Genomic DNA, 57,671 nt, shown 5'->3' with positions numbered 1-57,671 from the left:
AACGTTGATACTGCATCGTAAAAACGTTTGATGTAGTCAGTACGTGTTTCGCGCGGGTAGTCAGAGAATAAACTAGCAGCCACTAAGATATATAAAAACTGGGCGCTTTCGTAAATCTCACCCGTTACGCGGTTTTGTACTAGGTATTTACCTTCAAGCTGCTTTACTGCTGCGTAGCTAAAGTTAAGATCGCGCGAATGATCAAGATAAGCATCTAGCTCATCAAGCTCTTGCTCTGTGTAATCAACGAGTAAATGAGCGTCGTAGCGTTTGTCTTCAACCATTTTTGTAACATGATCAAATAAACGTGGTGGCTCAAACTGGCCATACGCTTTTTTACGTAAGTGGAATACAGCTAAGCGGGCAGCTAAGTACTGGTAGTCAGGCGACTCTTTTGAAATTTGATCGGCTGCTGCTTTAATGATGGTTTCGTGAATGTCTTTTGTACGAATACCGTCGTAAAATTGAATGTGTGACTTTAATTCAACCTGTGAAACCGATACGTTGTTTAAACCTTCGGCGGCCCATTCAATAACGCGATGGATCTTATCAAGATCTAAAGGCTCTTTACGCCCGTCACGCTTGCTTACAGATAACTGTTGGTTCATAGCTTTGCCTGTATTCCTTGGGAATTGTGTATTTTGACCAATGCTTTATACCTCGCTAAAGCAAGGTACGTATTCATTTATTATAAGTTTCACCGTATTGGCGAATTTAATTGAATAACATTTGGCCACAATATCTGGTGTTGTTCAATTTAGAGATCACAAGATAGTGTGGTCTGAGCTGATTTGCAAGGGACATAATTGCCCCTATTTGTGGATAACTTTGGGATAACGTATTTGTGTTAGTAGTCACTCACCTTCGAACAATCATTTAAGTTGAAATAGCTAAAAATCAACTAATGATCTGCTAAATTTATGCATTTTGAAAATAAATTTCGACTGCTTTTTTTATCAACAAGCTTTGCATAAAAACTAACACAATCACAATATATAGTGTTTAATAATTTACATGGCACTATATATGGTTAAAAGCATCAATAGGGCTGTGCCAGTTAAAATCGGCTTCCCAGCCCTTGGCCTCATCAATACTTGGTATAAAGCCCCAAAGCGCTGTTGCTGTGTGCATACCTGCGGCTTTACCTGCTTCTATATCACGTTGAGCATCACCTATGTATAAACAACGCTTAGGATCTACGTTCATCAGTTTTGTACAGTGTAGTAAGGGTAAAGGTGATGGTTTAGCCTCGGTGAGGGTATCGCCACTGACCACAACGCGTGCATTTTTTAAAGCGGGTATAGCAGCCACTAATGGATCGGTTAAAAACCCGGGCTTATTAGTCATTATTCCCCATTTTATACCTTGGTTATCAAGGGCTATGAGTAATGATTCTATGCCTTCAAAGCAGCGGGTGTGTGTAGCTAGGTTTTGGCTGTAGTGGCTGACTAACTGTTTTATACGTTCAGTTTGTGGTTGCGATGCCCATTGCGCTTTAAAGCCAAGTTCAAGCAATGCGCCGGCGCCATTAGACGCTACTTTTCTATACGCTTCAGGCGTAACTTGCGCAACACCTTCACTTTTAAGTACGGCATTTAAAGCAGCACCTAAATCGTCTGCTGTATCAAGCAAGGTGCCATCTAAATCAAATAAGAAAGCGTCATACTCAAAAGGAGTTAAGGGGGTATGAGAGCTAGCCATTATGCTAACTTCTCAAAATGAAGAATGTAATTAACACTCACATCTGTATTTAATGAATACTGCTTAGAAAGCGGGTTGTAGCCTAGGCCAGCACTGGCACGTACTTTTAAACCGGCTTGTTCAGCCCATGCAATAAGTTGTGCAGGTTTGATAAATTTGTTGTGATCGTGTGTGCCCTCAGGCACCATTTTTAACAGCTTTTCAGCACCTACAATAGCAAACAAGTAAGCTTTAGGCGTTTTATTTAGGGTTGAGAAAAAAACATCAGCCCCTGGCTTGGCAAGCTCTGCGACTGCATGAATAATAGAAGCAGGGTCAGGTACGTGCTCTAGCATTTCCATACAGGTTATTACATCAAAGCGAGCAGGGTGCTGGGTTGCAAATTCTTCTGCAGGTACTTTTATATAGTCAACATTTACACCGGTTTCTAGGCTATGAAGCTTTGCTACGGTGAGTGGCTCTTGGCCCATGTCTATACCGGTTACGTGTGCGCCCATGCGTGCCATGCTTTCGCTAAGAATGCCGCCACCACAGCCTACATCGAGTGTTTCTTTATCAAATAAGCCTTGGGTTTTGTTAGCCACAAAGTCTAATCGTAATGGGTTAATTTCGTGAAGAGGTTTAAACTCTCCGTCTTGGTCCCACCATCGCTCTGCAATGGCTTCAAATTTTGCTATTTCTGCGTTATCTACATTTTGATGTTCGGTCATAAAATACTTCCTCGTCAATCTGAGGCCATTATATAGGGCTAAATTGATAAATCGCAAAGTTTTGCGCCTGTAAATTTAAATTAATTGTGATAGCATGGTCGCTTAGAAATAATAACAAATACTCTTGGCGCCTAATACCGGGTTGCTAAGAGCTGATACTGAAGGAATGTGATATCAAATGACTGATCTCGCCAATGAAATTCTGCCAGTCAATATTGAAGACGAGTTAAAAAACTCCTACCTTGATTACGCAATGAGCGTAATTGTAGGACGTGCATTACCAGACGTACGTGATGGTTTAAAACCTGTTCACCGCCGCGTTTTGTTTGCAATGAACGAGCTTAGTAATGACTGGAATAAGCCTTACAAAAAATCGGCCCGTGTGGTCGGTGACGTAATCGGTAAATACCACCCACACGGCGACAGTGCAGTTTATGACACCATCGTGCGTATGGCACAGCCATTCTCACTACGTTATATGCTTGTAGATGGCCAAGGTAACTTCGGTTCGGTTGATGGTGATTCAGCAGCGGCAATGCGTTATACAGAAGTACGTATGGCAAAAATGTCGCATGAGTTATTAGCCGATCTTGAAAAAGAAACGGTTGATTTCGTTCCTAACTACGACGGTACCGAACAAATTCCTGACGTTTTACCAACCAAAGTGCCTAACTTACTTGTTAACGGTTCATCGGGTATTGCGGTAGGTATGGCAACAAACATTCCACCTCATAACTTAACTGAAGTGGTTAATGGTTGTTTAGCGCTTATTCAAAACCCTGATTTAACGATTCATGAATTAATGGATTACATTCCGGGTCCTGATTTCCCAACGGCGGCCATTATTAATGGTAAAAAAGGCATTGAAGATGCTTATTTAACCGGCCGTGGTAAAGTGTACATGCGTGCACGCGCCGACATCGAAACCGATGAAAAAACAGGCCGCGAAACCATTATCGTGCACGAAATTCCTTATCAGGTTAACAAAGCGCGCTTAATTGAAAAAATTGCTGAGCTTGTTAAAGATAAAAAAATTGAAGGCATTAGCGCACTACGTGATGAATCAGATAAAGACGGTATGCGTATCGTTATTGAGATCAAACGTGGTGATGTAGGTGAAGTTATCCTCAACAACTTATATTCACAAACTCAGTTACAAACTGTGTTTGGTATGAATATGGTTGCATTAATTAACAACCAACCTAAGTGTTTCAACTTAAAAGAAATGCTTGAAGAGTTTGTTATTCACCGCCGTGAAGTGGTTACACGCCGTACCGTATTTGATTTACGTAAAGCGCGCGACCGTGCTCATACCCTTGAAGGTTTAGCGATTGCGCTTGCCAACATCGACCCAATTATTGAGCTTATTCGTAAATCGCCAACCCCAGCTGAGGCTAAAGTAGCCTTAACAGCTCGCCCATGGGACTTAGGTAACGTACAAGCTATGCTTGAAAAAGCAGGCGAAGACAACGTAGCACGCCCAGATTGGCTGGCAAGTGAGCTGGGTATTCGCGATGGTCAGTACTATATTTCTGAGCAGCAAGCACAAGCAATTCTTGATTTACGTTTACACAAACTAACCGGTCTTGAGCATGAAAAAATCTTAGCAGAGTACCAATCGCTGTTAGATTTAATTGCTGAGCTACTACACATTTTAGGTAGCCCTGAGCGTTTAATGGAAGTTATTCGTGATGAGTTAGTAGAAATTAAAGAGCAATATGGTGATGAGCGCCGCACAGAAATTAACGCGGCAGCGCACGATATTAGCCTTGAAGATTTAATTAACGAAGAAGATGTTGTTGTGACCCTATCGCACGAAGGTTACGTTAAGTATCAGGCATTGTCTGATTACGAAGCGCAGCGCCGTGGTGGTAAAGGTAAGTCAGCAACGAAGATGAAAGATGAAGATTTCATTGAGCGTCTTTTAGTGGCTAATACCCACGATACCATTTTATGTTTCTCTACTGCGGGTCGTTTGTACTGGCTTAAAGTATACCAGTTACCACTGGCTAGTCGCGCCGCTCGCGGTAAGCCAATTGTTAACTTACTGCCACTCGAAGATGATGAGCGCATTACTGCTATCTTACCTGTACGCGAGTACGAAGAAGATAAATACATTTTCATGGCAACTGCATTTGGTACTGTGAAGAAAACACCACTAACGGCATACAGCCGTCAACGTGCAAGCGGTATTATTGCGGTAAACCTTAACGAAGGCGATAGCCTAATTGGGGTTGATATTACCGACGGTAGCAACGAAATTATGTTGTTTACTGATGCAGGTAAAGTGGTACGCTTTAAAGAAGCGGAAGAGTCTGCTGTTGTTGATGAAAACGGCAACCCGGTACTCGACGAAGAAGGCAACCCTGAAATTCGTTTCAAAGGTGTTCGCCCTATGGGTCGTACTGCTACCGGTGTTCGTGGTATTAAAATGGCCGACGACCAACGCGTAGTGTCGTTAATTGTGCCTAAGTCTGACGGTGCTATTTTAACTGTGACTGAAAATGGTTACGGTAAACGTACTCAACTTGAAGATTACCCATCTAAGAGCCGTGCGACACAAGGTGTTGTATCTATTAAGGTGAGTGAGCGTAATGGCGCAGTAGTTGGCGCTGTACAAGTTGACGACAACGACGAAATAATGATTATTTCAAACCGTGGCACGCTAGTACGTACCCGCGTTAATGAAGTATCGACGGTTGGACGTAACACCCAAGGTGTTATTTTGATCAGAACTATTGACGAAGAGCAAGTAGTTGGTTTACAACGTATCGAAGAGATTGAAGTTACAGACAGTGACTTAGTTGATATTGAAGACGTTGAAACGGTTGATACAGTAAATGAAGAAGCAACGGATGATAATCCACCTTCTGAATAACTGAAATTGAAAAAGCGGCTAAGGCCGCTTTTTTTAATCATGTTGAAAAAAATTAATAATCCTTTTTTGTTTATCAAAAGAGTTTAAATTACTGGAATGAGGCAAAGGTAATGAGTAAATATAATTTTTGTGCGGGGCCAGCTATGCTTCCACAAGCTGTTATGCAAAAAGCACAAAAAGAATTTTTAGACTGGCAAGACTTAGGCGTATCTGTGATGGAAATTAGCCATCGTAGTAAAGATTTTTTAGCGCTTACAGCAAAATGCGAAGCCAGTCTTCGTCGTTTAATGAACATTAGCGATGAATTTGAAGTGTTATTTATGCACGGTGGTGGCCGCGGTCAATTTAGCGCTGTGCCATTAAATTTACATCAAAATGGTAAAACGGCGGTTTACTGCGAGAACGGCGTTTGGTCTAAAAGTGCCACTGATGAAGCTAATAAATTTACTCAAACCCACTCAATCAACGTTAGAAATGACGCAAACGGGCTGTTTTCTATAAAAGAAGTGGCGCAGTGGGACTTACCTGCAGATGTATCTTACATTCACTACTGCCCAAATGAAACAGTAGACGGCTTAGAGATTTTTGATGTGCCGAGCCACCCAACGGCACCTATTATTGCTGATATGTCATCGACTATTTTGTCGCGTGAAATTGACGTAAATAAATTTGATTTAATTTATGCCGGTGCACAAAAAAATATAGGTCCATCAGGTATAGCTATTGTTATTGTTCGCAAAACATTACTTGAGCGTGAAGGTTTAGCTAAACCAGGTATTTTAGATTACGCACTTGAAGCAAAACAAGGCAGCATGTTTAATACACCGCCTACTTTTGCATGGTATTTAGCGGCCGAAGTATTTGAATGGCTAGAGCAAAATGGTGGCGTTAAGGCAATGGAAGCACAAAATATTGCTAAAGCTAAGCTGCTTTATGACTTTATTGATGAATCGCCTTTTTATACTAATAAAGTAGCGACGCATTGTCGTTCGCGTATGAATGTACCGTTTTGGCTAAACGATGAAAGCTTAAACGAAAAGTTTGTAACGCAATCTAAAGAAGCCGGCTTACTTGCCCTAGAAGGGCACCGAATTGTAGGCGGTATGCGCGCAAGTATCTATAACGCAATGCCACTTGCAGGTGTGCAAGCCTTGGTTGACTTTATGGCGGCATTTGCACAGGAGCACAGCTAATGGAACAACTTCGTTTAGAGCCTATTTCTCGTGTAAATGGCAGTGTGACCTTACCAGGGTCTAAAAGCCTATCAAACCGTATTTTATTATTAGCAGCGCTGGCTCAAGGGACTACTGTTGTAGAAAACTTGCTAGATAGCGATGATATTCGCCATATGTTGGGTGCATTAAAACTACTAGGTGTTAACGTAACGCTTAATGATGATCGCACTGTGGCAACCGTAGAAGGGGTTGGCGGTGTATTTAAAACCCCAAGTGACCCTTTATTTTTAGGCAATGCAGGTACAGCGTATCGTCCTTTAACAGCGGTACTCGCTGCTGTAGCAGGGGAGTATGAGCTTATAGGTGAGCCGCGCATGGAAGAGCGCCCAATAGGACACTTGGTCGATGCGCTACAAGCACTTGGTGGCGATATTACCTACACAAAGCATAAAGACTACCCACCACTAAAAATAATTGGTGGGCAAATTAAAGGCGGTACTGTTGAAATTGATGGCAGTATTTCTAGCCAATTTTTAACAGCATTGCTAATGGCTGCCCCTTTATTTAGTGGTGATACGCAAATTACCATTAAGGGTACTTTGGTATCTAAGCCTTATATTGATATTACGTTAGATGTAATGGCACGTTTTGGGGTGACAGTTGAGCACAGCGACTATACAACATTTAAAGTTAAAGGCGGCCAACAATACCAATCACTAGAGCGAATTATGGTGGAGGGTGATGCATCATCAGCGTCTTACTTTGTTGCGGCAGCGGCTATTGCCGGTGGCGAAATTGAAATTAAAGGCGTGGGCGCTAAATCAGTTCAAGGTGATATTGGTTTTGCTAAAGTGATGGAACAAGTTGGCGCTGAAATAAAATGGTATGACGAGCGTTTAGTTGTTCGTAAAGGTGAATTAAAAGGTGTAGATATTGACGCTAACGCTATCCCTGATGCGGCAATGACACTTGCTACGGTTGCTTTATTTGCTAAAGGGCCTACGGCTATTCGCAATATTTATAACTGGCGTGTAAAAGAAACCGACCGTTTATATGCTATGGCAACTGAGCTTCGTAAAGTGGGTGCCGAGGTTGTAGAGGGTGAAGATTTTATCGAAATTACACCACCGAGTACATTCAATGATGTGGCTATAGATACGTATGACGATCACCGTATAGCGATGTGTTTTGCAATGGTTGCCGTAGGCGGAAAGCCTATTACAATCAACGATCCTAAGTGTACATATAAAACTTTTCCAACCTTTTTCAAGGTTTTAGCATCAGTGAGTGAGTAGGTTTTTTATAAATAATTATAAAAAGTTACACACTAAAGCGGATCTATTTGCAGAAGTGACGTATAATATCGCGGTTTTATTTAGGTGTGCATTGCAGGAGGTTTTAAATGCAGGCGTTATTAATGCCCGTAATCACCGTTGATGGCCCAAGTGGTTCAGGTAAAGGAACTGTTTGTCGCTTGTTAGCCGACAAATTGGGGTGGGATGTATTGGATAGCGGCGCAATTTACCGTGTATTATCCCTTGCCGCACTTCATCACCAAATAGCATTAGACAACGAAGAAGCGCTTGTCCCGCTTGCTGCAAACTTAGATGTGCAGTTTTTGGTTGATAGCCAAACTAATGCTGGAAAAGTTATTTTAGAAGGCGAAGATGTAACCTCGACAATTCGTAATGAAGAGGTTGGGGCAGCTGCTTCAAAAGTGGCTGCATTACCGCGTGTACGTGAAGCGCTACTTCGACGCCAGCGTGCGTTTAAAACCGAACGGGGCTTAATTGCTGATGGCCGAGATATGGGCACCGTGGTTTTTCAAGACGCACCATTAAAAATATATTTAACCGCTAGTGCACAAGAACGCGCGCGCAGACGTTATGTTGAGTTGAATGAGCGCGGCCTTGATGTTACACTAAGTGGTCTATTACAGGACATTCAAGCTCGTGATGAGCGCGATATGAATCGCACCGTTGCGCCGCTTGTTCCTGCTGATGATGCAATTGAAATAGACACAAGCGAGCTTAACGCTCAGCAAGTGTTTGATAAAGTTATAACTTTAGTAGATATTGCTATCTCACAAGGCAAGCTTCCTAAACGAAGCTAAACACATTTTATGCACCAGCAGGACGCCAGTGCTATTTTAACAACCCCATGCAGCATGGTTGCTTATTGGTATTAATATATGAGACGTATATTCGTATGTCAGAAAATTTTGCGCAGTTATTTGAAGAAAGCTTAAAGGGTTTTGAAGCAGAGCAAGGCTCTATTGTTAAAGGTACAGTAATCTCTATCGAGAATAACATTGTACTTGTAGATGCTGGTCTTAAATCAGAAAGTGCTATCCCTGCAGAGCAGTTCAAAAATGCTGCTGGTGAACTAGAAGTTGCTGTAGGCGACGAAGTAGATGTTGCACTAGATGCAATCGAAGACGGTTTCGGTGAAACTATCCTTTCTCGTGAGAAAGCGAAGCGTCACGAAGCGTGGATCCGTCTTGAGAAAGCATGTGAAGAGCAAGAGACTGTTACTGGTGTTATCAACGGTAAAGTTAAAGGCGGTTTCACAGTTGAAGTTGATTCAATCCGTGCTTTCCTACCTGGTTCACTTGTTGATGTTCGTCCAGTACGTGACACAACTCACCTTGAAGGCAAAGAGCTTGAATTTAAAGTAATCAAGCTTGACCAAAAACGTAACAACGTTGTTGTTTCACGTCGTGCAGTTATCGAATCTGAAAACTCACAAGAACGTGAAGAGCTTCTTGCTAACCTTGTTGAAGGTCAAGAAGTTAAAGGTATCGTTAAGAACCTTACTGACTACGGTGCATTCGTTGACCTTGGTGGTGTTGATGGTCTACTACACATCACTGATATGGCGTGGAAGCGTGTTAAGCACCCTTCAGAAATCGTTAATGTTGGCGACGAAATCGCAGTTAAAGTTCTTAAATTCGACAAAGATAAAACTCGTGTATCTCTAGGCCTTAAACAGCTTGGCGAAGATCCATGGGCAGCTATCGCTGGTCGTTACCCAGAAGGTTCTAAGCTTTCTGGTCGTGTAACTAACCTTACTGATTACGGTTGCTTCGTAGAAATCGAAGAAGGCGTTGAAGGTCTAGTTCACGTTTCTGAAATGGATTGGACTAACAAGAACATCCACCCTTCAAAAGTTGTTTCACTAGGTGACACTGTTGAAGTTATGGTTCTTGAAATCGACGAAGAACGTCGTCGTATTTCTCTTGGTCTTAAGCAATGTATTGCTAATCCTTGGCAGGAATTTGCTCGTCTACAAAACAAAGGCGACCAAGTTACTGGTAAGATCAAATCAATCACTGACTTCGGTATCTTTATCGGTCTTGACGGTGGTATTGATGGTCTTGTACACCTTTCAGACATTTCTTGGAACACGCCTGGCGAAGAAGCTGTACGTGAATTCAAGAAAGGCGACGAAATCACTGCTATCGTATTGCAAGTTGACCCAGAGCGTGAACGTATCTCTCTAGGTGTTAAGCAAATCGAAGCTGACCCGTTCAATAACTACCTTGATGCAAACAAAAAAGGTGCTATTGTTAAAGGTAAAGTGACTGAAGTTGATGCGAAAGGCGCAACTGTAGAGCTTATCGAAGGCGTTGAAGGTTACATCCGTGTAGCTGATATCGCTCAAGAGCGCGTTGAAGATGCAACAACTGTTGCTTCTGTAGGCGACGAAATCGAAGCTAAATACGTTGGCGTTGATCGTAAGAACCGCACTTTAAGCTTATCTGTTAAAGCTCTTTTCGAAGCAGAAGAGAAAGAAGTACTAGAGAAGCTTAAGAAAGAAGAGCCAGTGTTTGAAAACGCAATGGCAGCTGCTTTCGCAAATGCACAAAAAGACTAATTACTAATTAGTTTTTAATTGGAAGGGCAGTTTTGCCCTTCCACTATTCTCTTTAAGGAAACGCTATGACTAAGTCAGAACTGATAGAAACACTTGCCGAACAGCACGCACACGTCCCAGTGAAAGATGTTGAAAATGCAGTAAAAGAAATTCTTGAACAAATGGCCGGCTCATTATCTACTTCAGATCGTATTGAGATCAGAGGTTTTGGTAGTTTCTCTTTGCATTACCGCGCTCCTCGCACAGGTCGTAATCCTAAGACTGGCGATACAGTAGAGCTTGATGGTAAGCATGTACCTCATTTTAAACCAGGCAAAGAATTACGCGACCGCGTAAACGAGAGTATTGCCTAGTTAACCAGTTGGAGTAGTTACTTGTTTAAGGTATTAAAAATTATTCTGGTTGTACTATGCCTATTTTGCGCATTTTTATTGGGTTCTCAAAATCCACAATTAGTACAAATCAATTATATTATTGCCAGTAATACCTTGCCACTCGCTGTAATAATAAGTATCTGCTTTATACTGGGTGTAATAATAGGGTGTTTTATTAGCTTTAAATTGTTTTCTAAATTAAAGTGGCAAAATTACCGCTTAAAAAAACAATTAGCGCCAGAAAAAAATAATAGTAAGCTTATTGCTAATAAAGACACCTAATCATGATTGAGCTTTTGTTTTTACTACTGCCTGTTGCTGCCGGTTATGGCTGGATTATGGGCAAAAATAGTGCAAAAAACCAAGCTCATCAACTCAACCGCCAAATCACTTCAGAATACAGTAAAGGCTTAAAGTTTTTACTAGACAGAGAAGAAGATCAGGGCTTAGAGCACCTAATAAACCTATTAGAAGTGGCTGCTGACTCTGTTGACCACTACTCAACTCTTGCTACCATGTTTCGCCGAAGAGGTGAGCTTGACCGCGCAATAAAAATTCATGAACTCCTTTTAAAACACCCAAGTTTAAATGAACAACAAGCCGCAGCTAGCCGTCTAGAATTAGCCGAAGATTATATTATGGCCGGCTTATTAGACGGTGCAGAAGAGCATTTAGTGTGGCTTGTTAAAGCTGGGCATGAACAAGCACTTGACCCAATTATTACTTTATACTCGCAAACCCGAGAGTGGGAAAAGGGCATTAATATGTTCGAAGCCCATAGTGAGTTATTCGTTAAAGAGCAGCATTTTAAAGCAATTGCTAATTTTTACAGCGAAGCTGCCTTAAGCGAAAATAAACCGCAATTAATGAACAAAGCCATTAGCTTAAATTACAAAGCGGTTCGCCCTTTGTACGAATTAGGGTTATCGGCTTACACAAGTGAAGACTACGTAAAAGCAATTTACTATTGGCGTGAACTCGTTTGCCAATTTACGTTATTTGCGCCTTTGTTTATTGACCAGCTTGCACATAGTTATAAGCAGTTAAATTTAACACATCAGTTTCATGATTTATTATGTGACTTGCTCGATAAAGGTGGGGTGCTAATAAAAATAAAACATTGCCAAGCACTGTTAGAGCAAGGAAATACTAAACAGGCATTTGAGTTTTTAACCGACAGCTTAAAACGTCAGCCTACAATTCGAGGTTTTAGTTTTTTACTACAGCTAATGGGTGATAAAAATCCAAATACCAAAGAAGTACTTGATGAAATTGATAAGCTAGTTACGTCGTATATAGCTACAAAACCAGACTTTCAATGCCAACATTGTGGTTTTACAAGCCACACTATTTATTGGAACTGCCCATCTTGTAAACATTGGGAAACCATTGTGCCAAGTAGAGGCCTAGACGGATTTTAATAACCCCCAACTATTTATAACTTTACTGCCATTCATTAGGATAGTTATGTCTTTAGAAGATACAAAAAAAGTTCTTATTGCCCTAGATTACGATTCACAAGACGCGGCTCTTAATTTTGTAAAAAAACTCTCACCAGATACGTGTCGCTTAAAAGTAGGTAAAGAAATGTTTACTTATTTTGGCCCTGCATTCGTTAAACAGTTAATCGATTTAGGCTTTGACGTATTTTTAGATTTAAAATTTCATGATATCCCTAATACAGTGGCAAAAGCGGTCACCGCAGCGGCTAATATGGGCGTTTGGATGGTAAACGTTCATGCATCAGGTGGTTTTGAAATGATGAATAAGGCAAAGCAGGCACTTGAAAAGTTTGGTGATAAAGCACCTTTATTAATAGCAGTGACAGTGCTAACCAGCATGGACGAAGCTGAACTAAAGCGTTTGGGTGTTGAAAAATCAGCGCAAGATCAAGTTATTCATTTAGCTAAATTAACAAAAGAAGCAGGGCTTGATGGCGTAGTATGTTCTGCCCAAGAAGCGAAAGCGCTAAAAGCACAATTAGGTAGCGAGTTTAAGCTAGTTACTCCAGGCATTCGTCCGGCTGGTAGTGATGTGGGTGACCAAAAACGCATTATGACACCTAAGCAAGCTATTGAAGCGGGTAGCGATTACTTAGTGATTGGTAGACCGATCACACAATCGTCAGATCCGGTACAAACTTTAACTGATGTTAATAAATCACTAGTTTAAGTTAACAAAAAGCAATTATTTAGTGCTAAACCCCTTTTATGAATACATTTTTATGCTACATTAGTACTAAGAATGCAGTAAGGGGTTTATTTTGAAGTTAATTTTTGGATCTATTTTAATTGTTGTTGCAGGTTTTTCAGTAAATAAATATGTTTTTTCTAGTAAAGCTTATGATGGAGTAGCGACGATTACTGACTTAGTCGCAAATTACCCTGTCGATTTATTTGAATTTAAGCAAACCATGCATGGCTACGCACACCACTTATGCTATAAAAATGAAGAGCGCTTAACGCGCCAAAACGTAACTACGTCAGATTGCATTTCAAATCACGACGACAAACAAAGTGAATGTGAAAATAAAGTATTTAGGCTGGCGCCACTCAGTTTAGAAACCAAAGCTGAGATACTTGATTATTCAAAGCAATATACAGAATGTACGTTGCCGTATAAGCGTATTATGGGCTAATGCCTGTTAGTAATTCCCTAATTATTTTTGAAGGGTAAACCTAGTGTTAGGTTTGTTTAAAAAATTTTATTTACGCGAAGGTGAGGGCAGAGAATAGGGCAATATAAGTACCATTAGCGATAATAGCTAAATAACTTTTTTGTTCATCAAAACGTTTTATCATCTATGAATAATCATTTAATTAAACTATTTAGAAAAAATTTAATTATAAGCGCCAACATAATGTTAGCGCTTATAAAAAGTGTACAACTATTTTAAGCGGATAGATTTGGCTTCTATGTCTATCAAGCCTTGCTTAAATAAACCACCAATAGCTTTTTTGTAGTTAGCTTTACTGGTTGAAAATACTTTTTTGATAAGCTCAGGCTCAGATTTATCACCAATGGCTAGTATGCCGCCTTCGTTTTTAAGCTTTTCCATTATTTTATCGCCAAGTTCACTTACTTTACCCATGCCTGGCTTTTCAAGTATAACGTCGATTTTTCCGTCTTCTCGTACTTTTTGAACAAACCCTTTAAGCTTTTGCCCTACAAATAAGTTTTTAAATACCATGTTGTAAAACACAACACCAAAGTGAGACTCTTCAATAAGCACTTTGTAGCCAATATCTGTTTTACCAGCAACAATTAAATCAACTTCTTGAAGATGAGTGTACTTAGGCTCATCTTTTGATAAAAAGCGATTAAAGTTGCTTGATGCACAAATACGTTGGCTCGCATTATCTAAATATAAGCGAACTAAGTAAGAATGACCTTCTTGCATACGTGGTTTTTGCTCGTTAAATGGAGCTAAAACATCTTTCTCTAGTCCCCAATCTAAAAAAGCGCCAATGCTATTTATTTCTTTAACACGAAGCAGTGCGTATTCACCTACTTGGGCATGGGGTTTTTTTACTGTTGCTGTAGGTAAATTGGCATTATCTAAAAAGATAAAAACGCTTATGCTATCGCCAGCTTCAAGTTCATCTTTAATTTCGTGTTTTGGTAAAAACACTTCCCCTAAATCGTGGCCATCAAGGTAAGCACCTTCATTGCTCACTTCTTTTACAAATAAGGTTTGTGTTGTTCCTAGGTAACTCATAATTATTCCTGCTCAGGCTTTTTTTTACGGCGCATTGGTGAATTGCCATCAATGTTCATCGGGGCTTTTATAGGTGCAGCTGGTTTTTTAGGTTTTGCCTTGCGTTTAACTTGCGGCTTTTTCACCTGTGCAACTTTTTTAGTTTTTACAGCAGCTGTTGCAGGCTTTTTCTCTTTTATACCTTTAAATTTAGCTTTAAGGCCATCCACGCTTGCAAAAACCAGCTCGTCGTTCAAAAACGACTTAATTGCTAAGTAGCTTGCCCAGTCTTTAGGGCCTACTAGCGATAATGCATTACCTTTAAATCCGGCGCGGCCTGTACGACCTATGCGGTGTACATACTCTTCAGCGTGTTTTGGTAAATCAAAATTGATTACATGCGTTACACTTAATAAGTCCAATCCTCGCGAAGCAACATCAGTGGTGATCAAAATTTTAAAGTTTTCGCGGCTAAACGAGTCCATGATCTCAAGGCGTTTGCTCTGTGTTAAATCGCCAGCTAAAGCCACCGATTTAAAAGCTTTTGCATTTAATGCTTCACTTAAACGGCTGGTATCGGCACGGGTTGCTGTAAATATAATACATTGGCCAACATCATCTTGTTTTAAAAAATGCTCAAGTAACGCTTCTTTATGATCAAGGTGATCGGCTAAATAGAGTGTTTGTTTAATATCACTGTGTTGCTCGTTAGCGGCGCTCAGTGTAATTTGTTTTGGCTTTTTTAATAAATTACGCGAAAGGGCATCTACTTGAGCGTGATCTAGTGTCGCTGAAAACAACAATGTTTGGCGCAAGCGGTGATTAGCTTGCTCGTTAATCATTTTCAGCTGTTCAGTAAAACCTAAGTCTAAAATACGGTCGGCTTCATCAAAAATTAATAGCTCTAACCCGCTTAATTGTAATGAGCGTTTTGTGATGTGATCGGCCAAACGCCCAGGGGTTGCCACAACAAAGTGCGGGTCGTTACGAAGGGCTTTAATTTGATCGTTAAAGTTCTCGCCACCGAGTATTTTTACAGCTTTAATGTTTGTGCCCGCAATTAATAAACGCAATTGCGTAAATACTTGCGTTGCAAGCTCACGGGTTGGTGCAACGATGAGGACACGTGGATCGCGTTTACTGAGCGCTTTTTGTTTCATAACTCGCTGAACAGCAGGTAATAAAAACGCTAATGTTTTGCCCGACCCAGTTTTAGACTGAGCAAAAATGTCATGCCCTGCAAGTGCGGTAGGCACTGCATGTGCTTGAATATCTGTGGGCTGGGTGATCCCTTGATGTGCTAATTGTGTTTCAAGGCGAGTATCAATCCCAAGATCAGTAAAGTGCAAAGTCGTGTTCTCCAATGTGCAACTTAAATTAATGGCCGCATTATAGCTTACACAAGGGTTATGCCGACAGTAAAAACCATTCTAACGCGCTATTTTTTGCAATTAATTATAAAAAGCGTAAAATACGCGCCCCATATGCGCCGGATTTACGATTCGGTAAACGCCACTTAAGGCTATCAAAGCAAAATAGGAAGTAAAATGACTGCTGTTCATAAAGATGATGTAACAAACGAGCACTTTGTAGTGTGTGCAATGTACAAATTTGTAGGTTTGCCAAATTTTGAAGCGCTACGTAAACCCCTTTTAGATGTGATGGAAGCAAACGAAGTACGCGGTACTTTATTGCTTGCGGCTGAAGGTATTAACGGTACTGTATCAGCTAAGCGCGAAGGAATAGATAACTTACTTGCGTGGTTAGACACACAAGAAAACCTAAAAGACATAGTGACTAAAGAATCATTCGATGATGAATGCCCGTTTTACCGCACTAAAGTAAAGCTAAAAAACGAAATTGTTACAATGGGCGTTGAAGGGGTTGACCCACTAAAAGTAGTGGGAAGCTATGTTAAGCCTAAAGAGTGGAATGCATTAATATCAGACCCTGAAGTGATTTTGATTGATACACGTAACGATTACGAAATTGAAATTGGCACTTTTCAAAATGCAGTCGATCCTAATACCAAAACTTTCCGAGAGTTCCCTCAATGGGCTAAAGAAAATTTAGACCCAGAAAAACACAAAAAAGTAGCCATGTTTTGTACCGGTGGTATTCGCTGCGAAAAATCAACGGCTTACATGAAAGAGCAAGGGTTTGATGAAGTTTACCATCTTGAAGGCGGTATTTTAAAATACCTAGAAGAAGTGCCAAAAGAAGAAACAATGTGGGAAGGTGAGTGTTTTGTTTTTGATAATCGTGTAGCAGTAAATCATGATTTACAAAAAGGCTCTTACGATCAATGTCATGCGTGTCGTATGCCGATTACAGAAGAAGAAAAGCAAAAGCCAGAATACATGGAAGGTGTTTCGTGTCATCACTGTATTGATAATGTAACCGATGAGCAACGTGCTCGTTTTGCTGAGCGTCAAAAGCAAATAGAATTAGCACAAGCACGTGGTGAAGGGCACATTGGTAATGAAGCGCAAGCGGTTTTACAACAACGTAAAGAAGCTAAAAAAGCACAAAAAGAAGCCCAGCGCGGTAAATAATCTTTAACTACCTATTATCTACATAGCCCAGTTTATACTGGGCTTTTTTATTTATATAGCCACTTTTTAGTTTAATCCTGCCTGTATTTGTATAAATGCTTAGTCTTTAGGCGCCTTTTTTCAAAGATTAATTGGTATTACCAATTTAATTTCATCTTGTAGTTTTGCTAATTTATCGTTCTATCCTACCTATTGATCAATCAGCTGTTAGACTTCGTAAGGTAATGGAAATAATAATTAATTAAGGTGTTACTTTGAAATCGCAAAACTTTTTAATCGGTGTGCTTAGTTCGCTGCTGTTTTTCAGCGTTCCTGCAATGAGCGCGAACGTTGTTGTACAAAAAATTGCCCTCGAAAGTGCTAAACAACAAGTGCAAGCGGTAGGAAATACAGAGGCAATACATTCGGTTGTAATGTACCCCGCAGTAGGCGATAGAGTAACAGGCGTTTTTTTTAAGCCAGGTGATAAAGTAAAAAAAGGCGATACTTTACTCGAACTTGATTCTCGTAGGCAAAAAGCAGCGCTTGATGAGGCTAAAATTAAACTTGCCGACACCCAGCGAATACTAAAACGATTAGAACAAAGTCAGGCCAAAGGCGCAGTGCCTAAAAGCGATGTTGATGATGCTAAAACCGTTGTAGAGCTTGCCAAAGTCACTCTCATACAGGCCCAAACTGAGCTTGAAGACAGAAAAGTAATTGCGCCAATAAATGGCATTATGGGTTTAACAGATGTTGAGGTAGGCGATAGAATAACCGAGCAAACACCCATTGCCACAATAGATGACACAACAAGCCTGTACATAAATTTTAACGCACCGGAGTCGGCTATCAGTATGCTGCGTAATAAAAGCAGCTTAACGGTGTTTCCTTGGCAATCAGACACTGCCATTAACGCTGATATTGCCTATTTAGACTCACGCGTAGACCCACAAACTCGTACTTTACGTGTTAAAGCCAAGCTAAATAATGAAAAACAACAATTTTTACCTGGTATGAGCTTTAGAGTACATATTGAAGTGTTAGGCGAGCATTTTGCTGCAGTTCCTGAGGCTGCATTACTGTGGGGTGCAACAGGCCCGTATGTATGGACCAGCGTTGATAAAAAAGCCACACGTGTTGATGTAAAAATAGAGCAGCGCTTGGCGGGGCGATTATTGGTTTCTGGGCCGTTAAATAAAGGCGATATTTTAGTAATTGAAGGGGTACAACGCTTACGTGCAGGTCAAGAGCTAAGCTTTAATTTACCCGCGCAAGATACGCAGGAGTAGGTATGAAACAGCAACCTATGATGCAAGACTTACCCTCAATGGCGATTCGCCGCCCAGTACTTATTGTGGTGCTTAACTTATTAATTATTATTGCAGGTATTGCCGCTATTGCGGGTGTTGAAGTAAGAGAGCTTCCTGATGTAGATAGACCACGTATTACGGTTTCGGCGCCATTTCCTGGCGGCTCGCCTGAGACCGTTGATACCGAAGTAACCAGCAAATTAGAAGGCGCAGTAGCGCGTGTAAGTGGCGTTAAATCAATACGCGCACAAAGTGAAGAGGGAAATGCACGTATTGTGGTCGAATTTAGACCAGGCATAAATTTAGATGACGCCGCGAATGAAACGCGTGAGTCTGTTGCACGTGTAGAGCGAGACCTTCCAGAGGAAGTAGAGCGTGTTTCTATTATTAAAGCCGACAACGACGCCGAAGCAGTTGTATCTCTGACTGTTTCAAGTGAAAGTTTCTCGCTTGAAGCACTTACCGAGCGTGTAAATGTTGACTTAGCGCCGCAATTTTTAACTATTCCGGGTGTCGCAGATGTACGCTTAAACGGAGATAGAGAACGCGTATTAAGAGTACGAATAGACCCGCTAAAACTAAGTAGCTTTAATTTAACAGTGCCCGATGTAGCACAAGTGCTTAGCCAAGCACCGTTTGATGTGCCAGCAGGGAGTTTAAAGTCAAACGATCAGCAAATTATTGTACGTGCCGATGCAACCTCTATTACTCCAGATCAAGTTGGCGATATTATAATACAAGGCGATACCCGAATTAGTGATATTGCGGCTGTGTATTTTGGCCCTGCCGATCCGCGCTCTATGGTAAGGCTAAACGGTAAGCCCGTTATTGGTATGGAAATTATTCGACAAGCTCAATCAAATACAATTGAAATATCAGATGAAGTGCTCAAGCTTATTACAAGCATGCAAACGCGCTTTCCAGAAATGGAATTTACACTTACCTCCGATGACGCACAATTTATAAGAAGCTCAGTAGATGAAGTAATTTACTCTTTATTACTTACAGTATTGTTAGTGATTGTGACTTTGTGGGTATTTATTGGCTCTTGGCGCGCCACTTTAGTGCCTGCTTTTGCTATTCCTGTTGCCTTAATAGGTTCTTTAGCACTTATATGGGCACTGGGTTTTTCAATAAATATTTTAACCTTGTTGGCGCTTGTATTAGCCACAGGCTTAATTGTTGATGATGCCATAGTAGTAAGTGAAAATATTCAGCGCCAGCGGGGGCTAGGTTTAGGGCGTCGGGCAGCTGCTGTAATAGGCACGCGCGAGGTGTTTTTTGCTGTTGTAGCAACCACGGCTGTACTTGCCGCTGTATTTATACCTATTGCGTTTTTACCCTCTACTGCCGGTCGCTTATTTAGAGAGTTTGGTGGAGTACTTGCCGGTGCGGTAATTATATCAAGCTTTGTGGCACTTTCATTAGTGCCTGCTCTTACCTCCAAATTAAAGTTAAAGCAGGGCGGTTTTCACCCATTTGCTAAACTAGGCCATTGGTTGGGTGGTATTTATACAAAAACAATTCATAAAGTGCTTAACCATGCATGGCTTACGTTTGCGCTCTGTTTATTGGTTGCAGCAGGCTCAGGGGCGTTGTACGCCAGTTTAGACAGCGAGCTTTTGCCCACAGAAGACCGAGGAAAAATTCGTATATTTGCACGTGGCCCAGATGGTGTAGGGCTAAACTTTATGGATAGGCAAGCGATAAAAATGGAAGATATTTTACTTCCGTTTGTCGATAGCGGCGAAATTGAGTCTATTTATACTGTGGTAGGCCAATGGGACCCTAATATTGTGTTTATTACTGTGCCATTAAAGCATTGGGATGAGCGCCATTTTAGCCAACAAGAAATTATTAATAAGATACGCCAGCCACTTGGCGATATTCCAGGAGCACCGGCTTACCCAGGTGGGGCTAATAGTTTAAATTTACGAGGCCAAGGGGGAGGCGTTGAAATAGCGTTGCTTGGGCAAGATTATTTGCAAATATTTAAAGCGGCTCAGCAGTTTTCTGCGGCATTAGAAAAAGCCGTTCCTGAGGTGGCACCTGTGCGTATTTCTTATCAGCCATCGCAACCACAACTAAGAGTAAATATAGACAGACGCCGTGCACAAGAGCTCGGTGTATCGCTAGACGACATTGCCATTACCTTGCGCGCAGCAATAAATGGCGACGATGTAGAAGATTTAAACATTGGCGATCAGTCTGTGCCAATTATACTCCAAGCGCAAAACCAAACCATAAACAGTCCAAGTGATTTGGCTAATTTATACATCAGAGCGGGTAATGGCAGTTTAGTACCATTAAGTAGTGTGGCGTATATTTCTGAAGAAGGCGTGGCTGCAGAGCTTGAACGTCATGCCCAGCGCCGCTCTATAGAGCTCAGCATGGAGTTGCCAGAATCGTTAACCATTGCTGCTTTAGTAGAGCAAATAAAAACAGTGTCTGAGCAGTCGTTAGAGCCAGGTATTGCACTTGCGTTTAAAGGCGAAGCGCTAACGTATGAAGAAACATCCAGCGAAGTACTTGTAACTTATGTACTTGCTTTTTTAATTGTATTTTTAGTATTGGCTGCTCAATTTGAAAATGTAAATAGTGCCATTGTGGTTATGATAACCGTTCCCTTTGGTATTACCTCGGCCATATTAGCGCTTTATTTAACCGGCACATCGTTAAATATCTACTCTCAAATTGGTTTAGTGATGCTGATAGGCTTAATCGCTAAAAACGCAATTTTGCTTGTTGAATTTGCAGACCAATTACGCGATCAAGGTTTAACGGTCAGAAAAGCAGTTGAGCAAGCTGCGCTGGTACGTTTACGCCCAATTACGATGACCCTTATATCTACTCTACTTGGCGCATTGCCGTTAATTCTCTCTACAGGCGCAGGGGCTGAGGCCCGAAATGCAATTGGCTGGGTGGTGTTTGGCGGCTTAGCACTTGCGGTGTTGTTTACGCTTTACCTTACTCCGGTAATTTACTTAGGCTTAGCACGCTTTACCACGCCAAGGGGGGATGAATCTAAGCAGCTCGCACAAGAGCTTGAAAAAATAGACTAACCTTAAAGCCATGCCCAGCAACGTTTTTAAATTAAAAGTGTACTGGGCATGGTTATGGCTTGATTGGCACTACTTGTTTGTTAAGATAGCCACTTAAGCATATACATGCCTTTTTGTGTGGCCACAAGGAATTCCCAATGCAAGCCGAACAAGTTGAAATTGCGCAGTTTTTAGCGCAGCACCCGCCATTTGATGACTTACCGACAAACGCTTTAAACGAGCTTGCGCAACAAGTTGAGGTAGCTTACTACCGCTCGCAAACTGATATTTTAACGTTAGGCCAAGACATCGCTGATTTATTTATAATTCGCAGTGGCTCTGTGGAAATTTATCGTCGTAATAACGAGCTTTATAATCGCTTAGATGTGGGCGGTATTTTTGGCCAAATGGGCTTGTTGATGAATCGTAAAGTGCGCTTTCCTGCAAAGGCACTCGAAGACACCCTAGTGTACTGTATTAACTTTACGCTGTTTAACCGTTTTTGTGACGAGTTTGACGGCTTTGCTGATTATTTTGAAGCCGATGGCAATGTACGCCTTCGCCAAGCGTTAGTTGAGCAAGCCGACAGCAACGATTTAACAACCGCCAAAGTTAAGTCGCTCATTCATCGCGATGTGGTAACGCTAAGTACGCAAACCACCATACAGGATGTGGCTAAAGTAATGACAGAAGAAGCGGTATCTTCTGTGTTAGTTACCGATTTAGACAAACCAATAAGCGACGACCCAGAAGAAGACGATGGGCAAATTGTAGGCATTATTACCGACCGCGATATACGCACAAAAGTGGTAGCCGAAGGCCTTGGGCTTGATGTTACTGCAGATAAAATTATGTCGACTAATCTTGTACTGCTTGATTCAAATGCCTATGTATTTGAAGCCGTCCTTGCCATGCTGCGCGACAACTTGCACCACTTACCTGTGGTACAAAAGCGCCGACCTATTGGGGTTATTTCACTATCCGATATTTTAAGGTACGAGTCACAAAGTAGTTTACTCTTGGTACGCGGTATTTTAGCGCAGCAAACCATTGAAGATTTAGCACATTATGCGCGCCAGTTGCCCAATGTATTTGTACGTATGGTAAACGAAGATGCTAATTCACATATGATTGGTACGGCAATGGCGGTAATAGGGCGTACTTTTAAACAGCGCTTATTAGTACTGGCTGAAGAAAAATATGGCCCGCCGCCAGTACCTTACTGTTTTATAGCGTTAGGCTCTATGGCGCGAGATGAACAACTTATTGTAACAGATCAAGATAACGCGCTTATTTTGGATGACAATTACGATGATGAAAAACACAACGAGTACTTTCAAAATATTTCTGATTTTGTGTGTGATGGCTTAGCGCAATGTGGTTATACCTATTGCAGCGGTGAAATTATGGCCTCGTTTAAAAAATGGCGTAAAACACGCTCGCAATGGTTTGATCAATTCTCGCAGTGGATAGCCTTACCTAAACCACAAGCCCTACTTAACAGCTCAATATTCTTTGATTTAGATGGGGTGTGGGGTAAAACAAAATGGGCCGACGAGCTTAAAATTTTTATTGCTAAGCAAAGTAAACAAAACCGTGTGTTTTTAGCAAATATGGCCGCCAATGCCCGAAACCGCACACCGCCACTTGGGTTTTTTAAAGGCTTTGTGCTTGAGCACAACGGCCAGCATAAGCGTTCAATGAACTTAAAACGCAGAGGCACCGCGCCGCTTTCTGATGTGATAAGAGTGCATGCACTGGCGATAGGCTCTCGTAAGCAAAATTCGTTTGAACGCCTTGAAGATATTATTGAATCGCGCCTGTTACCTGAGGGTAAAGCACAAGATTTACGTGACGCGTTAGAATACATTGCCATGATGCGAATTCGCCATCAAGCATGGCAAATAGAGCAAGAAGAAGAGCCCGATAACGACATAGACCCGCATTTACTTTCGCCGTTTGAGCAACGCAACTTAAAAGAAGCGTTTGCCATACTCGAAAAAGCACAAAGCTACTTAAAGTTTAGTTACTCAGCCAATGCGGGTGTTAAGTAACGAATGGCTAAGCAATCGTATTTTGACTGGCAGGCTCATTATAAAACACTGGCTAACAACGCTAAAAATGAGCATTTAAAAGCGTTTTATCAGCACGCTTATGGTGATACGCACACGCCCATAAAAGACATTTCGTTTGTGGCTCTTGATTTTGAGACAACCGGTCTAAATAGTGAGGTAGACGATATAGTCAGTATTGGCTTAGTCCCTTTTACAATGCAAAGAGTATATTGCACACATGCTAAGCATTGGGTAGTGCAGCCTCGTAAAAGCTTAAGTGAGGAGTCGATTGTTATTCATGGTATTACGCATTCAGAAGTGGATGATGCTCCCGATTTAACCTCTCGACTAGGGCCGCTACTTAATGCACTTAGTGGTAAAGTCGTGGTGGTGCATTATGCAGCGATAGAGCGGCACTTTTTAAACAATGCATTACTTGCGAGAATTAACGAAGGGATCCAGTTTGCATTAGTCGATACCATGGAAATTGAGCAACGAGCACTGCGCGCCCGCCAAGGCTTAATAGGGCGTTTGTTTAATCAAAAGGTAGGCTCACTGAGACTCACAGATTGCCGCAGCCGATATTCTTTACCTGCCTATCATAATCACAATGCGCTAACTGATGCATTAGCCACAGCAGAGCTGTTAATTGCACAGCTGCAATATCATTACCGCGATGATACGCCATTGGCTGAATTACTAAGTTAAATCTATTTTTAAATTTTAGCGAGTGCAATACAGGTTTAAACTTATTAACCAAAGTTTAGCTTAGCCAATAAAAACGCCGCATATTATGCGGCGTTTTTTTATTGTTTACTGGCAAGCGACTAATTATTTAACAGCGCGAGGCTCAGTACGTAATCCTAATAATAGGCTTACACACATTAGTAGTAACACTAAAGTAAACGGAAGACCTGTTGAAACAGCACCCGCTTGTAATGCTTGAATCGCCTCTGTACCACCAATCCATAATAGAGCAGCAGCAATAGAGCCCTCAACCGTAGCCCAAAAGATCCGTTGTGGTACTGGCGCATCCACTTTACCGCCTGCTGTAATTGAGTCGATAACTAATGAACCCGAGTCAGAAGAGGTAATGAAAAACACTAATACTAAAACCACAGCTAGGAACGAAAGCACGCTCGACATAGGCAGTTCGTCTAGCATTTGGAACATCGCCATAGGTACATCGGTTAAACCGTTTACGCCTAAGCTACCTATACCTTGAACAACTTGGTCTATTGCAATGCCGCCGTAAATAGACATCCATAAAATAGTAACCGCAGTAGGAATTAATAATACAGCGATTAAAAACTCTCTAATAGTACGACCACGAGAAACACGCGCAATAAACATACCTACAAACGGTGACCACGAAATCCACCATGCCCAGTAAAATACAGTCCAACCGTGCATCCATGTTTCGTCTTCTCGGCCATGTGGGTTGCTCAGTGGAATAATATTTTCAACATAACCCATAACCGTATTTGGTACGTTACCGATTGCCACAGCAAAGCCAACTAAACCAACAAACAGGAGTAAGGCAAATGCAATGAGCATGTTTATATTACTAAGGACCTTTACGCCGCCATCAATGCCGCGTACTACTGAGATAATAGCCAGTAAGGTAACGCCAATAATAACCAATAATTGTGCGCCTACGCCGCCATCAGTTCCAAATACATGATTAATACCTGCAGAAGCCTGCTGTGCGCCTAAACCTAACGAGGTTGCAAGGCCAAATAAAGTGGCAAGCACGGCAAGAATATCAATAATATGACCAGGCCAACCCCAAGCTCTGTCGCCTAATAGTGGATAAAAAATTGAACGGATTGATAAAGGAAGACCTTTATTATAAGTAAAAAACGCAAGTGAGAGCGCTACAACGGCATAAATAGCCCATGGGTGAAGACCCCAGTGAAACATGGTTGCACCCATTGCTACTTTTGCAGCCTCAGGCGTATTTGCGGTTACATTAAGTGGGGTTTCGTACCAGCCGGTAAAGTAAGCTACAGGCTCTGCAACACCCCAAAACATTAACCCAATACCCATACCTGCGGCAAATAACATGGCAAGCCATGACATACGCGAGTGCGTTGGTTTCGCACCTTCTCCGCCTAAACGAATATTCCCATATGGCGATACAATTAATGCCAAACAAAATATAACAAAGAAGTTTGCTGCCCACATAAAAAACGCATCAAAGTTATTTATTATATCGAGCTTAATACCATCAAGCGTTGCTTTGGCTGTTTGCGCATCCGAAACGAGAATGGCGACTAAAAAGATGACAATCAAACCGGCACTAATACCAAAAACAGGATTATGTATATCAAATCCCCATTTTTGCACGTTATCTTGACCTACGGTGTAGTCCGTATTATCAATACTATACTTGTCATGATTTTCGCTCATGAATACCTCTTATGTTGTCCTAACAAGCCAGAGAGTTCCGGCATAACACTAAGTTAATTAGCCACACAGTAAGTTGCATTATTTACAATAAAACTTATTTGAGGACTAACTAAATTAATCGCTGATCATACCCTTAATAGTGTATGAGTTAAATCGTAAATGTAAAACTATTTGGTTATATATGCCTGATTACTTAGCGCTAAAAGCTATTTATCACTAAAAAGATAAGCTATTGTTAATTCAGTAAGTGTTAAAAATTAGTTTGTTATTAAACTAAAATTAAAGCAGCGCCACCAAACTCGTTTAGTCGTTAATACATTAGTCTACGTTTTAAATGGGTAGAGGGTTTGATTTAATCATTATGTAACATGCATAAAGGTAAAATCTGGGGTAGGCTTTATTTAATCGCAAAGAGTGAAAAGGACTAACTTTAATATGCTAAACACGAAAACGAATGAAGCGCACAGTACTGAAAAAATACACGCTCAATTTCAGTCAATTCGCCAACATAGTCTTACACTTATAAAAAACCTCAGCGCAGAAGATTGCCAACTACAAGCAATGGATGATGCAAGCCCAATGAAATGGCACTTAGCTCACACCACGTGGTTTTTTGAAACATTTTTACTTGCTAAGTATCTGCCTAACTACACGCTCTTTGATGAACAATTTAAGGTGCTTTTTAACTCCTACTATAACGGCATAGGTGAGCAGTTTAAGCGTGCTAATAGAGGATGTTTATCTCGCCCCAGTTTAGAGGTGGTGTTGCGCTACAGAGCCTATGTTGATAATGCGCTAAACGAGCTGCTTCAATTAGGCATTAACCAAACACTGTGCAATATTATAGAACTTGGGCTGAATCATGAGCAGCAACATCAAGAGCTCATGCTAATGGATATTAAATATAATTTTTCGGTTAATCCAAGCTTTCCTGCCTACAGCAAAACTCCAAATGACTTAATAAAGGTGAGTGATTCGCTAGGCACTTTAAAATATACCGAATTTAGCCAAAGCATAACCAATATAGGGGCTGATGCTAAAAACGGTTTTTCGTACGATAACGAACAACCTAAACATCAAGCCCTTATCCATGCGTTTAGTTTTGCTAACCGATTAGTAACTAATAGAGAGTACTTACAATTTATAGAGGCTGGCGGGTATAAAAACCCTTCATTTTGGTTAAGTGATGGCTGGGCTAATATAAACACCGAGCAACTTAGTCACCCTTTATACTGGCAGTATATTGACGGGCAGTGGTTTGAATTTACCCTATACGGACTGCAGCCTTTAAATTTAGATGCGCCAGTGAGCCATGTAAGTTATTTTGAAGCGGCAGCCTATGCTAACTTTGTTAATGCGCGCCTACCTACTGAGTTTGAATGGGAGTATGTAGCGCAGCAGCAAGCACTTAAGCAACAGCAAAACGATTTGCTTACGCCAAGTGTATGTAAAACCCCAGATGATATCTCGCAGTTAAGCGATACATGTTGGCAGTGGACTAATAGCGCCTATTTACCTTACCCAGGCTTTAAACCCTTTAGCGGAGCCGCAGGGGAATACAATGGTAAATTTATGAATAACCAAATGGTTTTGCGTGGCGGATGCGTGTTTACCCCAAAAGATCATTTAAGACAGACCTACCGTAACTTTTTTTATCCGCACCAAGCGTGGATGTGCAGCGGCATTAGACTAGCAAAGGACATACTATGAGCCAAGTAACAGCAATTAATCAGCAATCAATCACCGATCTAGACTTTTTAAATGATGTATTACATGGACTTGCTCAACAGCAAAAGTCGCTGCCGTGTAAGTATTTTTACGATGATAAAGGGGCGGCTTTATTCGAGCAAATAACCTCATTGCAAGAGTACTATGTTACCCGCACTGAACTTGCCATATTAGAAGATTACTCAAAAGCTATCGCTAATAAACTGCCTGAGAACCTATCAATTATTGAGCCTGGCTGTGGCTCGGGTAAAAAGGTCGCGTATTTACTCGCCCATATGAGCAATGTAAAAACCTTTGTTCCTTTTGAAATATCATCAGAGATGCTTAATTACTCGTTAGCGCATTTATCACCGTTATTTCCGGAGCTGGCCATTACGCCATTGCTAGGTGATTTTACCCATAGCCAAATGGTTAAGCAGTTAACAAAAGACACCGCCTTAGACAGCCAAACAAATTTAGTTTATTTTCCAGGCTCCACACTGGGTAACTTTGCGCCAGTAAAAGCCATTGAAATAATGAATAATTTCCACCGTTTATGTGGTGTTGATGGCTATGTATTAATAGGTATTGATTTAGTAAAAGAGCGACAAGTGTTACTTGATGCTTACGATGACAAAGCCGGCATTACCGCCGCCTTTAATAAAAACTTGCTCCAGCGTATAAATAACGAATTAAATGGCACGTTTATTTTAGATAATTTTAAACATGAATCGCGATTTAACGAAGTGCACAGCCGCATTGAAATGCATTTAGTGAGCAAGTGTAATCAAAGCGTAGTTATTAACGATAAGCAAATAGACTTTGTAGCGGGAGAGAGCATTCACACTGAAAACTCGCACAAATATACGCTTGAGTCGTTTAAAAATCTTGCTGCTCAGGCTAATTTATCGCTTGAACAAACATGGCAAGACGAGAAAAGCTACTTTGCACTTTGCCTACTAAGGCCAATGTAATAGCTTAACTTACAACTACCTGATTGCTGCTAAACGTATAGTTTAGCAGCGCGCCTTTTGGTGACTGCTGCAAAAGGGTTACTTTATTTAAACCATGTAGTCTAAAAATAAGTGGCGCAATAACCGACACGGCAGAGCCTGTAGCAGTATCTTCATTTACCCCAAATTGCGGCGCAAAATACCTAAAATACGCACTTGCGTTGTTTTTATTAATACTATGTATTTGCAGTGCAATTACCGCATTGTTATGCACATTTACTAAATGTGTAAAATTAACCTCTAAATGCTTTAAATCAGCCATGTTTTTAAACAGTACAACGGTATAGCCATTTTTATAAGCTGTTGAGTAAGTTGCTTTTATAGAGTGCGAAAACACATCACTAAGGCTGTTAACCTCATCACTCTTTTTAGAATTAATAGCCGCTAGCTGAAGTTGTACCCGGCCTGTAGCTCGCTTGATTTTAAACCGTTCTTTATCGTTTGAAATAAAGTGTGAAGGGCAAAAACCAAAGTGTGCTAATAAACATTTTGCAGCAGCAAGGGTGCCATGGCCGCAGCGCTTAATTTCTGATGTTTGGTTAAACCAGCGAATGTTACATACACGGTGAGAAATTTCATTTTCATTTAAAAAAACGCTAGCAGGGTGCTGCGAGTTTGATGCAATTTTTTGCATTACACGCGTACTTAACCCTTGCGTATAAATAACAATTAACGCACTTGAACCGGCTAAGTTATGCTGTGAACTAGAAAATACAGGAACTGAATAAAGGTGCTTTATATATCGCAACCTAGGCTGTTGTAGCCTACGTTGCGATAAAAGGGCGCGTTTAGCCTTTGCTTGCATACGCGTCGTTGTGAACGCCAGCAGCACGGCCTGAAGGATCAGCATTATTTTGAAATGATGCATCCCATGCAAGTGCTTCAGGGGTTGAACACGCAACCGACTTACCATGTGGTACACATTTAGCTGATGCATCACCTGGGAAGTGTGATTCAAAAATAGAGCGATAGTAATACGCTTCTTTAGAATCTGGCGTGTTAATAGGGTACTTAAACTTAGCGTTAGCAAGCTCTTGGTCGCTTACTTGCTCGTTTACAAACTCTTTTAACGTGTCTATCCAGCTGTAGCCAACACCGTCTGAGAATTGCTCTTTTTGACGCCACAGTACTTCTTCAGGCAGGTAGCCATCGAAGCCTTCGCGTAAAATGTGCTTTTCAATTTTGCCATCTTTACACATTTTTGCTTCAGGGTTGATACGCATAGCCACATCAACAAACTCTTTATCAAGAAACGGTACGCGTGCTTCTACGCCCCATGCAGCCATTGACTTATTGGCACGTAAACAGTCAAACATATGCAGCTTTGACACTTTACGGTTTAGCTCTTCATGAAACTCTTGTGCGTTTGGCGCTTTATGGAAGTATAAATAGCCACCAAATAGTTCATCAGCGCCTTCGCCCGATAATACCATTTTAATACCCATAGCTTTAATTTGGCGCGCCATTAAATACATTGGCGTTGAAGCACGGATGGTGGTTACATCGTACGTTTCAATGTGGTAAATAACCTCACGAAGCGCATCAATACCTTCTTGAATGGTAAAGTGAATAGGGTGATGTACTGTGCCAATCATATCCGCTACTTTTTGCGCAGCGGCTAAATCAGGTGAACCCTCAAGCCCAACAGAAAAAGAATGCAGCTTAGGCCACCATGCGTCACTTTCATCGTTATCTTCAATACGTTTAGCGGCAAAACGTTGCGTAATAGCCGAAATAACCGACGAGTCTAAACCGCCCGATAGCAATACGCCATACGGTACATCACACATTAGCTGGCGTTTTACAGCGCTTTCTAGCGCTTCTTTTACGTCTTGCGCTTGTGCGCTGTTATCTTTAACTGCATCAAAGGTTTCCCAATCGCGCTTATAATAAGGCGTTAGTTCACCATTTTTGCTGTATAGGTAGTGCCCTGGTGGAAACTCTTCAATGTGCTTACAAATTGGTGAAAGCGCTTTAAGCTCTGAGGCAACATAAAAATTACCATGCTCATCGTGGCCAGTATAAAGCGGAATAATACCAATGTGATCGCGGCCAATTAAGTACGCATCGTTTTCTTCATCGTATAAACAAAATGCAAAAATACCATTTAAGTCATCTAAAAACTCAGGCCCTTTTTGTTTGTATAACGCTAAAATAACTTCACAGTCTGATTGAGTCTGAAATTCAAAATCTACCTCTAGCTCTGCTGCCAGCTCTTTGTGGTTATAAATTTCGCCGTTAACCGCTAGAATATTTGTTTTTTCAGGGTTATATAATGGTTGTGCGCCGCTTGATACACCAACAATGGCTAAGCGTTCATGCACTAAAATCGCTTTTTCAGATGAATACACACCAGACCAATCTGGGCCACGGTGCCTTAGTAGTTTTGACATTTCAATTGCTTGGGTACGCAACTGAGTGGCGTTAGATTTAATATCTAATACACCAAAAATTGAACACATAGTAACTCCTCATTCCTATTATGTGTGCAGCAGGGCAACTTTGCTGTGCTGCGAAACCTTGTTTTATCAGAAATAATTACTCAAGTCACACTGCTTTTACAATTAATTAAGAATAATTTATGCACCAAGTGAAAAGTGCTCGCACCAAATTGGTGCGCCACGCACAAGTGCGGCTATATTTACAACACCTTTGGTGTTTAAAGTGGCGTTAATAAAGCATTTAGCGCAGTGTTTGCAAAAAAGCACACTGCACAAATGCACCAAGTGTGTGCGAAAATTAAAGCAGAGCTTAAATTGCATTATTATAATTTTTTGCGTTAGCGTGTTTTTATTTTTTGCGCTTAATTAACCAATCTAAGCCTACCTATTGCAAGTTAAGTAGAGCGCCGCTTGTACTTTTATTAGCTCCTTGTAATAGGTTTATATCTCACCTTAGAGTTAACTATATTTAAGCGCCAAGCTGAGCTGATGTAAGTGACCTTTAAGCTTTTGTTTTGCTAAGCTAGCCTGCTCATGGGTTACTTGCTTAAATTCAATTGAGTCACCGGGTCTAAATTGCGCAAATTGATGTAAATCAGCCTCTATTACCGTGCCAAGTAATGGGTAGCCACCGGTTGTTTGTGCGTCGTTAAGTAATACAATAGGCTCACCACTGGGCGGTAATTGAATAGAGCCTGGGCCTGTACCAAGAGAGGCAAGTGAGTGACTATGAGTTAGGGGACTTTCGTTTGTTAGCCTAAGGCCCATTCTGTTGCTGTTATGGCTTACTTTAAACGCCGTTGAAAAAAACTGTTTAAGTAGCGTATCACCTAATAGATGCGCATGTGGGCTTGCATATACCCTAATCACCTTTAGTTTAGGCGGAGTAATAGCGCCACGCTGTATAAAGCGCGTTATTGGCACGGGCGATGTTTTAATAGGAATAATGTCGCCCTCGCTAAGTGCTTTACCTGCTAAACCGCCAAAGAGCGCGTTTAAATCGGTTGATTTTGAGCCCATGATATCTTTCACATCAATGCCACCTTGTACGGCTACATAGGCACGCAAACCAGCGCGGCCAGTATCAAAGCTTAAAGTTTGTTTGGCTCTTACTTGGTAACTCCAGCCAGGGTACAAGGGTGTTTCATCAAGCGCAGCGTTTAAATCAGCACCTTGTAGGGCAATAACAGTATCGGTTTCAAACTGTAACTCGCAAAGGCCTAACGTAACTTCAAGCACAGCTTCATTATCTTTGTTACCCACTAATTTATTGGCAATTATTTGTGCGTAAGGGTCTAAACAACCCGCTTGGCTTACACCTAAATGACGATAACCGCAGCGCCCGCCATCTTGAATTGTAAGTTGTACACCAGGTTTAAGAACTTTTATCACTTTATGCTCCTTGCACTGTGTTTATTGAAACGAACGATAGCGTGTCGCCGGGTTTAAATAAGCAAGGATCTGAGTGTGTGCTATCAAAAAGGGGCGTGTTTGTGTGGCCAATGATATGCCAACCGCCAGGTGTTTCTGCTGGGTAAATGGCAGTTTGCTCTGCGCCTAAAGCAACGGCTCCCTTAGGTACTTTGGTACGCGGCGTGTCTCTGCGTGGGATATGCAAGCGTGAATCTAACCCATGTAGGTAAGCAAACCCGGGCTGAAACCCTAAAAATAAAACGTGGTAAGTGGCTTGGCTATGTATTTGAATAATTTGCTTGGGTGTTAAATTAGTTTGTTTGGCAACAAAATCTAAATCTTCTCCATCATAAGTAGTGTGTATTTTATGGTGAGTGCCTTTAAATGTTGTTGCTTGTACTTTGTCCCATAAATCAGGCAAGGCATTTTGCCATTTTTTTAAATTACTTGCCGATTTTAAATAAAGCGTTAAAGAGTTCATGCCTGGGACTAAATCAATAAATTCGTTACTTTGCTTTAGCTGCTTAGTGAGCGCCCAAATTTTTTTTTGAGTGTCTAACACATTGTTTTGTTTATGCTGTGTGGCATCTAATAGCAAACTGTTATTTGTTAAAGTAAATACCTGTAAAAATGCAGTCATAATTTAATCTTTTTATACAACGTGCAGCAAAGCTAACATAGTTTTGTCAATTTATTCAGTACCTAGCCATAAGAAAAATAAACGAAAAAGAAATGCAGACTCAAACTGTATTCAAATTTAGCACGTATTTATTTACTGAAATTAAAACAAGGGATGTTGGGTCTTAATTAAAACACGCAGGTATTAAGAGGTATTTATGACATTTTCTCGCTCAGTTTATTTATTAGGCGCCGCTATTACATTTAGCGCCGGCTGTTTTGCTTTATCAACCGAAAAAATAGAGCACAGCAACGTAGAGGCCACAATGCATATAAAAACCATTGTGTTAGGCTCTGGCTGTTTTTGGGGAGCCGAAAAGCGCTACGAGGCACTAGAAGGGGTTATTGATGCAGAGTCGGGGTATGCAGACGGGCACGGCTTTAAAGCAACCTATAAAAATATCACCGACCAATCTCGCCAGTTTGACGAAAACAACTACGCTGAAGTAGTGCAAGTGATGTACAACAGCAATATCATTTCTTCTAAAGTGCTATTACAAAATTACTTTGAAAGCCATGATCCTACACAATCGAATCGCCAAGGTAATGATATTGGCACGCAGTATCGATCAATTATTCTTACTACCACTAAAGAGCAAGCGCAGCTTGCAGAGCAAGTTAAAGCCGAGTATCAGCCGTTATTAAGTGCAGCCGGTTATGGGGCAATTAAAACAGTAATAAAACCGCTTGAGGGGTTTGTATCTGCTGAGGAGTACCATCAAAATTATTTACAAAAGAACCCAAATGGCTATTGCCCAGATCACGCCACGGGTGTGGTATTTAATAAAACTAAAAAAGGAGATGTAGACAATAGTGTTTTACTCACGGGCAAGCAGATTGTGGTACTTGATTCGCGCGAATACTGCCCTTACTGTGAAAAATTTAAAAAAACAGTCGCTAACAATTACAAAGGTTCAATCCCACTGACATTTCGTCATGCCGATGAGCTTAATGGCCTAACTATAAAATCGGCAACTTGGGCAACCCCCACCATTTTGTTTTTAGAAAATGGAAAAGAGGTGTACGCGCGTCAAGGCTATGCAAGCCCCGCTGAATTTTACAAAGCACTTGGCGCCTTTAAACTAGGCGATAGTGATGCCTACGAAGTTGCATTTAATGAGCGCACCGACCGACCTTACTGTAAGGAGTATAAAGAATTTAAAAACACTCCCGATGGCGTATTTGTTGATAAATTAAGTGGTGAGCCATTATTTGATACCCGCGATAGATTTAATTCGGGCACGGGGTGGCTGTCGTTTAAACATCCGGTTAAAAATAGTGTTACTAAGCATAAAGATACCAGCTGGGGGATGACTCGAATTGAGCTTAAATCAAAAAGCACCGGTATACATTTAGGGCATTTATTTAAAGGTGAGGGGCCAAGAGGCACAGATAGATACTGTATTAATGCTACTGTGTTAGAGTTTATACCTCGTGACCAAAGCTAATTTATAAGAGCGATTAATTCGCTCTTTTATATTTAATAAATCTAAACTTTAATTAACTGTGATTATGATATATAAATTAATAATCCAAACGATATAAACGGCATTTTACTATCAAATTGATTAACACGTTAGCACTTGTATCAGGGCTTATAACTATAAGCCCTGTATTAGCACAGCCAACCGAAAAATATGTAATAGGGGTAGAGAATATAGAATACCTGCCTTATTACGATGGCAGTGGCACTAATAAGCGTGATTATTTTGGTTTTAGTAAAGAGTTACTGGAACTATTTGCAAAACAACAAAATATTAAATTTGAATTTTACACTTTGCCTATTCCGCGACTTTATAAAGAATTTATAGAGCATCACCATGTTGACTTTAAATACCCCGACAACCCTAATTGGCAAGTAAGTTATAAAAATCAGCATCAACAAGAAATTAATTATTCTGTGCCTTCATTAGTTACACATACAGGGATAGCGAGCTTAAAGGACAATATTAAACTTGAAGATTGTAAATCACTTGCAAAAGTGCGTGGCTTTACATTGCAAGGGCTTGAAAAGTTAACCTCAATGCCAGGCTTGCAAGTACTCGAAAATGATAACGTTATTGAGATGATTTATTTGCTGCATAAAGAGCGAGTTGATTGTATATATATTTCACACGATGTACTTAAATACAATATAGAAGAATTTTTTGATACTCCCGTCCCTGTGTTTTTTCAGCATCAGTTGCCTGTTGATCACCAAGCGTTTATGTTATCGAGCATTAAACACCCACAGCTCGTTAAAAAGTTTAATGTATTTTTAAAAGACAATGAAAATGTTATTGAAGAGCTTAAACAAAAACATAACTTTATAGTTGAATAATACTAAATTTAAGCGAATTGGTATAAAACGGTGGGGCAGGTAATCGTGTTTATAAAACAAAAACGGCCCATATAAGGTCACCACCTCACATGAACCGCTTTTCACACTGACAACATCTTACACACACAATATAAGATTTGGTTGCTACATAGTAGCTAATTACGTTATTGCTGCGTACTGTTGGTGGAATAAAAAACAGTTCAAACCAAGTCACCACCTAACTTGAACTGCTTTTTCACACTGACAACATCTTACACACACAATATAAGATTTGGTTTGCTACACAGTAGCTAATTTCGTTATTGCTGCGTGTTGCTGGTAGAATAAAAAACAGTTCAAACCAAGTCACCACCTGACTTGAACTGCCTTTTCACACTGACAACATCTTACACACACAATATAAGATTCTTTTCTTACCTTGTTAGAGCTATCACATCTAAAAAGGTTGCATTTATTTGGTGCAAAACAGTAAATAATGTCTAATTAGTAAAAACGTTTAGCTGTTTGCTTGCGATGAGTTAACTTTAAAATAATCGTAAAAGTCAGACAAACGATAAAAATAAAACCAATAAGTGAAAAAAATTAAGCTATAGACTTTAGTCTAACGCGTTGTGTTATTATATTGATTTAAAAGGATAAACTTTTATAGGTTAGCTTGTAGGGAAAAAACGAATGATTAAATAAAAATATTTAATTAATAATAAATCACTAAACGGTATTGTTAGGCTGCAAGAAAGTAAAAAAGAAGGAGCTTTACAGTTTACTGTGTGCAGCTTTAGCACTTGCTACGTGCTGCACACATTAAAATTTGCGTAATCAAACCAAAAATGTAAATTGCATTTACTAAGGTAACACTAACCTTGAATGTTGCTAAATGTAGATACAACCCATTTAGCAAATAAATCTAGCGCGGGATTTGGCGAATTAGCTTCATGCTGTACTAAATAGTATTTATCTTTGGTGGTAAGGGGCTGTTGAAATAATTTGTAAAGCCATTTTTCATCAAACCAGCTTTGGCTAATAGGCAGCGGTATAAGTGAAATGCCAATGCCCTGTTGCGCTGCACGAGCGACCCCAAACATGCTATCAATTTGTATAATTTGCGTAGGCGAAAAGTCATCTATACCTGCTTTTTCAGCCCATTGGTGCCATGCCCACGGCCTTGCTTTGTGAAGGATTAATGGTACTTGGTTTAATGCTTGGCAGTGATCGTCTTTCCACTGTTTTAACAGTTTTTCGTTACACGCCGGTATATATTCAAGATTAAATAGCTCTGTAGTAAGGCCCTCAGTGGGTTTACTTGAGGATAAAACAATCGATAAATCACTGTGGCGGGTTAGCTCTTTACGGGTTTTGAGCGTATCCATTTGTAAATTTATATTAGGGTGCTCAGATGTCCACTCGCTTAATTTAGGCATAAGTAGTTCACTGGCAAAAAATTCAGGCAGCGTAATAGTTATATTAGTATTTTGCTGCAATTGACTGAACTCGTTGATGGTGTTTTCAAGCGTATAGATAATAGGCGAAATGGCATCAAAAAAGTTTTTACCCGCAGCCGTTAAACTAATGGATCGGGTTTGGCGTTGAAAGAGTTCAATGCCTAGTTGTTCTTCAAGTTGTTTTATCTGATGGCTTACCGCAGAGGGCGTTAAGTACAGCTCTTTAGCTGCATGTTTAAAACTTAAGCTTTTTGCTGCAAAGCAAAAAGAGCGGAGGCCTCGAATAGGAGTTTGCATGTTTTCCAGAATTGTTTAATTAATTTAAGACGCCTTTAATAGGCAATAATCGAACCAATAATTTAATATAATAATATCAATAGTTTAATTTTAAATATAGCACTAGTTCACAAAAAAGGTGCAGACAATCCACAAATTAGTGCAAATAATCTAAGCGCTTACATTAAAAGCTATTTGTATTATAGATAATATTTACTACAACTGTATTAAAACTGAAAAAAAGTTTATGGCAGGCAAAAAAAATCCCTCTTGCGAGGGATTTTGGGTAACTCAGCGCCATTGGCACTGGGAATGAGGTCGGTACATGGTAAAGCGTTAAAAAACCATTTCTGGTACTTCACCGTCAACAAGTAATTTACCTGCTGTTTTACTAATTATTTCATCAACCGATACGCCCGGAGCGCGCTCGAGTAAATGAAATGCGCCGTCTTTAACTTCAAGTACGGCCAAATCTGTTACTATTTTTTTAACGCAATTAACGCCCGTTAGCGGTAATGTGCAAGACTCTAATAATTTAGAATCACCATGCTTACTGGCATGGGTCATAGTAACAATAATATTCTTTGCCCCAGCGACTAAATCCATTGCGCCCCCCATGCCTTTTATCAGCTTTTTGGGGATCATCCACGAGGCAATGTTGCCGCTTTGGTCTACTTCAAATGCACCCAGAACGGTTAAGTCTACATGACCACCCCGTATCATGGCAAAACTATCTGCACTATTAAATATGGCTGCACCTGTGGCAGCTGTCACGGTTTCTTTACCCGCGTTTATCATATCTGCGTCTAGCTCGGCTTTTGTTGGGTAGGGGCCCATACCTAAAAGCCCATTTTCTGACTGTAACATAACTTCAATACCATCAGGTACATAGTTTGCGACGAGTGTCGGAATTCCTATGCCCAAATTAACGTAAAAGCCGTCTTGTAGTTCCTGTGCAACGCGCATTGCAACTTGTTCACGTGATAATGCCATAACCTATGCTCCTGCTTAATCTCGTGTTGTTACACGTTCAATGCGTTTTTCAAAGTCGCCTTTTATAACGCGATTTACAAAAATGCCTGGGGTATGAATTTGGCTTGGCTCAAGTTCACCGGGCTCTACTATTTCTTCTACTTCGGCAACGGTAATCTTACCTGCTGTTGCCGCCATTGGGTTAAAGTTCATGGCAGTGTGCCTAAATACTAAATTACCGTATCGGTCGGCTTTCCATGCTTTTACAATGGCAAACTCACCGGTGATCGACTCTTCTAAAATATATGGGCGTCCGTCAAATTCTTTTACATCTTTACCCTCTGCAACGGGCGTACCGTAACCTGTAGCGGTATAAAATGCAGGAATACCTGCACCGCCCGCACGCATTTTTTCAGCCAAGGTGCCTTGCGGGGTAAGCTCTACATCTATTTCACCGCTTAGTAATTGCTGCTCAAATAGGGCGTTTTCACCCACGTATGAGGCAATTACTTTTTTAATTTGTTTATCTTTAAGTAAAATTCCTAATCCAAAGTCATCTACACCACAGTTGTTAGAAACCACGGTTAGCTCTTTGGTGTTCATTGCCTTAATTTGTTTAATTAAGCCCTCAGGAATACCGCATAAGCCAAAGCCGCCAGCAATAACGGTATCGCCGTCTTTCAACCCTGCCATTGCAGCTTCGTAACTAGAAACCACTTTATCAAAACCGGCCATGAGACTCTCCTCATTGTGTTAACTGCCATTTGGCAAGTTAAGCTATTATTTTTGTGTGTTGCCTAATGCAATTGAAACTTTGCTTACAGGCGTTTTGCCAAGTGCTTGTGTAATTTTCCAACCAGCGCTACTTAACCTTTGTAAATCAATTCCATGTTCAATGCCAAGCCCATTGAGTAAGTAAACCACATCTTCGGTGGCAACATTTCCTGACGCCCCTTTGGCATAAGGGCAGCCGCCAAGGCCTGCAACAGCGGCATCAACCGTTGCTATACCTAAGCTTAACGCTGCGTAAATATTTGTGAGCGCTTGCCCGTAGGTATCATGAAAATGCACCGCCAGTTTTGATTTATCAATATGCTCAAGCAAAAGTGTTAAAAGCTGGGTAACTTTATTTGCAGTGCCAACACCTATGGTATCGCCAAGGCTTATTTCGTGGCAGCCTAAATCTAAAAGCTTTTGCGAAACGCTAAGTACTTTATGGGGGTCTATTTCTCCCTCATAAGGGCAACCGAGTACACAACTTACATAACCGCGTACACGTATGTTATTGGCTTTTGCAAATGCCATAACGTCGCTAAAACGCTCAATACTCTCATCAATACTGCAATTTATATTTTTTTGACAGAACGATTCGCTTGCCGCGGTAAATATGGCAAATTCTTTTATGTCAACGGCATGGGCTGCTTGGGCGCCTTTTAAATTGGGTGTAAGCGCACTTAAATTTACATGTGGTAAATTAAGCGCTGTTATCACCTCGGCCGAATCGGCCATTTGTGGCACCCATTTAGGCGATACAAAAGCACCGGCTTCAATATTTTTTAAGCCCGCGTCACTAAGTGCATTTATTAATGAAATTTTATCAGCTGCAGTGACTGGTTTTTCGTTTTGTAGGCCATCACGCGCGCCTACTTCAACAATTTTAACTTCAGTTGGAAAAGCAGCCATCACGATGCCTCCTGCGCCGTGGTGTCTTCTACAATTGCTAATAAAGCGCCGTGTGAAACTAATTCGCCTTCATCAAAGCAGTAGCTTTGTAAAATACCATCGTGCGGGGCGTTGAGCGTGTATTCCATTTTCATGGCTTCAATAATCACTACGGCATCGCCTTTGGTAATGGTGCTGCCCACATCAACTAAATGCTTAACCACAGTGCCATTAAGTGGCGCCGCAAGGGGCAGGGCATCGCTTTCATGGCTGCTAATGTAATGTTTAGTGTTTAAAGCAAGCTTAATTTGCAGCGCAGCAAACATTACGCTAATGCTGTTATCAAAGTGGCTAACATGGGTGGTAAATTTTTCCCCATTAATAAATACATTACATACGTTTTGGTTTACAAAGCCTGCTATATCGAACGACTTATCATTATGCGTTACAACGTAACCCGTTTTAGTTTTAACGGCGCTTATAGCTAAGTCTGTAAATGGTACATCCACTTTTTGGGGTGCGTTAAGCGTAAAACCACTGAGTTGCTGCCACGGGCTTGCGCTTTGCTGAGTTACTCTTTCAGTACTAAGCGATTCAAGGTAGGCAAAGGCTGCAATTAGTTGTGCTTTTTCAAGCGCGGCGCTATCAACACTTACCAATGCATCGCCTTGCTCGGCAATAAAGTGGGTGCTTGGCGCACCTTGAGCAAATGTAGGGTGGCTTGCTAAGTTGTGTAAAAAGCCAATATTAGTGCTAAAACCCGCTAAGTGAAATTGCTCAAGAGCTTGGCGTAAACGCGATAATGCTTGCTCTCGGTTATCATCATGTACTATAAGCTTTGCAATCATAGGGTCGTAATACGGGCTTATTTCATCGCCTTGTGCAATACCTGTATCTATTCTTACAAACTCACTGTTAAGCGGAGTATTTAACGATTCAATAGTGCCCGAGCAGGGAATGAAATCGTTACTTGGATCTTCTGCATAAATACGCGCTTCAAAGCTGTGGCCTTGGAGTTGTATGTCTGATTGCGTTAGTGGCAGCGTTTGCCCAGCGGCAATATTAATTTGCCAATTAACTAAATCTACACCAGTTACCATTTCTGTCACAGGGTGTTCTACTTGCAGGCGCGTGTTCATTTCCATAAAGAAAAACTCATCGCCACACAGTAAAAACTCAACCGTACCTGCACCTCTGTAGTTTATTGCAAGGGCACAGCGTACTGCGGCTTCACCCATTTCTTTACGCAGTTCATCAGACAAACCAGGCGCTGGGGCTTCTTCAATTACTTTTTGATGTCGGCGCTGCAGGGAACAATCACGATCCCCTAAATAAACACAGTTACCGTCGTTATCAGCAAAAACTTGTACTTCAACATGGCGAGGCTGGTTAACATAGCGCTCAAGCAGTACTAAGTCGTTACCAAAGCCCGCAATTGCTTCGCGCTGTGCGCCCTCAAGTGCAGTTATAAAATCTTTGGCCTGCTCAACAATGCGCATGCCTTTACCGCCACCGCCAAAGGCCGCTTTAATAAGCACGGGGTAGCCAATTTTTTCAGCCTCAGATTGTAAAAAAGCAGGATCTTGGTTTTCACCGTAATAGCCTGGCACTAATGGTACATTTGCCGCGGCCATAATTTCTTTGGCGCGGGTTTTAGAGCCCATGGCTTCTATGCTGCTTGCAAGAGGGCCAATAAACACAATTTTGTTAGCTTCACAGGCTTTAGCAAACTCACTGTTTTCAGATAAAAAACCGTACCCAGGGTGTATACAATCGGCACCGCTTGTTTTTGCAACCTGTAAAATTTTATCTGTTACAAGGTATGAGTCTTTACTTGGTGCAGGGCCAATGTGGTAGGCCTCATCAGCCATTTTTACATGTTGTGCGTGTTTGTCGGCGTCAGAGTAAACAGCGACCGTTGTTAGGCCCATTTGCTTTGCACTTCGCATTATACGGCATGCAATTTCACCACGGTTGGCAATGAGTATCTTTTTTAATGTGTGTGTGTTCATAATTAGTCCTACAGTTGCCAAGCGGGAGGGCGTTTATCAAAAAAGGCGCTTAGTCCTTCTTGGCCTTCGTCCGATACCCGAATATTTGCAATACGTTCGGCCGTGAGTTCAATAAGATCATCATTAATAGGCTTATTTGCTACATCGTTAATTAATGATTTAGCGGCTTTTACAGCGACTGGGCCGTTATCGATTAATGTTTGCAGCATGTTATCAAGGGCACAGTCTAAATTACCGGTCACCTGATGAACCAAACCAAGTTGTTTTGCTGTGTGGGCATCAAACACCTCGGCAGTTAAAAAGTAGCGGCGCGCAGCGCGCTCACCAATGGCTTTAATTACATACGGGCTAATAACCGCAGGAATAAGCCCTAGCTTTACTTCGCTTAAACAAAACTGCGCATCGTCTTTACTTAGGGCAATATCGCAACATGCAATTAAGCCCAGAGCGCCGCCAAATGCAGCGCCTTGTACAGCACATATAGTTGGGTGAGGAGAAGCGGCTAGTACCTGCATTAATTTAGCGAGCTGCATAGAGTCGGCAAGGTTATCGGCGTAGTTGTTATCAGCCATTGATTTCATCCAGGCTAAATCGGCACCGGCAGAAAAGTGCTTGCCTTCAGTTTTTAAAACCAAAGCGCGAATATCGAGTGTATTTGCATGCTCTATGCACTGAATTAGCTCGTGTATTACTTCACTATTAAATGCGTTACGTTTTTCAACTCGGCTTAAAACAAGTACAGCCACATTAGATTTTGTTATTTGTAGTGTTACTGACATTTTTGCGCTCCGGTTACATTCTAAATACGCCAAACTTAGAGTCTTGCTGTGGTGCATTTTTAGCTGCACTTAAGGCAAGGCCTAATACGTTACGGGTATCGGCAGGGTCAATAATGCCGTCGTCCCACAAGCGGGCGCTTGCGTAATACGGATGACCTTGCTTTTCGTACTGATCAATAATTGGCTTTTTAAAATCGCTAACTTCTTGCTCGCTCATACTATGGCCTTTACGTGCTAAGCCATCTTGCTTAACTTGCGCCATTACACCGGCGGCTTGCTCGCCGCCCATTACCGAAATACGGGCATTTGGCCACATCCACATCATGGTGGGTTCAAATGCGCGACCACACATACCGTAGTTACCAGCGCCATAAGAGCCACCAATTAGCACCGTAAATTTAGGCACATCGGCACACGAAACTGCCATCACCATTTTAGCGCCGTGCTTTGCTATACCTTCAGCTTCGTATTTTTTACCTACCATAAAGCCGGTAATATTTTGCAAAAACACTAAAGGAATATTGCGCTGTGCACATAGTTGAATAAAATGCGCGCCTTTTTGCGCCGACTCACTAAATAAAATGCCGTTATTAGCCACTATGCCTACAGGGTTACCGTAAATACTGGCAAAACCTGTTACCAGCGTTTCACCAAAGTAGCGTTTAAATTCATCAAACGATGAATCATCCACCGTACGGGCAATAACTTCACGCACATCAAACGGCTTTTTAAGGTCGGTGCCTACAATGCCGTAAAGCTCGTTTATATCGTAACGTGGTGGTTTTACATCCTCTAAAAGAGGGGCTGTAGGGCGCGTGTAATTAATACGCTCAATACATTGGCGCGCAATAGACAGCGCATGCTCGTCATTTTCTGCAAAGTGGTCAGCCACCCCCGATGTTTTACAATGCACATCGGCGCCGCCTAATTCTTCGGCGCTGACTACTTCACCAGTCGCTGCTTTTACAAGTGGCGGGCCGGCTAAAAATATAGTGCCTTGCTCTTTTACAATTATGCTTTCATCGGCCATTGCAGGTACGTATGCGCCGCCTGCGGTACATAACCCCATTACCACGGCGATTTGAGGAATACCTTTACCCGACATACGGGCTTGGTTATAAAAAATACGGCCAAAATGTAATTTATCAGGGAATACATCGTCTTGCTCAGGCAGGTTAGCACCGCCCGAATCAACCAAATAAATACACGGTAAGTGGCAACGCTCGGCTATATCTTGTGCGCGTAAATGCTTTTTAACGGTAAGCGGAAAGTACGTACCGCCTTTTACCGTGGCATCGTTTGCAATGATCATGCATTCAATACCTTTAACACGGCCAATACCAGCAACTACACCCGCACAGGCAATTTCTTGTTCGTACACACCAAAGGCTGCAAATTGCGAAATTTCTAAAAACGGTGAGCCTTCATCTAATAAAGTGCTAATACGGTCGCGTACAAATAACTTACCTCGGCCTTCGTGGCGCTCTTTTAACGCAGCGCCGCCGCCTAAGCTTATGGTGGCTACTTTACTATGTAAATCATCAACCAAAGCTGCCATGTTTTTGTGATTTTGCACAAAAGTAGGATCGTGAGGATTAACGCTCGATTTTAATATCGTCATAATTTAATCCTTAACGGCTTTCGGTGAATAGTTCACGGCCAATAAGCATGCGGCGTATTTCTGATGTGCCAGCACCAATTTCGTATAGTTTGGCATCTCGCAGTAAGCGCCCTGTGGCGTATTCGTTTATGTAGCCGTTACCCCCTAAAATTTGAATAGCATCAAGCGCCATTTTAGTGGCAAGCTCAGCTGCATATAAAATGGCGCCGGCGGCATCTTTACGGGTGGTTTCGCCGCGGTCACACGCTTTTGCAACGGTATAAACGTATGAGCGCGCTGCGTTCATTTGTGTATATATGTCGGCTACTTTGCCTTGAATTAACTGAAATTGGCCAATAGGGGTGTCGAACTGTTTACGTTCATGAATGTACGGTACAACAATATCCATACAGGCTTGCATTATGCCAAGGGGGCCTGCAGCAAGTACTACACGTTCGTAATCTAGGCCGCTCATTAGTACCTTAACGCCTTCGTTTAGGTTACCTAAAATGTTTTCTTCTGGTACTTCGCAGTTTTCAAACACCAGTTCACACGTGTTTGAGCCACGCATACCAAGCTTGTCTAGCTTTTGCGCGGTAGAAAAACCAGGGAAGTCTTTTTCAACAATAAATGCGGTAATGCCTTTAGCGCCGGCTTCTAAATCTGTTTTTGCATAAATAACAAATGTGTGTGCATCGGGGCCGTTGGTGATCCACATTTTATTGCCATTTAAAATGTACTTATCGCCTTTTTTTTCAGCTTTAAGTTTCATTGATACCACGTCAGAGCCTGCATTTGGTTCGCTCATGGCAAGGGCACCAATGTGTTCGCCGCTAATAAGCTTTGGTAAGTATTTTTCTTTTTGTGCTTGGTTACCGTTACGGTTAATTTGATTTACACACAAGTTTGAATGCGCACCATAGCTTAATCCAATTGATGCACTCGCACGGCTAATTTCTTCCATGGCTATTACATGCTCTAAGTAACCTAAGCCTGCACCGCCAAAATCTTCAGATACGGTCATGCCTAGTACACCCATTTCGCCCATTTGCGGCCAAAGCTGATTAGGAAACGCGTTGTCCATATCGGTTTGTTCAGCCAGTGGCGCAATTTCTTGGCTTGCAAAGCTATTTACGTGGTCGCGGATCATATCGGCGGTTTCGCCAAGGCCAAAGTTCATCTCTTTATAAAGTGATATAGTGCTCATGATTCATTCCTGTGTGTTGTCAGTATGTTTTTATTATTAAAATAGGCTACTCGTCTATTTTATTAAGTGTGTCTCTGCAGCGGCGCTCCGCTGTCACTAATTCCATAAGCACAACTTTTATGTCGTCCATTTGCTGAGAAAGGTCGGCTTTTTTCTCTGCAATTAAATCGAGCATAGTCACCAGCTGTTTAGCGCTTGATTTATCAGCGTCGTACAGTTCAAACAAACGGCCTGTTTCAGCCAATGTAAAGCCTAAGCGTTTGCCACGCAGTATTAGTTTTAAGCGAACTTTGTCGCGTTTTGAATAAATACGGGTTTGGCCATTGCGCTCTGGGCTTACTAAACCTTGGTCTTCGTAAAAACGAATAGAGCGGGTGGTAATATCAAACTCTTTAGCTAAATCGCTAATACTAAAGGTTTGATCGTTACTGCTTGGCGCTTTTGCAGAACTTGCAAAGTTTGTTTGGTTATCTGGTTTCATAGTTGTGTTTACCTCATTCGAATAACTCCAATATAAGTGAAGTTTACGTAAAGGTAAAGCTTGGTGTGGTATGAAACTATTTATAAAGGAGTGTTGATGTGAAATGTTAAATTATATTATTAATATTCAATAGTTTATTTTTATTAATTGTTCACTTCGCCGTTACTGGAAAATAATGCTTACACTTTTAAAACTAAAAATTAAACGCTTTTTAGTTGACGTTAGCGTAAACGTTAGTATTGTGTAAGGGTGTTAAACAATAAATGAATACTAAATTAATAGAGCAAATATTCTAACAACTATTTGCATATAAATACAACGGAGTTAATTATGACTTTAGAATCAGTGGTAATTGTAGCAGCAAAGCGTACGCCAATGGGCGGGTTTATGGGCGCATTGACCGATGCACAATCTACCGAGCTTGGCGCAACCGCCATTGCAAGTGCGCTTGCACAAACTGGTTTAGCAAATGATGCAATAGATGAAGTAATTATGGGCTGTGTATTGCCAGCGGGCCTTGGTCAAGCGCCAGCACGCCAAGCAATGTTAAAAGCAGGCCTTGCTCTGGGCACGGGTGCTACCACCATTAATAAAGTATGTGGCTCTGGTTTAAAAGCCGCCATGCTCGGACACGATTTAATTAAAGCGGGCTCAATTAGCAGTGCAATTGCTGGCGGCATGGAAAGCATGAGTAACGCACCGTATTTTATACCTAAAGCACGTGGCGGTATGCGTATGGGCCACGGCGAAATTAAAGATCATATGATGAGCGACGGCCTAGAAGATGCTTACGATAACAAAGCAATGGGCTGTTTTGCACAAGATACTGCTGATGAGTACGGCATTGGCCGTGAGCAAATGGATGAGTTTGCACTTAGCTCGCTAAGTAAAGCCAATGCGGCAATCGAAAACGGCAGTTTTGAAAACGAAATTGCGCCGCACACCATAAAAACTCGCAAAGGCGATGTAACCGTATCGGTTGATGAGCAACCCGGTAATGCCCGCCCAGAAAAAATACCAAGCCTGCGTGCTGCCTTTAAAAAAGACGGCACCATCACTGCGGCTAATTCATCGTCAATTTCTGATGGTGGCGCAGCGCTTATATTAATGAGCGAATCAAAAGCTAAAGAGCAAGGCTTAACACCGCTTTGTAAAATTGTAGCGCACAGCACGCACTCTCAAAAACCAAGCGAATTTACTGTAGCACCTGTGGGCGCTATGAACAGTGTGCTTGAAAAAGCAGGCTGGACAACTGCTGATGTTGACCTGTGGGAAATTAACGAAGCCTTTGCCATGGTTACCATGCTTGCTATTAACGAATTAAAACTTGATGAGAGCAAAGTAAACGTAAACGGTGGGGCGTGTGCACTTGGCCACCCAATTGGTGCCAGCGGCGCGAGAATTTTAGTCACGCTTATTCACGCACTTAAAAACCGTGGCCTTAAAAAAGGAATTGCGTCTTTATGTATTGGTGGCGGCGAAGCTGTAGCCATGGCTGTAGAGGCTTACTAACAAAAAAGTTAATTAACTAACAGCAACTAAAATGCACCGTACTCATACTAATAACAAAACGGTGCCATTTTTTAAAAGAACACACTAACAACAGGATTTACCCATGCACCAAGTTCCACTACTTATAAATGGCGAATTTGTTCAGTCGGCTTCAAACGAGCTTATTGATGTAATTAACCCAGCAAACCAAGAAGTACTTGCGCAAGTGCCATGCACTACCGACTCAGAAATGGATGCAGCGATTGCCTCGGCCTCAGAAACATTTAAAACATGGAAAGATGTGCCCATTACCGAGCGTGCCCGCATTATGATGAAATACGCGGCGCTGTTAAAAGAGCACCACGATGAGCTTGCAACCATTATTTGCCACGAACTAGGTAAAACGTTTGAAGATGCAAAAGGCGATGTATGGCGCGGTATTGAAGTAGTAGAACAAGCAGCTAACGCACCGTCATTAATGATGGGCGAAACAATGGAAAACGTTGCCCGTAAAATCGATACCTATTCTTACATGCAGCCCCTTGGCGTATGTGCAGGCATTACGCCGTTTAACTTTCCGGCGATGATCCCACTTTGGATGTTTCCGCTAGCTATTGTATGTGGTAACACCTTTATTTTAAAACCCTCTGAGCAAGACCCACTCACACCAATGCGTTTAGCTGAGCTATTTATTGAAGCCGGCGCACCAAAAGGCGTATTACAAGTGGTTCATGGTACAAAACCGCAAGTAGACCGCTTATTAGAAGACAAAGCCGTACGTGCAATTTCGTTTGTGGGTTCGTGTGGTGTAGGTGCATACATTTATTCTAAAGGCACACAAAATCTTAAGCGCGTGCAAGCCTGTGTGGGTGCTAAAAATCACATGGTTATTATGCCAGATGCGAGTAAATCACACGTGGTAAATAACCTAGTTGGCGCATCGGTTGGCGCAGCAGGCCAGCGTTGTATGGGTATTTCGGTGGCTGTGTTTGTAGGGCAAGCAAGTGAGTGGGTAGATGAAATAAAAGCTGGCTTTGAAAACGTACGCCCAGGCGTGTGGGATGACAAAAACGCAGCCTACGGCCCACAAACATCAAAAGCAGCAAAAGAGCGTATTTTATCGCTTATAGCAAGCGGTAAGGAGCAAGGCGCCACCTGTTTAATTGATGGTTCAAACTACACAGTAGAGGGCTTTGATCAAGGTAACTGGGTTGGCCCAACACTATTTACCGATGTGACAAAAGACATGGACTTATACAAAGAAGAAATCTTTGGCCCTGTGCTTGCCTGTATGTTTGTAGATACGCTTGATGAGGCAATTGCTCTTATTAACGAAAGCCCGTACGGCAACGGTACCTCGTTATTTACCTCAAGTGGCGCTGCGGCTCGTAAATTTCAACATGAAATTGAAGTAGGCCAAGTGGGTATTAATGTGCCTATTCCGGTACCGCTGCCGTTTTTCTCGTTTACGGGTTGGAAAGGCTCGTTTTACGGCGATACGCACACCTATGGTAAGCAAGGTATACGTTTTTACACAGAAACTAAAACCATTACTTCACGTTGGTTTGAAGACGACATCGCTTCAGGTCCAAACATGAGCATTAATTTAAAATAAACACACTCAAAAATAATAATAAAGAAGGGCGCAAAGGCTAAATCCGCTGACAAGCAACTAGAACACACACATCAGCCTTTGCCGCTCTTCACTCATTTACCCTAATGGGACACACTAACAACACAATTAAAGAGGTCTACCATGGACTTTAACTTATCAGAAGATCAACAAGCCTTTGCAGAAACTGCACGCCAATTTGCAGAATCAGAACTTGCTCCACATGCAGCAAAGTGGGATCGCGAGCATATTTTTCCTAAAGATACGATTAAAGCGGCGGGCGAGCTTGGCTTTTGCGGTTTATATACGCCAGAGGAAGCCGGCGGCCTTGGTTTATCACGCTTAGATTCAAGCATTATATTTGAGCAGCTTGCGATGGGCTGTACAGCTACAACGGCCATGCTAACTATTCATAATATGGCTACGTGGATGGTAGCAAGTTTTGGTACCGAGGCAGTTAAAGATGCATACGTAGAACAACTAGTAATGGGCGAGCTACTTGCCTCTTATTGTTTAACAGAGCCAGGGGCGGGCTCAGATGCAGCATCACTAAAAACAAAAGCTGTGCTTGAAGGTGATGAGTACGTTATTAACGGCTCAAAAATGTTTATATCGGGTGCGGGCGAAACCGAAGTATTAGTAGTAATGGCACGTACCGGTGGCGAAGGCGCTGCGGGTATTTCGGCATTTGTAGTCCCTGGTGACGCACAAGGCGTTGAGTACGGTAAAGCAGAAGAAAAAATGGGTTGGAACGCACAACCAACACGCTTAATTAGTTTTGAAGATGTGCGTATTCCGGCGCATAACTTATTAGGTAAAGAGGGCGAAGGCTTTAAATTTGCCATGCAAGGCTTAGATGGCGGGCGTATTAATATTGCCACATGCTCAATTGGTACTGCACAAGCTGCGCTAAACACGGCAAAAGAGTACTTAAAAGAGCGTACTCAATTTGGTAAGCCTTTGGCTGCGTTTCAGGCTTTGCAGTTTAAAATTGCAGATATGAACACCGAACTTGTAGCTGCACGCCAAATGGTAAGGCTGGCGGCATTTAAACTTGATACCGGCGATAGTGAAAAAACCACCTATTGCGCCATGGCTAAACGCTTTGCCACCGATGTTGGCTTTACTGTGTGTAACGAGGCACTGCAAGTACATGGTGGTTACGGTTACATAAAAGAATACCCGCTTGAGCGCCATGTACGTGATGTACGCGTTCATCAAATTTTAGAAGGCACTAACGAAATTATGCGTGTAATTATAGCGCGCCGTATTTTAGCCGAGTCTGCAAGCGACGTTTTATAAGGAGCAAGTTATGTCACAATCTAACCCGAGTATTGAACTGACTACCGAAGGCCATGTTGCTATTTTAACTATGTCTAACCCACCAGCTAATACCTGGACAAAAGACACCTTAATTGATTTAAAAAACAAAGTTAACGAGCTTAATAACAACAAAAACATTTATGCCTTAGTGCTTACTGGCGAAGGCGAGAAGTTTTTTAGCGCCGGGGCCGATTTAAACGTATTTGCTAGTGGCGATAAAGGCGTTGCCGCTGATATGTCGCGTGTATTTGGTGAGGCCTTTGAAGCACTGACTAATTTTACAGGGGTGTCGGTTGCGGCCATTAACGGTTATGCCATGGGCGGCGGGTTAGAAGTAGCGCTTGCGTGTGATATACGCATAGCAGAAGAGCAAGCACAAATGGCACTGCCAGAGGCAAAAGTGGGTTTATTACCGTGCGCGGGTGGCACGCAAAATTTAGCATGGCTTGTAGGTGAAGGCTGGGCAAAACGCATGATTTTATGTGGTGAGCGCTTAAAAGCCGATAAAGCCTTACAAATTGGCTTAGTAGAAGAAGTTGTACCACAAGGCGAAAGCTTTTCAGCGGCGTTAAAACTTGCCAATCAAGTAAGCGAACAAAGCCCAAGTTCGGTAGCTGCATGTAAAACGCTTATACAAAAAGGCCGCCACCAACCTATGGCAAGCATATTACCACTTGAGCGTGAATTGTTTGTTGGGCTGTTTGATACACAAGATCAACAAGAGGGCGTTAATGCCTTTTTAGAAAAACGCCGCGCTAATTGGGTAAATGGCTAATGAGTAATTTAACGTTATTAAATAATGCCGACGACCCCGTGCTATTTGAAACGGCAAGTGCAGCAAATGGCAGCTTAATTGGGCTTATTACACTCAACGTACCTAAAGCATTAAACGCCCTTAATTTTGGCATGATCAAATTACTCGAGCCGCAATTGCGGGCTTGGCAAAGCGATGATGCAATCGCAATGGTTATTTTAAAAGGCGCTGGCGATAAAGCATTTTGCGCTGGTGGCGATGTAGTGAGCCTTCATCATGCAATGGCGCAAGGTAAACCAACAAGCTTAGTGGAAGACTTTTTTACCCTAGAGTACCAGCTGGACTACCTTATTCATTGCTACGAAAAACCACTTTTAGTATGGGGGCACGGCATAGTAATGGGGGGCGGTTTAGGCCTAATGGCCGGTGCTAGCCACCGCGTAGTAACCGAAACATCGCGCATTGCTATGCCAGAGCAAACCATAGGCTTATACCCAGATGTAGGCGGTAGTTACTTTTTACATAAAATGCCACAAGGTGTGGGGCTATTTTTAGGGCTAACATCGGCCTCTATTAATTGTGAAGATGCACGCTTTGTATCGCTTGCCGATCACTTTATCGACAGCACTAAATATGATGCCATGCTAGCGCAAATTTTAGCGGCTAAGTGGGGCAAAACCGCAAGCTTAAATCATGAGCGTTTGACTAAATTATTAACCGATTTAGATAACCAATCTGCGCGTATGCCCAAAGGCAATATTAAAGCTAACTTAGCAACCATTCAAAAATTAGCTGAATTTAATACGCTACAAGAACAAGTTGATTATATTTTAGGCCTAGCTACTGACGATAAATGGCTGCAACGCGCCCAAAAATCACTTAAGCATGGTTGCCCACTAAGTTGCGCACTAGTAAGTGAGCAGCTAAAAGCCAGTAAAGGCAAAAGCTTACTAGCGTGTTTTAAAATGGAGCTGGGTATGTCCGTACGCGCTGGCGAAGTAGGTGAATTTCAAGAAGGCGTAAGAGCACTATTAATAGATAAAGACGGCGCGCCTAATTGGCAATACAAAACACTGAGTGATGTACCACAAGCCATAATAGAGAGCTTTTTTGCTAACCGTTTTGGCGAAAATCACCCACTTAATGGCTTAGACACCCCAACACACACATAAAGGAAAGACGATGACTAAACTCAATATTGGTTTTATCGGCTTAGGTAATATGGGCGGCCCTATGGCGGCTAACTTAATTAAAGCCGGCCATAATGTTACAGCATTTGATTTAAACCAGTCGGTCTTAAATGAACTTGCAAGTAAAGGCGCACACGCAGCTGAAAATGCAAATGCATGTGCAACCAATGCCGATATACTTATTAGTATGTTACCTGCGGGCAAACATGTTAAATCACTTTATTTAGGCAATAACGATGATAGCGGCTTAATTAAGGTACTTAGCAAAAACACCTTAGTGATAGATTGCTCAACAATAGATGCAGAGTCGGCCCGTGTGGTTGGCAGCGCACTTGGCGAGCAGGGTATTAGCTTTGTAGATGCACCGGTATCGGGCGGTGTTGCTGGAGCAACCGCAGGCACGCTTACGTTTATTGTTGGTGGTAGTAAAGCCGCGTTTAATACCGCACAACCTGTGCTTAATGATATGGGTAAAAACATATTTCATGCGGGCGATATTGGCGCAGGACAAGTTGCAAAAATATGCAACAACATGCTTCTCAGTATTTTAATGGCAGGTACGAGCGAAGCCCTGCAAATGGGTATTAATAATGGGCTAGATGCAAAAGTACTCAGCGACATTATGACTGCAAGCTCTGGCCGTAACTGGACCCTTGAACTTTACAACCCATGCCCAGGTGTAATGGATGCTGCCCCTGCAAGTAACGATTACAAACCTGGCTTTATGGTCGATTTAATGGCTAAAGATTTAGGGCTTGCCATGGAAGCCGCGCAGCAAAGTAATTCTTCAACCCCAATGGGTTCAATGGCTAAAAATTTATACACTATGCTACAGCACCAAGGTGCTGGCAGTGATGATTTTAGCGCCATTTTTAAACTGTTTTCTAAGTAGGAGCAAGGCGTGGAAATTAAAAATAACACGGTAGTAATAACCGGTGGCGCACAAGGTTTAGGCTTTGCAATGGCGAAAAAATTTGCCCTTATGGGCGCTAACATCGCACTTATAGATATGGCGCAAGAGTTATTAAACACAGCGTGCGAAAAACTTACACAGCTTGAAGGTGTTACAGGCACTATTAAAGGTTACGCCGCAAACGTAACGGTTGAGAGCGAAGTAGAAAACGTATTTAATACCATTAATAGCGATTTTGGCCACATTGGCGTGCTTATAAACAACGCCGGTATTTTACGAGACGGCATGTTTATTAAAGCTAAAGATGGAAAAGTGGTTAAAAAAATGTCCCTTGAGCAATTTCAATCAGTGATTGATGTAAACCTGACTGGTGTGTTTTTAGCAGGACGCGAAGCTGCAAGCCACATGATTGAATCAGGCATAGGCGGCGTAATAGTGAATATGTCGAGCGTAGCGCGCGCAGGTAACATAGGCCAAACAAACTACGCGGCATCAAAAGCAGGCGTAGTGGCACTTACAACCACATGGGCTAAAGAGCTTGGCCGTTTTGGTATACGCGTAGGCGCTATTGCACCAGGTGTAATAAGCACCGCCATGACCGACGCCATGAAACCCGAAGCCAAACAGCGCATGCTTGCAGTAACACCCGTAGGGCGTTTAGGCGAAAGCGACGAAATTGCCCATACTGCACAGTACATAATCGAAAACGACTTTTTCACTGGTCGCGTGGTTGAAATAGACGGCGGTATTCGTTTGTAAATTAAGTTTTTACGCTTAAATTTAAAAAGCATGGCGCTTGTGGGCTGTGCTTTTTTGTTTTAAAAAATCCCTAATAAGAGTGGCTTTTGAATCACCTCTTTAAATAATAAGCTCAACGCATTTAAGGCTTGGTTTGAGTGTTAGGAGCCACTTTTTTGGTTGACTAAGTGATTCAAAATAAGTTCGGCCTCATTATTTCCCATTGTTGTTGGGTGCATCATAGGGTTAAATCGAATAAACGAAGCTATCCAGTATAAATACGCTTTAATGGTACTTTTAGCATAACGCTTTAGATACATTTGTTCGGCTATCATAGTTAAAAAAGATGATTTCATGATATGAATCTCTAGTAAAAATTAACTGTATATATAGACAGTGCTTGTTGTTTTGTCCAATATTACTGATCTCCACCATTTCGGTGTATTTGTGCATTGATTAAAAATATTTTCCAGTTAACTAATTGTTTACACATGTTTATTTGATGGTTAAGATAAATGCACTGTAATATATGGACATTTGTCGGTTTATAAAACGACAAATGTCGTAGACAAAATTGTTAGGCTTTTTTCGGAATTTGGCGTTTCATCAAAACATAAAGGAACTAGATGAAGAATATATTTAAAGGTTTTCATAACGTAAGCCAAGAAAAATTAGAAGAACTATGGAAAGATGAACAAACTCTTTTCGTTTTTGACGCTAATGTTCTTTTAAACTTATATGGTTATGCCATGCAAACTAGAAACGACTTTTTTAATATTCTTGAGTCGATTAAGGATAATTTATGGATACCATATCATGCAGGGTTGGAATATCAGAGGCGCCGATTAACAGTTATAAAAAATGAAAAAAGCATTTTCAATGATATCGACAACAACCTAGAAAAAATTCAAAATGTTTTTAAAGGTGATTTTGAGCAATTAGCGCTTAAAAGACGTTTCCCAAAGCTTTTTGAGAATACAGAAAAACTTGAAAAAGAGATTAACAAGAGTATTGGAAATTATAAAAAATCAGTCTTGCATTGGAATAATAATCAACCTTGTGTCCGCTCCCACGATGCAATTCGAGATCAAATAAACGAACTATTTGATGGTAAAGTTGGAAGTAAACCTGAAAACCAGAATTGGCTTGATGAACTTTATAAAGAAGGAGCTGTTCGTTTCAAAAATCAAATTCCTCCAGGCTTTAAGGACGCTGGAAAATCAAAAAAGGAAGAAGATAAGAGCTTTCACTACGATGGTTTAAATTATGAAAGGCAATACGGGGATCTAATTCTTTGGAAGCAATTAATAACTAAGGCAAATGACGAAAATATAAAAAATGTCGTTTTTGTTACTGACGATGCCAAAGAAGACTGGTGGTATAAAATTAACTCCAATGGAAAAAAAGTTGTCGGGCCTTTAGCTGAGCTCCAAGCTGAAATTTATTCCGAATCAAATATAGATGCCTTTCATATGTACAGTACATCAATGTTTATGGCTGATGGAGAATCTTATAAAGCGGTCAAAGTTGAAGAAAGTTCAATAATCGATGCCCAAACTTCTCACATCTCATCAATACATGAATCTAAAATTAACAACTTGATAAAACTCTCTGAAAAACAAAATAAAAGATACAGAGACATTATTAACTCAGAAATACTTAACTCAGAAAAGTATAGAAACGCATTTGAAAACAGCAAACTAGCGATTGATATCGAGCGGTTTAATGCTCTTAATAAACCAAATGAAGAATTAGCTAAACAGCTAGAAAGATATGAGTTGTTAACTAAGCAATCTAATTTAGAACAGTATAAAGATATCTTTGAAAAATATAACGATTTAACTAAAAACATTAATATCGATAGCTATAAAAATGCCTTAGAAAGGTATGATCTAATAAACCGCCTAAATAAATCTCAAGATGAAGACGACTCTGGTGACAATGAGTGAGAAAAGCCTAACAAATTGCTCAAAAAGGACGTAAAAAGTTTGGCTTACGCTCCTTCGTCGCTAATTATAGCCAAACATTTTCCGCCTCTTAGCAAGGCGTTAGGTTTACTAATCAACTAAGGATAGAAAATTGAATTATTCAAACTGGTTAAAAAAGACATTTCCTAAATTGGGAGATACTTCAGAGGAAACAGTCCACTCATATATCAGTGAAGCAAAATCTAGTAGTCAACTGTTGAGGGAATTTTTAAAGGTATTAGGCTTTTTACTTTTCGTTATACCATTTAATTTGTTTCTTTTGGCTTCAGGAATTCAGTCGCCATTATACTGGGTGTTACTGCTAGCATCTTTCCTGGTTGGTAGCTTTATTTCTCTTTATTGTGAGCAGCTATTAATTAAAAAGCGTTTGCGCAAAATAGTTGCGTCAACATAAACCTAACAAAAACATCATGGTGGGAACTTTACTCGCTGAAAAAGCGCTCCTAAAATCCCCATATGTTAAGCGTTATGTTTCAAGGACGATTGGTGAAATTTCTCAAGTATTTAGTTCTTTCTATTATTTCCGTTGTCGTTTTATACCTTGTTATAAGCGTTATTATTTATCGATTGCCAAGCTTTGATAAAGTTGAATGCTTTAAAAGTGAAGTTGTATTTGATTTTGTTGATATACAACTCTCTCCTAGAGAAATATTTGAAACAGGGGTTTTAGGTAAAAGCGTTGTAACCTTAGCTATTGAAAATAAACGCTTCTTTATTGAGAATATAGACAAGAAAAAACTATGGGAAGTTAACCCGCGAGATATGAAAGAACAGGGTTACACCTTGAGTGCGGAAGTTTGCGCACAACCATTAATGTTTGGTGGCTACGGTGTTGCAAAAGTTGCTAATCTTACAAAGGTTAATAAGCAACCTATCATTACCAAATGAAACATAACAAGCTAATAAATAAGGACAAAAAACAGTTGGCTGTTTTCGTTCCTCAACATTTTAGCCAACAATTTTTTGCCCATTATTAGAAATAAATTAGATAGAAATAAATTAGACACCCAACTTAAATTTTGCTCTTTTTAAAATTGAAGACTACGTTTTAATCAGTGTAAAAAACGAGCTGGGTGTCTTATGGCAATTGCAAGAAAGCGACAAGTAAGTTTGGTTGATACAAAATACTATCACTGTATTTCACGGTGTGTTCGTCGTGCTTTTTTATGTGGGGAAGACCGTTTCACTGGTCAATCTTACGAGCATCGACGAGGGTGGGTTGAGGATAAGTTGCTTGAATTAGCTAAGGTATTTTGTATCGACGTGTGTGCTTATGCCGTTATGAGTAATCACACGCACTTAGTACTGTATGTAGATGATAAAAAAGCGAATAGGCTAAATGATAAAGCGATTATTATTCGCTGGCATAAACTCTGTAAAGGCACATTGTTAACACAAAAATACATACAGGGTGAAAATCTAAGTAAAGTTGAACTTATCTTTTTTAATCAAACAGTAAAGCAATACCGAGAGCGCCTATCAAGTATCAGCTGGTTTATGCGGTTGTTAAATGAAAACATTGCTCGCAGAGCAAATAAAGAAGATAACTGCACAGGGCGTTTCTGGGAAGGTAGATTCAAATCACAAGCACTTCTTGATGAAGCAGCACTTGCAGCCTGTATTGAATCGCCCCGAGTTCATCGGAGACCAGTTTGTTTAAGTCAGGCCACTTTACCTGACTCGTTTAAATTATCATAGTAGTCTGTTTCATATTGAGCTGGTGAAATATACCCAATTGAAGATAATAGGCGTTGATTATTAAACCAATTAACCCACTCTAACGTTGCGTATTCAACAGCATCAACATTCTTCCACGGGCCATTTCTGCGAATAATCTCTGTTTTAAATAATCCATTTATTGTTTCAGCCAATGCATTGTCATAAGAGTCACCCACAC

The 57,671-nt window shown here is 41.2% G+C and carries 50 protein-coding genes and 1 pseudogene (1 of these 51 running past the window's edge); 30 read left to right on the top strand and 21 right to left on the bottom strand.

Features of this window, described 5'->3' with window-relative positions; genetic code table 11:
* From nrdA to ubiG, 3 genes are all read right to left on the bottom strand, one after another.
* Nucleotides 1-608, bottom strand: partial view of a class 1a ribonucleoside-diphosphate reductase subunit alpha gene (gene nrdA, locus PSH48_RS08375; RefSeq protein ID WP_054982452.1) — the beginning only. It extends 1,675 nt beyond the left edge of the window; only the first 608 of its 2,283 coding nucleotides appear in the window; it begins with the start codon at nucleotides 606-608; the stop codon falls past the left edge of the window.
* 412 nt (nucleotides 609-1,020) lie between these two features.
* Entirely contained in the window at nucleotides 1,021-1,701 is a 681-nt protein-coding gene (locus tag PSH48_RS08370; protein ID WP_273611337.1) for an HAD family hydrolase, read from the bottom strand.
* A complete protein-coding gene (gene ubiG, locus PSH48_RS08365; protein ID WP_004587866.1) occupies nucleotides 1,701-2,411 on the bottom strand; it encodes a bifunctional 2-polyprenyl-6-hydroxyphenol methylase/3-demethylubiquinol 3-O-methyltransferase UbiG in 711 nt (236 codons plus the stop codon). Before ubiG ends, PSH48_RS08370 begins: the two co-directional genes overlap by 1 nt.
* A 178-nt stretch (nucleotides 2,412-2,589) precedes the next feature.
* Here ubiG and gyrA point away from each other — a divergent pair, with 178 nt between their 5' ends.
* The 10 genes from gyrA (at nucleotide 2,590) to PSH48_RS08315 (ending at nucleotide 13,352) form a co-directional block, all read left to right on the top strand.
* On the top strand, nucleotides 2,590-5,289 hold the full coding sequence (gene gyrA, locus PSH48_RS08360) for a DNA topoisomerase (ATP-hydrolyzing) subunit A (protein ID WP_024034094.1): 2,700 nt from the start codon (nucleotides 2,590-2,592) through the stop codon (nucleotides 5,287-5,289).
* A 110-nt stretch (nucleotides 5,290-5,399) separates the two neighbouring features.
* Nucleotides 5,400-6,482, top strand: coding sequence for a 3-phosphoserine/phosphohydroxythreonine transaminase (serC, locus tag PSH48_RS08355; protein ID WP_273611336.1), 1,083 nt, complete (start codon nucleotides 5,400-5,402; stop codon nucleotides 6,480-6,482).
* On the top strand, nucleotides 6,482-7,759 hold the full coding sequence (gene aroA / locus PSH48_RS08350) for a 3-phosphoshikimate 1-carboxyvinyltransferase (RefSeq protein ID WP_273611335.1): 1,278 nt from the start codon (nucleotides 6,482-6,484) through the stop codon (nucleotides 7,757-7,759). The genes serC and aroA overlap by 1 nt, the downstream gene beginning before the upstream one ends.
* 107 nt (nucleotides 7,760-7,866) lie before the next feature.
* Nucleotides 7,867-8,577, top strand: a complete 711-nt coding sequence (gene cmk, locus PSH48_RS08345; RefSeq protein WP_004587870.1) for a (d)CMP kinase — start codon at nucleotides 7,867-7,869, stop codon at nucleotides 8,575-8,577.
* 95 nt (nucleotides 8,578-8,672) lie between these two features.
* Nucleotides 8,673-10,340 (top strand): 30S ribosomal protein S1, encoded by a 1,668-nt coding sequence (gene rpsA / locus PSH48_RS08340; RefSeq protein ID WP_004587871.1) that lies wholly within the window; start codon nucleotides 8,673-8,675, stop codon nucleotides 10,338-10,340.
* 65 nt (nucleotides 10,341-10,405) lie between these two features.
* Complete coding sequence (gene ihfB, locus PSH48_RS08335; protein WP_004587872.1) at nucleotides 10,406-10,693, top strand: integration host factor subunit beta; 288 nt, start codon at nucleotides 10,406-10,408, stop codon at nucleotides 10,691-10,693.
* A gap of 21 nt (nucleotides 10,694-10,714) precedes the next feature.
* Nucleotides 10,715-10,996 carry a lipopolysaccharide assembly protein LapA domain-containing protein gene (locus PSH48_RS08330; protein WP_004587873.1) on the top strand — a complete coding sequence of 94 codons (282 nt, stop codon included), beginning with the start codon at nucleotides 10,715-10,717 and terminating at the stop codon, nucleotides 10,994-10,996.
* Between the two features lie 2 nt (nucleotides 10,997-10,998).
* Complete coding sequence (lapB, locus tag PSH48_RS08325; protein ID WP_004587874.1) at nucleotides 10,999-12,135, top strand: lipopolysaccharide assembly protein LapB; 1,137 nt, start codon at nucleotides 10,999-11,001, stop codon at nucleotides 12,133-12,135.
* A gap of 46 nt (nucleotides 12,136-12,181) precedes the next feature.
* Nucleotides 12,182-12,886, top strand: a complete 705-nt coding sequence (gene pyrF, locus PSH48_RS08320; protein ID WP_273586578.1) for an orotidine-5'-phosphate decarboxylase — start codon at nucleotides 12,182-12,184, stop codon at nucleotides 12,884-12,886.
* Between the two features lie 91 nt (nucleotides 12,887-12,977).
* Nucleotides 12,978-13,352, top strand: a complete 375-nt coding sequence (locus tag PSH48_RS08315) for a hypothetical protein (protein ID WP_004587876.1) — start codon at nucleotides 12,978-12,980, stop codon at nucleotides 13,350-13,352.
* A 249-nt stretch (nucleotides 13,353-13,601) separates the two neighbouring features.
* Here PSH48_RS08315 and PSH48_RS08310 read toward each other — a convergent pair whose 3' ends face one another.
* Complete coding sequence (locus tag PSH48_RS08310; RefSeq protein WP_273586579.1) at nucleotides 13,602-14,432, bottom strand: CvfB family protein; 831 nt, start codon at nucleotides 14,430-14,432, stop codon at nucleotides 13,602-13,604.
* A 2-nt stretch (nucleotides 14,433-14,434) separates the two neighbouring features.
* On the bottom strand, nucleotides 14,435-15,760 hold the full coding sequence (locus PSH48_RS08305) for a DEAD/DEAH box helicase (protein ID WP_273586580.1): 1,326 nt from the start codon (nucleotides 15,758-15,760) through the stop codon (nucleotides 14,435-14,437).
* Between the two features lie 198 nt (nucleotides 15,761-15,958).
* Here PSH48_RS08305 and trhO point away from each other — a divergent pair, with 198 nt between their 5' ends.
* The 5 genes from trhO (at nucleotide 15,959) to PSH48_RS08280 (ending at nucleotide 24,061) form a co-directional block, all read left to right on the top strand.
* On the top strand, nucleotides 15,959-16,966 hold the full coding sequence (trhO, locus tag PSH48_RS08300) for an oxygen-dependent tRNA uridine(34) hydroxylase TrhO (protein WP_138685112.1): 1,008 nt from the start codon (nucleotides 15,959-15,961) through the stop codon (nucleotides 16,964-16,966).
* A gap of 254 nt (nucleotides 16,967-17,220) precedes the next feature.
* Nucleotides 17,221-18,237, top strand: a complete 1,017-nt coding sequence (locus tag PSH48_RS08295; protein WP_264389579.1) for an efflux RND transporter periplasmic adaptor subunit — start codon at nucleotides 17,221-17,223, stop codon at nucleotides 18,235-18,237.
* A gap of 2 nt (nucleotides 18,238-18,239) precedes the next feature.
* On the top strand, nucleotides 18,240-21,320 hold the full coding sequence (locus tag PSH48_RS08290) for an efflux RND transporter permease subunit (RefSeq protein WP_273609516.1): 3,081 nt from the start codon (nucleotides 18,240-18,242) through the stop codon (nucleotides 21,318-21,320).
* 137 nt (nucleotides 21,321-21,457) lie between these two features.
* Complete coding sequence (locus tag PSH48_RS08285; RefSeq protein WP_004587882.1) at nucleotides 21,458-23,353, top strand: DUF294 nucleotidyltransferase-like domain-containing protein; 1,896 nt, start codon at nucleotides 21,458-21,460, stop codon at nucleotides 23,351-23,353.
* Between the two features lie 3 nt (nucleotides 23,354-23,356).
* The gene (locus PSH48_RS08280) at nucleotides 23,357-24,061 is read left to right on the top strand and encodes a 3'-5' exonuclease (protein ID WP_064385440.1); all 705 of its coding nucleotides are present in this window, start codon (nucleotides 23,357-23,359) and stop codon (nucleotides 24,059-24,061) included.
* A 123-nt stretch (nucleotides 24,062-24,184) separates the two neighbouring features.
* Here the strand turns inward: PSH48_RS08280 and PSH48_RS08275 are convergent, their stop codons facing one another.
* Entirely contained in the window at nucleotides 24,185-25,765 is a 1,581-nt protein-coding gene (locus tag PSH48_RS08275) for a BCCT family transporter (RefSeq protein WP_273586582.1), read from the bottom strand.
* Between the two features lie 435 nt (nucleotides 25,766-26,200).
* On the opposite strand from PSH48_RS08275, the gene egtB reads away from it, so the two are divergent.
* Together egtB and egtD are read left to right on the top strand one after the other, a co-directional pair.
* On the top strand, nucleotides 26,201-27,475 hold the full coding sequence (egtB, locus tag PSH48_RS08270) for an ergothioneine biosynthesis protein EgtB (protein ID WP_273586583.1): 1,275 nt from the start codon (nucleotides 26,201-26,203) through the stop codon (nucleotides 27,473-27,475).
* Complete coding sequence (egtD, locus tag PSH48_RS08265) at nucleotides 27,472-28,446, top strand: L-histidine N(alpha)-methyltransferase (RefSeq protein ID WP_138578095.1); 975 nt, start codon at nucleotides 27,472-27,474, stop codon at nucleotides 28,444-28,446. Before egtB ends, egtD begins: the two co-directional genes overlap by 4 nt.
* A gap of 4 nt (nucleotides 28,447-28,450) precedes the next feature.
* Here egtD and PSH48_RS08260 read toward each other — a convergent pair whose 3' ends face one another.
* From PSH48_RS08260 to pxpB, 4 genes are all read right to left on the bottom strand, one after another.
* On the bottom strand, nucleotides 28,451-29,290 hold the full coding sequence (locus tag PSH48_RS08260; protein ID WP_273586584.1) for a PhzF family phenazine biosynthesis protein: 840 nt from the start codon (nucleotides 29,288-29,290) through the stop codon (nucleotides 28,451-28,453).
* The gene (gene asnB, locus PSH48_RS08255) at nucleotides 29,274-30,947 is read right to left on the bottom strand and encodes an asparagine synthase B (protein WP_024034109.1); all 1,674 of its coding nucleotides are present in this window, start codon (nucleotides 30,945-30,947) and stop codon (nucleotides 29,274-29,276) included. The genes PSH48_RS08260 and asnB overlap by 17 nt, the downstream gene beginning before the upstream one ends.
* A gap of 438 nt (nucleotides 30,948-31,385) precedes the next feature.
* Nucleotides 31,386-32,318, bottom strand: a complete 933-nt coding sequence (locus PSH48_RS08250) for a biotin-dependent carboxyltransferase family protein (protein ID WP_273586585.1) — start codon at nucleotides 32,316-32,318, stop codon at nucleotides 31,386-31,388.
* Between the two features lies 1 nt (nucleotide 32,319).
* Nucleotides 32,320-32,979 (bottom strand): 5-oxoprolinase subunit PxpB, encoded by a 660-nt coding sequence (gene pxpB / locus PSH48_RS08245; RefSeq protein WP_273586586.1) that lies wholly within the window; start codon nucleotides 32,977-32,979, stop codon nucleotides 32,320-32,322.
* Nucleotides 32,980-33,175: 196 nt separating this feature from the next.
* On the opposite strand from pxpB, the gene msrA reads away from it, so the two are divergent.
* Nucleotides 33,176-34,465 carry a peptide-methionine (S)-S-oxide reductase MsrA gene (msrA, locus tag PSH48_RS08240; protein ID WP_273586587.1) on the top strand — a complete coding sequence of 430 codons (1,290 nt, stop codon included), beginning with the start codon at nucleotides 33,176-33,178 and terminating at the stop codon, nucleotides 34,463-34,465.
* A gap of 116 nt (nucleotides 34,466-34,581) precedes the next feature.
* Nucleotides 34,582-35,337, top strand: a complete 756-nt coding sequence (locus tag PSH48_RS08235) for a substrate-binding periplasmic protein (RefSeq protein WP_273586588.1) — start codon at nucleotides 34,582-34,584, stop codon at nucleotides 35,335-35,337.
* An 854-nt stretch (nucleotides 35,338-36,191) separates the two neighbouring features.
* On the opposite strand, the gene PSH48_RS08230 is transcribed toward PSH48_RS08235, so the two are convergent.
* The 9 genes from PSH48_RS08230 to PSH48_RS08190 form a co-directional block, all read right to left on the bottom strand.
* A complete protein-coding gene (locus tag PSH48_RS08230) occupies nucleotides 36,192-37,073 on the bottom strand; it encodes a LysR family transcriptional regulator (RefSeq protein WP_004587893.1) in 882 nt (293 codons plus the stop codon).
* 315 nt (nucleotides 37,074-37,388) lie between these two features.
* The gene (locus PSH48_RS08225; protein WP_004587894.1) at nucleotides 37,389-38,045 is read right to left on the bottom strand and encodes a 3-oxoacid CoA-transferase subunit B; all 657 of its coding nucleotides are present in this window, start codon (nucleotides 38,043-38,045) and stop codon (nucleotides 37,389-37,391) included.
* 15 nt (nucleotides 38,046-38,060) lie between these two features.
* The gene (locus tag PSH48_RS08220; RefSeq protein WP_004587895.1) at nucleotides 38,061-38,759 is read right to left on the bottom strand and encodes a CoA transferase subunit A; all 699 of its coding nucleotides are present in this window, start codon (nucleotides 38,757-38,759) and stop codon (nucleotides 38,061-38,063) included.
* Between the two features lie 45 nt (nucleotides 38,760-38,804).
* The gene (locus PSH48_RS08215) at nucleotides 38,805-39,707 is read right to left on the bottom strand and encodes a hydroxymethylglutaryl-CoA lyase (RefSeq protein WP_273608315.1); all 903 of its coding nucleotides are present in this window, start codon (nucleotides 39,705-39,707) and stop codon (nucleotides 38,805-38,807) included.
* A complete protein-coding gene (locus PSH48_RS08210; RefSeq protein WP_273608314.1) occupies nucleotides 39,707-41,698 on the bottom strand; it encodes an acetyl/propionyl/methylcrotonyl-CoA carboxylase subunit alpha in 1,992 nt (663 codons plus the stop codon). Before PSH48_RS08210 ends, PSH48_RS08215 begins: the two co-directional genes overlap by 1 nt.
* Nucleotides 41,699-41,706: 8 nt before the next feature.
* A complete protein-coding gene (locus PSH48_RS08205; protein ID WP_004587898.1) occupies nucleotides 41,707-42,477 on the bottom strand; it encodes an enoyl-CoA hydratase/isomerase family protein in 771 nt (256 codons plus the stop codon).
* A 13-nt stretch (nucleotides 42,478-42,490) separates the two neighbouring features.
* Entirely contained in the window at nucleotides 42,491-44,098 is a 1,608-nt protein-coding gene (locus PSH48_RS08200; RefSeq protein WP_273608313.1) for a carboxyl transferase domain-containing protein, read from the bottom strand.
* Nucleotides 44,099-44,108: 10 nt separating this feature from the next.
* Nucleotides 44,109-45,284 (bottom strand): isovaleryl-CoA dehydrogenase, encoded by a 1,176-nt coding sequence (locus PSH48_RS08195; protein ID WP_273608312.1) that lies wholly within the window; start codon nucleotides 45,282-45,284, stop codon nucleotides 44,109-44,111.
* 46 nt (nucleotides 45,285-45,330) lie between these two features.
* Nucleotides 45,331-45,765: a MerR family transcriptional regulator gene (locus PSH48_RS08190; RefSeq protein ID WP_004587901.1), complete on the bottom strand. Its 435-nt coding sequence runs from the start codon at nucleotides 45,763-45,765 to the stop codon at nucleotides 45,331-45,333.
* 330 nt (nucleotides 45,766-46,095) lie between these two features.
* Between PSH48_RS08190 and PSH48_RS08185 the strand changes: the two genes are divergently transcribed.
* From PSH48_RS08185 to PSH48_RS08155, 7 genes are all read left to right on the top strand, one after another.
* On the top strand, nucleotides 46,096-47,277 hold the full coding sequence (locus tag PSH48_RS08185) for a thiolase family protein (protein WP_273608311.1): 1,182 nt from the start codon (nucleotides 46,096-46,098) through the stop codon (nucleotides 47,275-47,277).
* A gap of 103 nt (nucleotides 47,278-47,380) precedes the next feature.
* On the top strand, nucleotides 47,381-48,871 hold the full coding sequence (locus PSH48_RS08180; RefSeq protein ID WP_054982473.1) for a CoA-acylating methylmalonate-semialdehyde dehydrogenase: 1,491 nt from the start codon (nucleotides 47,381-47,383) through the stop codon (nucleotides 48,869-48,871).
* 141 nt (nucleotides 48,872-49,012) lie between these two features.
* Entirely contained in the window at nucleotides 49,013-50,170 is a 1,158-nt protein-coding gene (locus tag PSH48_RS08175) for an acyl-CoA dehydrogenase family protein (RefSeq protein ID WP_273608310.1), read from the top strand.
* Nucleotides 50,171-50,180: 10 nt separating this feature from the next.
* Nucleotides 50,181-50,966 carry an enoyl-CoA hydratase gene (locus PSH48_RS08170; RefSeq protein ID WP_273608309.1) on the top strand — a complete coding sequence of 262 codons (786 nt, stop codon included), beginning with the start codon at nucleotides 50,181-50,183 and terminating at the stop codon, nucleotides 50,964-50,966.
* Nucleotides 50,966-52,117: an enoyl-CoA hydratase/isomerase family protein gene (locus PSH48_RS08165; protein WP_273608308.1), complete on the top strand. Its 1,152-nt coding sequence runs from the start codon at nucleotides 50,966-50,968 to the stop codon at nucleotides 52,115-52,117. Before PSH48_RS08170 ends, PSH48_RS08165 begins: the two co-directional genes overlap by 1 nt.
* A 10-nt stretch (nucleotides 52,118-52,127) precedes the next feature.
* Nucleotides 52,128-53,027, top strand: coding sequence for a 3-hydroxyisobutyrate dehydrogenase (gene mmsB / locus PSH48_RS08160; RefSeq protein ID WP_138685738.1), 900 nt, complete (start codon nucleotides 52,128-52,130; stop codon nucleotides 53,025-53,027).
* Nucleotides 53,028-53,036: 9 nt separating this feature from the next.
* Nucleotides 53,037-53,807: an SDR family oxidoreductase gene (locus PSH48_RS08155; RefSeq protein WP_273608307.1), complete on the top strand. Its 771-nt coding sequence runs from the start codon at nucleotides 53,037-53,039 to the stop codon at nucleotides 53,805-53,807.
* Nucleotides 53,808-53,947: 140 nt separating this feature from the next.
* Here PSH48_RS08155 and PSH48_RS08150 read toward each other — a convergent pair whose 3' ends face one another.
* The gene (locus PSH48_RS08150) at nucleotides 53,948-54,106 is read right to left on the bottom strand and encodes a phage integrase N-terminal SAM-like domain-containing protein (RefSeq protein ID WP_273608316.1); all 159 of its coding nucleotides are present in this window, start codon (nucleotides 54,104-54,106) and stop codon (nucleotides 53,948-53,950) included.
* A gap of 306 nt (nucleotides 54,107-54,412) precedes the next feature.
* Between PSH48_RS08150 and PSH48_RS08145 the strand changes: the two genes are divergently transcribed.
* The 4 genes and pseudogenes from PSH48_RS08145 to PSH48_RS08130 form a co-directional block, all read left to right on the top strand.
* A complete protein-coding gene (locus PSH48_RS08145; protein ID WP_273608306.1) occupies nucleotides 54,413-55,735 on the top strand; it encodes a PIN-like domain-containing protein in 1,323 nt (440 codons plus the stop codon).
* 130 nt (nucleotides 55,736-55,865) lie between these two features.
* Nucleotides 55,866-56,168 carry a hypothetical protein gene (locus PSH48_RS08140; protein WP_182694265.1) on the top strand — a complete coding sequence of 101 codons (303 nt, stop codon included), beginning with the start codon at nucleotides 55,866-55,868 and terminating at the stop codon, nucleotides 56,166-56,168.
* A gap of 92 nt (nucleotides 56,169-56,260) precedes the next feature.
* Nucleotides 56,261-56,662, top strand: a complete 402-nt coding sequence (locus PSH48_RS08135) for a hypothetical protein (protein ID WP_273608305.1) — start codon at nucleotides 56,261-56,263, stop codon at nucleotides 56,660-56,662.
* A gap of 192 nt (nucleotides 56,663-56,854) precedes the next feature.
* Nucleotides 56,855-57,397 (top strand): annotated as a pseudogene (locus PSH48_RS08130) (transposase); the annotation flags it as partial.
* A gap of 38 nt (nucleotides 57,398-57,435) precedes the next feature.
* Here the strand turns inward: PSH48_RS08130 and PSH48_RS08125 are convergent.
* Nucleotides 57,436-57,671: integrase core domain-containing protein (locus PSH48_RS08125; RefSeq protein WP_273611334.1), on the bottom strand; the 236-nt coding region annotated here is incomplete at its 5' end.

The organism is Pseudoalteromonas sp. Angola-4 (assembly GCF_028599265.1).
Classification (GTDB): domain Bacteria; phylum Pseudomonadota; class Gammaproteobacteria; order Enterobacterales; family Alteromonadaceae; genus Pseudoalteromonas; species Pseudoalteromonas atlantica.
This window is presented reverse-complemented; position numbering and strand designations above follow the sequence as displayed.

What these genes read in the sequence shown, in the direction of transcription:
- PSH48_RS08370 (WP_273611337.1), bottom strand. Translation starts at nt 1,701, where the DNA reads ATGGCTAGCTCTCATACCCCCTTAACTCCTTTTGAGTATGACGCTTTC.
- ubiG (WP_004587866.1), bottom strand. Translation starts at nt 2,411, where the DNA reads ATGACCGAACATCAAAATGTAGATAACGCAGAAATAGCAAAATTTGAA.
- gyrA (WP_024034094.1), top strand. Translation starts at nt 2,590, where the DNA reads ATGACTGATCTCGCCAATGAAATTCTGCCAGTCAATATTGAAGACGAG.
- serC (WP_273611336.1), top strand. Translation starts at nt 5,400, where the DNA reads ATGAGTAAATATAATTTTTGTGCGGGGCCAGCTATGCTTCCACAAGCT.
- aroA (WP_273611335.1), top strand. Translation starts at nt 6,482, where the DNA reads ATGGAACAACTTCGTTTAGAGCCTATTTCTCGTGTAAATGGCAGTGTG.
- cmk (WP_004587870.1), top strand. Translation starts at nt 7,867, where the DNA reads ATGCAGGCGTTATTAATGCCCGTAATCACCGTTGATGGCCCAAGTGGT.
- rpsA (WP_004587871.1), top strand. Translation starts at nt 8,673, where the DNA reads ATGTCAGAAAATTTTGCGCAGTTATTTGAAGAAAGCTTAAAGGGTTTT.
- ihfB (WP_004587872.1), top strand. Translation starts at nt 10,406, where the DNA reads ATGACTAAGTCAGAACTGATAGAAACACTTGCCGAACAGCACGCACAC.
- lapB (WP_004587874.1), top strand. Translation starts at nt 10,999, where the DNA reads ATGATTGAGCTTTTGTTTTTACTACTGCCTGTTGCTGCCGGTTATGGC.
- pyrF (WP_273586578.1), top strand. Translation starts at nt 12,182, where the DNA reads ATGTCTTTAGAAGATACAAAAAAAGTTCTTATTGCCCTAGATTACGAT.
- PSH48_RS08310 (WP_273586579.1), bottom strand. Translation starts at nt 14,432, where the DNA reads ATGAGTTACCTAGGAACAACACAAACCTTATTTGTAAAAGAAGTGAGC.
- trhO (WP_138685112.1), top strand. Translation starts at nt 15,959, where the DNA reads ATGACTGCTGTTCATAAAGATGATGTAACAAACGAGCACTTTGTAGTG.
- PSH48_RS08290 (WP_273609516.1), top strand. Translation starts at nt 18,240, where the DNA reads ATGAAACAGCAACCTATGATGCAAGACTTACCCTCAATGGCGATTCGC.
- PSH48_RS08285 (WP_004587882.1), top strand. Translation starts at nt 21,458, where the DNA reads ATGCAAGCCGAACAAGTTGAAATTGCGCAGTTTTTAGCGCAGCACCCG.
- PSH48_RS08280 (WP_064385440.1), top strand. Translation starts at nt 23,357, where the DNA reads ATGGCTAAGCAATCGTATTTTGACTGGCAGGCTCATTATAAAACACTG.
- PSH48_RS08275 (WP_273586582.1), bottom strand. Translation starts at nt 25,765, where the DNA reads ATGAGCGAAAATCATGACAAGTATAGTATTGATAATACGGACTACACC.
- egtB (WP_273586583.1), top strand. Translation starts at nt 26,201, where the DNA reads ATGCTAAACACGAAAACGAATGAAGCGCACAGTACTGAAAAAATACAC.
- egtD (WP_138578095.1), top strand. Translation starts at nt 27,472, where the DNA reads ATGAGCCAAGTAACAGCAATTAATCAGCAATCAATCACCGATCTAGAC.
- PSH48_RS08260 (WP_273586584.1), bottom strand. Translation starts at nt 29,290, where the DNA reads ATGCAAGCAAAGGCTAAACGCGCCCTTTTATCGCAACGTAGGCTACAA.
- asnB (WP_024034109.1), bottom strand. Translation starts at nt 30,947, where the DNA reads ATGTGTTCAATTTTTGGTGTATTAGATATTAAATCTAACGCCACTCAG.
- pxpB (WP_273586586.1), bottom strand. Translation starts at nt 32,979, where the DNA reads ATGACTGCATTTTTACAGGTATTTACTTTAACAAATAACAGTTTGCTA.
- msrA (WP_273586587.1), top strand. Translation starts at nt 33,176, where the DNA reads ATGACATTTTCTCGCTCAGTTTATTTATTAGGCGCCGCTATTACATTT.
- PSH48_RS08230 (WP_004587893.1), bottom strand. Translation starts at nt 37,073, where the DNA reads ATGCAAACTCCTATTCGAGGCCTCCGCTCTTTTTGCTTTGCAGCAAAA.
- PSH48_RS08225 (WP_004587894.1), bottom strand. Translation starts at nt 38,045, where the DNA reads ATGGCATTATCACGTGAACAAGTTGCAATGCGCGTTGCACAGGAACTA.
- PSH48_RS08220 (WP_004587895.1), bottom strand. Translation starts at nt 38,759, where the DNA reads ATGGCCGGTTTTGATAAAGTGGTTTCTAGTTACGAAGCTGCAATGGCA.
- PSH48_RS08215 (WP_273608315.1), bottom strand. Translation starts at nt 39,707, where the DNA reads ATGGCTGCTTTTCCAACTGAAGTTAAAATTGTTGAAGTAGGCGCGCGT.
- PSH48_RS08210 (WP_273608314.1), bottom strand. Translation starts at nt 41,698, where the DNA reads ATGAACACACACACATTAAAAAAGATACTCATTGCCAACCGTGGTGAA.
- PSH48_RS08205 (WP_004587898.1), bottom strand. Translation starts at nt 42,477, where the DNA reads ATGTCAGTAACACTACAAATAACAAAATCTAATGTGGCTGTACTTGTT.
- PSH48_RS08200 (WP_273608313.1), bottom strand. Translation starts at nt 44,098, where the DNA reads ATGACGATATTAAAATCGAGCGTTAATCCTCACGATCCTACTTTTGTG.
- PSH48_RS08195 (WP_273608312.1), bottom strand. Translation starts at nt 45,284, where the DNA reads ATGAGCACTATATCACTTTATAAAGAGATGAACTTTGGCCTTGGCGAA.
- PSH48_RS08190 (WP_004587901.1), bottom strand. Translation starts at nt 45,765, where the DNA reads ATGAAACCAGATAACCAAACAAACTTTGCAAGTTCTGCAAAAGCGCCA.
- PSH48_RS08185 (WP_273608311.1), top strand. Translation starts at nt 46,096, where the DNA reads ATGACTTTAGAATCAGTGGTAATTGTAGCAGCAAAGCGTACGCCAATG.
- PSH48_RS08180 (WP_054982473.1), top strand. Translation starts at nt 47,381, where the DNA reads ATGCACCAAGTTCCACTACTTATAAATGGCGAATTTGTTCAGTCGGCT.
- PSH48_RS08175 (WP_273608310.1), top strand. Translation starts at nt 49,013, where the DNA reads ATGGACTTTAACTTATCAGAAGATCAACAAGCCTTTGCAGAAACTGCA.
- PSH48_RS08170 (WP_273608309.1), top strand. Translation starts at nt 50,181, where the DNA reads ATGTCACAATCTAACCCGAGTATTGAACTGACTACCGAAGGCCATGTT.
- PSH48_RS08165 (WP_273608308.1), top strand. Translation starts at nt 50,966, where the DNA reads ATGAGTAATTTAACGTTATTAAATAATGCCGACGACCCCGTGCTATTT.
- mmsB (WP_138685738.1), top strand. Translation starts at nt 52,128, where the DNA reads ATGACTAAACTCAATATTGGTTTTATCGGCTTAGGTAATATGGGCGGC.
- PSH48_RS08150 (WP_273608316.1), bottom strand. Translation starts at nt 54,106, where the DNA reads ATGTATCTAAAGCGTTATGCTAAAAGTACCATTAAAGCGTATTTATAC.
- PSH48_RS08145 (WP_273608306.1), top strand. Translation starts at nt 54,413, where the DNA reads ATGAAGAATATATTTAAAGGTTTTCATAACGTAAGCCAAGAAAAATTA.